Origin of the sequence: Corynebacterium liangguodongii (genome assembly GCF_003070865.1) — a bacterium.
Classification (GTDB): Bacteria; Actinomycetota; Actinomycetes; order Mycobacteriales; family Mycobacteriaceae; genus Corynebacterium; species Corynebacterium liangguodongii.
Genome location: NZ_CP026948.1, coordinates 1,072,585 through 1,129,135, shown reverse-complemented (window position 1 = coordinate 1,129,135; position 56,551 = coordinate 1,072,585). Strand labels below are relative to the sequence as shown.

The 56,551-nt window shown below is 65.9% G+C and carries 51 protein-coding genes, 1 tRNA gene and 3 rRNA genes (2 of these 55 running past the window's edge); 8 read left to right on the top strand and 47 right to left on the bottom strand.

What is annotated here, in order from left to right; genetic code table 11:
* Positions 1-610: the end of a hypothetical protein gene (locus C3E79_RS05395; RefSeq protein WP_108403991.1), read on the top strand. The gene continues 764 nt to the left of window position 1, outside the view; the window shows 610 of its 1,374 coding nt (coding positions 765-1,374); the start codon falls outside the window, past its left edge; it ends in the stop codon at positions 608-610.
* On the opposite strand, the gene C3E79_RS05390 is transcribed toward C3E79_RS05395, so the two are convergent.
* From C3E79_RS05390 to secA2, 5 genes are all read right to left on the bottom strand, one after another.
* On the bottom strand, positions 607-1,203 hold the full coding sequence (locus C3E79_RS05390) for a MerR family transcriptional regulator (protein WP_412778849.1): 597 nt from the start codon (positions 1,201-1,203) through the stop codon (positions 607-609). The two genes, C3E79_RS05395 and C3E79_RS05390, sit on opposite strands and share 4 nt — an antisense overlap.
* A gap of 78 nt (positions 1,204-1,281) precedes the next feature.
* Positions 1,282-1,854 carry a bifunctional nuclease domain-containing protein gene (locus tag C3E79_RS05385; protein ID WP_108403989.1) on the bottom strand — a complete coding sequence of 191 codons (573 nt, stop codon included), beginning with the start codon at positions 1,852-1,854 and terminating at the stop codon, positions 1,282-1,284.
* On the bottom strand, positions 1,855-2,586 hold the full coding sequence (ftsR, locus tag C3E79_RS05380) for a transcriptional regulator FtsR (RefSeq protein WP_108403988.1): 732 nt from the start codon (positions 2,584-2,586) through the stop codon (positions 1,855-1,857). It lies immediately after the preceding gene.
* 24 nt (positions 2,587-2,610) lie between these two features.
* Entirely contained in the window at positions 2,611-3,039 is a 429-nt protein-coding gene (odhI, locus tag C3E79_RS05375) for an oxoglutarate dehydrogenase inhibitor Odhl (RefSeq protein ID WP_108403987.1), read from the bottom strand.
* Between the two features lie 134 nt (positions 3,040-3,173).
* Positions 3,174-5,465 carry an accessory Sec system translocase SecA2 gene (gene secA2, locus C3E79_RS05370; protein ID WP_108403986.1) on the bottom strand — a complete coding sequence of 764 codons (2,292 nt, stop codon included), beginning with the start codon at positions 5,463-5,465 and terminating at the stop codon, positions 3,174-3,176.
* A gap of 163 nt (positions 5,466-5,628) precedes the next feature.
* On the opposite strand from secA2, the gene C3E79_RS05365 reads away from it, so the two are divergent.
* Positions 5,629-5,702: transfer RNA gene (locus tag C3E79_RS05365), tRNA-Pro, on the top strand.
* Between the two features lie 7 nt (positions 5,703-5,709).
* On the opposite strand, the gene C3E79_RS05360 is transcribed toward C3E79_RS05365, so the two are convergent.
* Positions 5,710-6,663 carry a diacylglycerol/lipid kinase family protein gene (locus C3E79_RS05360; RefSeq protein ID WP_108403985.1) on the bottom strand — a complete coding sequence of 318 codons (954 nt, stop codon included), beginning with the start codon at positions 6,661-6,663 and terminating at the stop codon, positions 5,710-5,712.
* Between the two features lie 23 nt (positions 6,664-6,686).
* Here C3E79_RS05360 and C3E79_RS05355 point away from each other — a divergent pair, with 23 nt between their 5' ends.
* The gene (locus C3E79_RS05355) at positions 6,687-7,451 is read left to right on the top strand and encodes a class I SAM-dependent methyltransferase (protein ID WP_108403984.1); all 765 of its coding nucleotides are present in this window, start codon (positions 6,687-6,689) and stop codon (positions 7,449-7,451) included.
* Here the strand turns inward: C3E79_RS05355 and C3E79_RS05350 are convergent.
* From C3E79_RS05350 to infC, 37 genes are all read right to left on the bottom strand, one after another.
* Positions 7,448-8,926, bottom strand: a complete 1,479-nt coding sequence (locus C3E79_RS05350) for an HNH endonuclease signature motif containing protein (protein WP_108405071.1) — start codon at positions 8,924-8,926, stop codon at positions 7,448-7,450. The genes C3E79_RS05355 and C3E79_RS05350 overlap by 4 nt on opposite strands.
* Positions 8,927-9,001: 75 nt before the next feature.
* Positions 9,002-10,429 carry a ribosome biogenesis GTPase Der gene (gene der, locus C3E79_RS05345; protein ID WP_108403983.1) on the bottom strand — a complete coding sequence of 476 codons (1,428 nt, stop codon included), beginning with the start codon at positions 10,427-10,429 and terminating at the stop codon, positions 9,002-9,004.
* Positions 10,426-11,124 (bottom strand): (d)CMP kinase, encoded by a 699-nt coding sequence (cmk, locus tag C3E79_RS05340; protein WP_108403982.1) that lies wholly within the window; start codon positions 11,122-11,124, stop codon positions 10,426-10,428. Before cmk ends, der begins: the two co-directional genes overlap by 4 nt.
* Complete coding sequence (locus C3E79_RS05335) at positions 11,124-11,993, bottom strand: pseudouridine synthase (protein WP_108403981.1); 870 nt, start codon at positions 11,991-11,993, stop codon at positions 11,124-11,126. Before C3E79_RS05335 ends, cmk begins: the two co-directional genes overlap by 1 nt.
* A gap of 62 nt (positions 11,994-12,055) precedes the next feature.
* On the bottom strand, positions 12,056-12,619 hold the full coding sequence (scpB, locus tag C3E79_RS05330) for an SMC-Scp complex subunit ScpB (RefSeq protein ID WP_108403980.1): 564 nt from the start codon (positions 12,617-12,619) through the stop codon (positions 12,056-12,058).
* Between the two features lie 12 nt (positions 12,620-12,631).
* Entirely contained in the window at positions 12,632-13,438 is an 807-nt protein-coding gene (locus C3E79_RS05325; protein WP_108403979.1) for a segregation and condensation protein A, read from the bottom strand.
* A 4-nt stretch (positions 13,439-13,442) separates the two neighbouring features.
* The gene (locus C3E79_RS05320) at positions 13,443-14,315 is read right to left on the bottom strand and encodes a ParA family protein (RefSeq protein WP_108405070.1); all 873 of its coding nucleotides are present in this window, start codon (positions 14,313-14,315) and stop codon (positions 13,443-13,445) included.
* Between the two features lie 71 nt (positions 14,316-14,386).
* On the bottom strand, positions 14,387-15,259 hold the full coding sequence (xerD, locus tag C3E79_RS05315) for a site-specific tyrosine recombinase XerD (protein WP_108405069.1): 873 nt from the start codon (positions 15,257-15,259) through the stop codon (positions 14,387-14,389).
* 24 nt (positions 15,260-15,283) lie between these two features.
* Positions 15,284-15,928: an NUDIX domain-containing protein gene (locus C3E79_RS05310; protein WP_108403978.1), complete on the bottom strand. Its 645-nt coding sequence runs from the start codon at positions 15,926-15,928 to the stop codon at positions 15,284-15,286.
* A 5-nt stretch (positions 15,929-15,933) separates the two neighbouring features.
* On the bottom strand, positions 15,934-16,695 hold the full coding sequence (locus C3E79_RS05305; RefSeq protein ID WP_108403977.1) for a copper transporter: 762 nt from the start codon (positions 16,693-16,695) through the stop codon (positions 15,934-15,936).
* A complete protein-coding gene (steA, locus tag C3E79_RS05300; RefSeq protein ID WP_108403976.1) occupies positions 16,696-17,871 on the bottom strand; it encodes a putative cytokinetic ring protein SteA in 1,176 nt (391 codons plus the stop codon).
* Positions 17,872-17,902: 31 nt separating this feature from the next.
* Positions 17,903-19,651 carry a DNA repair protein RecN gene (gene recN, locus C3E79_RS05295; RefSeq protein ID WP_108403975.1) on the bottom strand — a complete coding sequence of 583 codons (1,749 nt, stop codon included), beginning with the start codon at positions 19,649-19,651 and terminating at the stop codon, positions 17,903-17,905.
* A 4-nt stretch (positions 19,652-19,655) separates the two neighbouring features.
* Complete coding sequence (locus C3E79_RS05290) at positions 19,656-20,576, bottom strand: NAD kinase (RefSeq protein ID WP_108403974.1); 921 nt, start codon at positions 20,574-20,576, stop codon at positions 19,656-19,658.
* A 3-nt stretch (positions 20,577-20,579) separates the two neighbouring features.
* Complete coding sequence (locus C3E79_RS05285) at positions 20,580-21,404, bottom strand: TlyA family RNA methyltransferase (protein ID WP_108403973.1); 825 nt, start codon at positions 21,402-21,404, stop codon at positions 20,580-20,582.
* 17 nt (positions 21,405-21,421) lie between these two features.
* Positions 21,422-21,589 carry a hypothetical protein gene (locus C3E79_RS05280; RefSeq protein ID WP_158268471.1) on the bottom strand — a complete coding sequence of 56 codons (168 nt, stop codon included), beginning with the start codon at positions 21,587-21,589 and terminating at the stop codon, positions 21,422-21,424.
* Between the two features lie 5 nt (positions 21,590-21,594).
* Positions 21,595-22,587: an HAD-IIA family hydrolase gene (locus tag C3E79_RS05275; RefSeq protein ID WP_108403971.1), complete on the bottom strand. Its 993-nt coding sequence runs from the start codon at positions 22,585-22,587 to the stop codon at positions 21,595-21,597.
* 1 nt (position 22,588) lies between these two features.
* Entirely contained in the window at positions 22,589-23,344 is a 756-nt protein-coding gene (locus C3E79_RS05270) for a tetratricopeptide repeat protein (protein WP_235840560.1), read from the bottom strand.
* Between the two features lie 103 nt (positions 23,345-23,447).
* Positions 23,448-23,565 (bottom strand): 5S ribosomal RNA (gene rrf, locus C3E79_RS05265).
* Positions 23,566-23,649: 84 nt separating this feature from the next.
* Positions 23,650-26,729: ribosomal RNA gene (locus C3E79_RS05260) — 23S ribosomal RNA — on the bottom strand.
* A 334-nt stretch (positions 26,730-27,063) separates the two neighbouring features.
* A 16S ribosomal RNA gene (locus C3E79_RS05255) occupies positions 27,064-28,583 on the bottom strand.
* Together the 16S, 23S and 5S rRNA genes form the textbook arrangement of a ribosomal RNA operon.
* Positions 28,584-29,022: 439 nt before the next feature.
* Positions 29,023-30,288, bottom strand: a complete 1,266-nt coding sequence (gene tyrS / locus C3E79_RS05250; protein ID WP_108403970.1) for a tyrosine--tRNA ligase — start codon at positions 30,286-30,288, stop codon at positions 29,023-29,025.
* A 37-nt stretch (positions 30,289-30,325) separates the two neighbouring features.
* Positions 30,326-30,502, bottom strand: coding sequence for a Trm112 family protein (locus C3E79_RS05245; RefSeq protein WP_108403969.1), 177 nt, complete (start codon positions 30,500-30,502; stop codon positions 30,326-30,328).
* Positions 30,499-31,953 carry an argininosuccinate lyase gene (argH, locus tag C3E79_RS05240; RefSeq protein WP_108403968.1) on the bottom strand — a complete coding sequence of 485 codons (1,455 nt, stop codon included), beginning with the start codon at positions 31,951-31,953 and terminating at the stop codon, positions 30,499-30,501. Before argH ends, C3E79_RS05245 begins: the two co-directional genes overlap by 4 nt.
* The gene (locus C3E79_RS05235) at positions 31,954-33,156 is read right to left on the bottom strand and encodes an argininosuccinate synthase (RefSeq protein WP_108403967.1); all 1,203 of its coding nucleotides are present in this window, start codon (positions 33,154-33,156) and stop codon (positions 31,954-31,956) included.
* Between the two features lie 54 nt (positions 33,157-33,210).
* Positions 33,211-33,705, bottom strand: coding sequence for an arginine repressor (locus C3E79_RS05230; RefSeq protein WP_108403966.1), 495 nt, complete (start codon positions 33,703-33,705; stop codon positions 33,211-33,213).
* On the bottom strand, positions 33,705-34,643 hold the full coding sequence (gene argF / locus C3E79_RS05225; RefSeq protein ID WP_108403965.1) for an ornithine carbamoyltransferase: 939 nt from the start codon (positions 34,641-34,643) through the stop codon (positions 33,705-33,707). Before argF ends, C3E79_RS05230 begins: the two co-directional genes overlap by 1 nt.
* A 2-nt stretch (positions 34,644-34,645) precedes the next feature.
* Positions 34,646-35,830, bottom strand: a complete 1,185-nt coding sequence (locus C3E79_RS05220) for an acetylornithine transaminase (RefSeq protein WP_108403964.1) — start codon at positions 35,828-35,830, stop codon at positions 34,646-34,648.
* Positions 35,827-36,765: an acetylglutamate kinase gene (argB, locus tag C3E79_RS05215; RefSeq protein ID WP_235840692.1), complete on the bottom strand. Its 939-nt coding sequence runs from the start codon at positions 36,763-36,765 to the stop codon at positions 35,827-35,829. Before argB ends, C3E79_RS05220 begins: the two co-directional genes overlap by 4 nt.
* Positions 36,766-36,784: 19 nt before the next feature.
* A complete protein-coding gene (argJ, locus tag C3E79_RS05210) occupies positions 36,785-37,945 on the bottom strand; it encodes a bifunctional glutamate N-acetyltransferase/amino-acid acetyltransferase ArgJ (protein ID WP_108403962.1) in 1,161 nt (386 codons plus the stop codon).
* Between the two features lie 18 nt (positions 37,946-37,963).
* Positions 37,964-39,007 carry an N-acetyl-gamma-glutamyl-phosphate reductase gene (gene argC, locus C3E79_RS05205; protein WP_108403961.1) on the bottom strand — a complete coding sequence of 348 codons (1,044 nt, stop codon included), beginning with the start codon at positions 39,005-39,007 and terminating at the stop codon, positions 37,964-37,966.
* 36 nt (positions 39,008-39,043) lie between these two features.
* Positions 39,044-41,551, bottom strand: coding sequence for a phenylalanine--tRNA ligase subunit beta (pheT, locus tag C3E79_RS05200; protein WP_108403960.1), 2,508 nt, complete (start codon positions 41,549-41,551; stop codon positions 39,044-39,046).
* A gap of 33 nt (positions 41,552-41,584) precedes the next feature.
* Positions 41,585-42,631 (bottom strand): phenylalanine--tRNA ligase subunit alpha, encoded by a 1,047-nt coding sequence (gene pheS, locus C3E79_RS05195; protein WP_108403959.1) that lies wholly within the window; start codon positions 42,629-42,631, stop codon positions 41,585-41,587.
* Positions 42,632-42,735: 104 nt separating this feature from the next.
* Positions 42,736-44,613: a hypothetical protein gene (locus C3E79_RS05190; RefSeq protein ID WP_108403958.1), complete on the bottom strand. Its 1,878-nt coding sequence runs from the start codon at positions 44,611-44,613 to the stop codon at positions 42,736-42,738.
* Positions 44,614-44,790: 177 nt separating this feature from the next.
* Positions 44,791-45,597, bottom strand: a complete 807-nt coding sequence (locus C3E79_RS05185; RefSeq protein ID WP_108403957.1) for a TrmH family RNA methyltransferase — start codon at positions 45,595-45,597, stop codon at positions 44,791-44,793.
* Positions 45,598-45,689: 92 nt separating this feature from the next.
* Positions 45,690-46,073 (bottom strand): 50S ribosomal protein L20, encoded by a 384-nt coding sequence (gene rplT, locus C3E79_RS05180; protein WP_108403956.1) that lies wholly within the window; start codon positions 46,071-46,073, stop codon positions 45,690-45,692.
* A 62-nt stretch (positions 46,074-46,135) separates the two neighbouring features.
* A complete protein-coding gene (rpmI, locus tag C3E79_RS05175; RefSeq protein ID WP_108403955.1) occupies positions 46,136-46,330 on the bottom strand; it encodes a 50S ribosomal protein L35 in 195 nt (64 codons plus the stop codon).
* 30 nt (positions 46,331-46,360) lie between these two features.
* Complete coding sequence (infC, locus tag C3E79_RS05170) at positions 46,361-46,882, bottom strand: translation initiation factor IF-3 (RefSeq protein WP_108403954.1); 522 nt, start codon at positions 46,880-46,882, stop codon at positions 46,361-46,363.
* A 332-nt stretch (positions 46,883-47,214) separates the two neighbouring features.
* Between infC and C3E79_RS05165 the strand changes: the two genes are divergently transcribed.
* From C3E79_RS05165 to C3E79_RS05155, 3 genes are all read left to right on the top strand, one after another.
* A complete protein-coding gene (locus tag C3E79_RS05165; RefSeq protein ID WP_108403953.1) occupies positions 47,215-48,357 on the top strand; it encodes a sensor histidine kinase in 1,143 nt (380 codons plus the stop codon).
* Positions 48,358-48,443: 86 nt separating this feature from the next.
* Positions 48,444-48,671 carry a hypothetical protein gene (locus C3E79_RS05160; protein ID WP_108403952.1) on the top strand — a complete coding sequence of 76 codons (228 nt, stop codon included), beginning with the start codon at positions 48,444-48,446 and terminating at the stop codon, positions 48,669-48,671.
* The gene (locus C3E79_RS05155; protein ID WP_108403951.1) at positions 48,668-49,333 is read left to right on the top strand and encodes a response regulator; all 666 of its coding nucleotides are present in this window, start codon (positions 48,668-48,670) and stop codon (positions 49,331-49,333) included. The genes C3E79_RS05160 and C3E79_RS05155 overlap by 4 nt, the downstream gene beginning before the upstream one ends.
* Positions 49,334-49,396: 63 nt before the next feature.
* Here C3E79_RS05155 and C3E79_RS05150 read toward each other — a convergent pair whose 3' ends face one another.
* The 4 genes from C3E79_RS05150 to uvrA all read right to left on the bottom strand — a co-directional run bounded on the left by C3E79_RS05150 (position 49,397) and on the right by uvrA (position 54,943).
* A complete protein-coding gene (locus C3E79_RS05150) occupies positions 49,397-49,981 on the bottom strand; it encodes a hypothetical protein (protein WP_108403950.1) in 585 nt (194 codons plus the stop codon).
* On the bottom strand, positions 49,981-50,556 hold the full coding sequence (locus tag C3E79_RS05145) for a hypothetical protein (protein ID WP_108403949.1): 576 nt from the start codon (positions 50,554-50,556) through the stop codon (positions 49,981-49,983). Before C3E79_RS05145 ends, C3E79_RS05150 begins: the two co-directional genes overlap by 1 nt.
* A gap of 35 nt (positions 50,557-50,591) precedes the next feature.
* Positions 50,592-51,896, bottom strand: a complete 1,305-nt coding sequence (locus C3E79_RS05140) for a hypothetical protein (RefSeq protein WP_179948322.1) — start codon at positions 51,894-51,896, stop codon at positions 50,592-50,594.
* A 191-nt stretch (positions 51,897-52,087) separates the two neighbouring features.
* A complete protein-coding gene (uvrA, locus tag C3E79_RS05135) occupies positions 52,088-54,943 on the bottom strand; it encodes an excinuclease ABC subunit UvrA (RefSeq protein WP_108403947.1) in 2,856 nt (951 codons plus the stop codon).
* 142 nt (positions 54,944-55,085) lie between these two features.
* On the opposite strand from uvrA, the gene C3E79_RS05130 reads away from it, so the two are divergent.
* Together C3E79_RS05130 and C3E79_RS05125 are read left to right on the top strand one after the other, a co-directional pair.
* The gene (locus C3E79_RS05130; RefSeq protein ID WP_108403946.1) at positions 55,086-55,688 is read left to right on the top strand and encodes an MBL fold metallo-hydrolase; all 603 of its coding nucleotides are present in this window, start codon (positions 55,086-55,088) and stop codon (positions 55,686-55,688) included.
* Positions 55,689-55,749: 61 nt separating this feature from the next.
* Positions 55,750-56,551: the 5' portion of a DoxX family membrane protein gene (locus C3E79_RS05125; RefSeq protein ID WP_108403945.1), read on the top strand. The gene runs 206 nt beyond the window's last position; the window shows 802 of its 1,008 coding nt (coding positions 1-802); it begins with the start codon at positions 55,750-55,752; its stop codon lies beyond the right edge, outside the window.

The window sequence follows — 56,551 nt, the reverse complement described above, 5'->3', positions numbered from 1 at the left end:
ACAGCCCGCGATCTCGGATCTCGTGTGGGCCGCGGCGACGCCGTCCGGCGGAGAGAACATCACGCAGCACACGGACCCCGGTGCGAAGCTTGCCGATGGCGGGCCGATGGACACGCTCTTCCTGCTCGATACCTCCGAGGCGATGGCGCCGTACATGACCGAGGCAGAACGCGGCATCGCCGACGCGGCGCGCGCTGTAGCCGCCTCCGGCAAGAGCGTGGCGCTATGGAACTACTCCTCCCCCCTCAACCCCGGTGTGGTCAACGGCTATCGCCGCAACGTGGCGCTCACCCCCGACGCGGAGGCGGTCGCCGACGCGGTGGGCAGGTTCCTCAACGGCGGGGTGCCTCGCACCCGGGAGGCCGTCACCGCCGCGGTGAGCGAGAGCGCGGGGTCAACCCGCATCGTCGTGGTGACCACAGGGACCGCCGACGGCGGCGACGACAACGCGTTCATCGCAGGTATCGACAATGCGAACATCGCCGTCGTTCACGTGGGAGAGGGTCAGCAGGACCAGGCGCTGCGCGGCGCGGCAAAGTCCGCGGCGGAGGCGCAGCGGGGCGATCAGGTGGCCCCGGCCATCAAGGCCGCGGCCGGGATTGCGGGCTAGGAGGACTTGCGGCGCCGGCGCGCGGCGAGTTCGTCGATACTAACTACCTCGGCGACGTCGCCATCGTCGGCGACGCGCTCGGAGGGGAACGAGGAGATGGTGCCGGTGAGCTCCCGCATGATCTGCGGCACGGCGATGCCGAACACGCCCTGCCCGCCGCCGAGCAGGTCGATGATCTCCTCGCTGCTGCGGCATTCGTAGACCGTGCGCCCGTCGGAGACGAGGGTGATCTCCGCGATGTCGTTAACGCCGCGGTCGCGCAGCTTATCCACCGCGAGGCGGATGTTCTGCAGGGAGATTCCGGTGTCAAGCAGGCGCTTGACGATCTTGAGGACGAGGATGTCCTTAAACGAATAGAGACGCTGGGAGCCGGAGCCCTTGGCGCCGCGGATGGAGGGGCGCACCAGGTTGGTCCGCGCCCAGTAGTCCAGCTGGCGGTAGGTAATGCCTGCGACCTGGCACGCGATGGGCACGCGGTAGCCAACCTCGTCGGAGGGGCCCAGGTCGAACAGGGTTTCTTGCACCGGGCGGGTGTCGTTTTTCTCGCTCACGTAATTACTCCCATGAAGTTTTGATTCGGGCCTCACATTCATTAAAGGCCAAGCATAGACATCGGTCAAGCCTCGACGGCGCAACACGCCGAACTCTAAACCAAAACTTTACCTTTAGGGTTACTCTTCCCCATCAGTCACATCCGTACCACCCGCATCGTCGGCCCCGGAAAGGTCCTCCTCCTCCACCCCGAGGTGCCGCATGAGCTCCGCGAACGACCCGTCGTCGTCACTCGGCGCTTCGGCCTCGGCACCCGCGCCGTCAAGCTCGGGGATGTCGAGGTCAAGATAGGTCAGGGCGTCCGCGGAGCTGCACCACACGCCCGCGGCGGCAACAACGTCCTCGCTCACCTCGATGTCTAGCCGCTCCTCCACCGCCAGGGCGAAGGCGTCGCTCGGGCGCAGGTCGATCGATTCCCCGCTGCCGAGCTGCACCGACGCGATGTAGACGCCCTCGTGCACGCTGAGGATCGAAACCTTCTCCGCGCCCTCGCGCCGGACGATATCGGCGAGGGCGTCGACGGCGTGCGGCCGCCGGGGGTGCCACCCTTCGAACCGCCCCGCCAGGCGGGTGCCGTCGATGGGCGAGACCCACACGGGCAAGAACCGTCTACGCTGCTCGACGTAGAGGAGCACGCACAAAAAACGCTCCGGGCCGAAAGGATGAATGCCGGAGAACTCCGCCTCGAGCATTTAGGCGCCCAAGTTCTTCAGCTCGTTGCGCACCAAGGCGGCGTGGAGCGAGACCACCAGCGCGGTGAGCTGCTGCTCAAGGTCGTTCGCCTTCTCCTTGGCCCCGCTTTGGCGCGACTTGGCCACCGGCTCGGTCACCCGCGCGATGATATCGGCCTGGCGCGCCGCTGCCGTGCGCAGAGGTTTTAGGTGGCGCTCGTCCAACCCGAACTGCGCGAGCGAGGCCACGGCGGCGGCCACCTCGACGCTTCCCTGGTCGAAGTGCCCGGACGCGTCCGGGGTGATAAGGCCCGAGGAGATGAGCGAGGCGACGGCCGCGGCGTCCACACCGGCGCGCTGGGCCACCTCGGCATCGCTCAAGGCGAGACCGGAGCTCGCTTTCGGCACCGGGACGAGCGGGGCGTGGGTGTGCGCGGCCAACGGGGTGACGTTTCCGGCGTCCATCGCTTCGAGTTGCTCGCGGATCACCTTCAGCGGGAGGTAGTTGTCGCGCTGGGTGACCAGAATGTAGCGCAGGCGCTCGACATCGGCGTCGGTGAAGCGCCGATAGCCGGAGGCCGTGCGCTGCGGGGTGATGAGCCCTTCCGATTCGAGGAACCGAATCTTGGAGACGGTCACGTCCGGGAATTCTTCGCGCAGGCGCTCCAAGACAACGCCGATCGACATCGTCTTGGCCGGCTTACCGGCGCCGGGGGCCGCGGGTTGCGGGGAGGTGCTGCGGATTGCGCTCATATCCTAGAGATCTACTGCGGTCGCTTACTTGTTGTCGGCGATAAAGACGAGACGGAATTTGCCGATCTGGATCTCGTCGCCGGCGGCCAGCGTCTGGGAGTTGCGCGGCTCGCGGTTGACGTAGGTGCCGTTGAGCGATCCCACGTCAACGACCTCGAAGGTGCCCTCGTCGCGGCGGAACTCCGCGTGGCGACGCGACACGGTGACGTCATCGAGGAAGATGTCGGCCTCCGGGTGGCGGCCGGCGGTGGTGACGTCCTGATCGAGCAGGAAGCGCGCCCCGGCGTTGGGGCCGCGCTTGACAACGAGAAGTGCCGCACCCTCGGGAAGGTTGTGCACCCCGGCGCCCGCCTCGGAGGGTGCTGCGCCAGACTCCATCTCCTTCAGCAGGTCTGCGCGGAATACCGAAGTGGTCTCTACCTGGTTCTCCGGCGCACCAGTGTTCTCGCTCATTCTCTCTCCTGACGCTGTGTATGGATGACTGGGAATACCGGAAGCCAGCACGCGCTGGTGCGGGCTCCGAATCAACTAAGGGACATAGTACCGGCAACCGCCCTCCCGCGTGACTAACGGCGTGCGGACGCCGGCTACCTGAAGATGTTTGCCACGCCGGAAATCAGCGAGTTCCCGCCCCCGGACAGCGGGTTGTCGCTGACCATGTAGGTCCATGTCGCGCTCGGGCGCTTCCAGCCCGCGTCGTCGAGGTGGGCACCGGCGGCATCGATCTCTACCTTCGCAAAGGTCTCCGCCGCCTGATCGACGGCCCGGTTCGCCAGCTCCTTGAACTCGCGCACGGCGATGCGGTGATACTCGTCGATCGGGGTCTCCCGGGCGATCGCCCGCAGGTGGATGGACTCGCGCACCTCGTCCATGAGCGCGAGGTAGGCGCTCCACTCGGCGTCGAGGTGGTAGGCCATGATCTCCCGCGCGGCCTGTTCGCGCACCTCGGCGGGCAAGCCGTCGAGCTCGGCGGCCCGCTGCGGGCACCGGGCGGCAAGCTCCCTCCACGCCACCGGGGTGTCGAGGATCGCGGCGCGGCGCTCGTCAAGGATATCGCGGTGATCGGCGATGAGCTTGTTGTACTTCCACGTTTGCGCGTGGATCTCCAGCAGTTGCCCCTCCGTCACCCGGCGGCAGTGTTCGATGAAGGCCGCGACCTTCGGGTCTGTGATCCTCCCCTCGGCGTCCGGTTGAGCCGTGACCTTGCTATCGGCGCCGCCGGTGACCACGACGTCGTCTTCGAGCGAGACGAAAAACACCGTCAACCCCGGGTCGCCCTGGCGCCCCGCGCGCCCGCGCAGCTGGTTGTCGAGCCGTGAGGTGCGGTGCCGCGAGGTCCCGATCACGGCCAGCCCGCCGAGGGAGACGACCTCTTCGCGGGCGGACTCGTCCGCCCCGCCGAGGCGGATATCGGTGCCGCGGCCCGCCATCTGCGTCGACACTGTCACCCGGCCGACGTCTCCAGCCTCCGCGATGATGCGGGCCTCCTCCGCGTCGTTCTTGGCGTTGAGGACGCTCACCTCGATCCCGAGCTGGCGAAGCTGCGCCGCGAGCGCCTCGGATTCCGCCACGTCGTGGGTGCCCACGAGCACCGGCTGGCCGCGGCCGTTCAGCAGCGCGACCTCCTCGACGATGGCGCGGTTTTTCTCGGCGGCGGTGGCGTAGATTCGGTCGGCCTCGTCGAAGCGCTTCGTCGGCGTAGCCCGCTCGATCACGGAGACGCGCAGACCGTAGAAGGTGCGCAGCTGCTCCGTCGCCTCCACGGCTGTGCCGGTCATCCCGCACACCTGCGGGTAGCGCCGCATGAGGGCCTGTAGCGTGATCGAATCGAGGATGCGGCCGCCTTCGGAGACGTCGAGGCCCTCCTTCGCCTCGACGGCGGCTTGAAGCCCGTCCGGCCAGCGCTGGAGCTCGGCGACGCGACCGCGGGAGGCGTCGACAAGAGCGACCTTGCCGTCGTCGACGATGTAGTGGACGTCGCGGATGAGCAGCGCCTTCGCGTGGAGCGCGAGGTTGACGCGCACGAGCGTGTCGCCGACGTGCTCGGCGTCGTAGAGCGATTCGATTCCCAGCGAGCGCTCGATGGCGCGCGCTCCGTGCTCGGTCAGCGATACCGCCCGCCCCGTCGAATCGACGGCGTAGTCTGTCCCGGCGGACAGGCGCGAGACCGCCTCGGTGATCCGGCCGGTGGCCTGCTGGGTGCCCACGCTGCCGGCGAGGACGAGGGGGACCAAGGCTTCGTCGATAAGCACGCTGTCCGCCTCGTCGACGAGCGCGACGTCCGCGGGCGCCTGCACCGCGTCCTCGCGCCGCGTGATCTGGTTATCGCGCAGGTGGTCGAAGCCGATCTCGGCCACGGGCGCGTAGACAACGTCGCAGCGGTAGGCCGCCACTCGCTCTTCGCGTGTCGAGGCCTCCGTCACCGCCCCAACCGTGAGCCCGAAGAACTCCACGAGCGGGCGCATCCACTCCGCGTCGCGCTGGGCGAGGTAGTTGTTGACGGTCATGAGGTGGACCCGCTTGCCCGTGAGCGCAAAACCCGTCGCCGCCATCGCGCCGACCAAGGTCTTGCCCTCGCCGGTATCCATCTGGATGACGTCGCCCTCCAACAAGCGCAGCACCGCCTGGCTTTGGACACCGAACGGGGCCATCGCGAGCGCGCGTGTCGACGCCTCCGCCAACCCCGCGATAAAGGCGACCTTATCCTCAATCCCCCGCTCGCCCACCGCCGCGCGCACCGCCTCGACGACGCCTTCGTCGGAATAGGCCTTGAACTGGGCGGAAAGCTCGCCGGATCGCTCGATAATGCTGCGCGAGACCTTGTCGTTGCGCTGCGTTGTCGATCCCATCGCCTTCCAGAACCAGTCAAAAGCGCCCATCGCTCTCCAGTGCCCTTTCCGTACCTCGTGTTGCCCGCATGCCTTGCGTGCCTCGACCATACGTTACCCGCACGACGCCCGGTGTCGGCCCGGTGACCTGCCGATTACCGGTTGTGAGGTCGCGTGCGCTAATCTGATCGAGTTCGCCGCACGCGGCGGACAACGGGCTATGGCGCAGTTTGGTAGCGCACTACACTGGGGGTGTAGGGGTCGCAGGTTCAAATCCTGTTAGCCCGACAATTTCCTAGTCGGCACGCACGACGAGCGCGCCCGCGAGGATGTCGATCTCCGCGGCGCGGACGCGGCCGATCGTATCGCCATCCACTTCGAATATTTCCGGTGACCCGAACTCGATGGTCACCCGCTCCCCGCTCTCAAAGGTCATCGCGTTCGGCGGCCGGGGCGTAAAGAGGTGGCTGCCGCGGCCCACAAGCCTCAAGACCGTGTTCCCGGCGACGAGCGCGGCCACGCGCGCCCACCCCAGCGGACCGCGCGGGGCGATGGTGACAAGATCGAGCTTCCCGTCGTCAGGCCGGGCGTTCGGGAGCAACGGCACGTGGGAATAGACATCCCCGCAGTTCCCGATGATGAGGGTGTGCAGGCGCTTTTTGGCCACGCGCTCGCCGTCGAAGCTAAAGGTGGCCCGGACGTTGTTGCCCCCGCGCAGCGCGCGCACCACCCCGGGGACGTAGGCGGCCGGGCCGATGCGCTCCTTGAGGTCTTCGTCGGTGTGCTCGATCATCTCGGCGTCGGCCCCGACGCCGGCCATGACCACGAAGCGCATCACGTCCGTCGAGCGATCGGCCCGGTGCAGGCGCGCCTCGCAGACGTCGATACGCCTGTCCCGCCCGTGAAACGCGCGGGCCACTGATGCCTCGAGGCCCAGGTCCAGCGCGAGGTTGCGCGCCAGCAGATTTCCCGTACCCGCGGGTACGATGCCGAGTGCGACGCCGCTGCCCGCTAGAGCGGAGGCAACGAGGCGGACGGTGCCGTCTCCCCCGGCGGCGATGACGAGGACCGCCCCTGCCTGCGCCGCCGCGGCGGCCTGGGCGTAGCCGGAATCCTCCGGGGTCGTGGCCACCCATTCGACCCGCGCCGTGAGGGGAGCCTGCGCGCCAACTGCCGCGCGCAGGCTCCCCTCGTCCACCTTGGCGGGGTTATACACCACGACAACTAGGTCCCTGTGCTGGCCTTCCACGCATTCACTATAAGTTGGTTTCTATGAAGGCGAGCCGCAAAGACGCACCGGCGTTCCGGGACGCCGCGCACCAAAGAGCGGCGGCGGGCGCGTTCGTGCAGGGGGCCTCCCTCTACGACGACGCCCGGCCAACCTATCCCCCGGCGGTCGCCGCCCTGGTCAGCGGGGCCTCGGAGGTTCTCGACGTCGGCTGCGGGACCGGCAAGCTCACCGAGACACTCCTTGTGCCCGGGCGCAAGGTCTTTGCCCTTGATCCCTCGGCGGACATGGTGAGCGTCTTTGCCCGGCGGCTGCCCGGGGTTCCAGTGTGGCGGGCGTGCGCAGAGGCGAGCGGGGTGGCCTCTGCTCGCGTCGATGCCATAACCTGCGCGCAAACATGGCACTGGGTGGACGCCGTCGCGGCAAGCCGGGAGGCCGATCGCGTCGTGCGCGACGGCGGCGCCCTCCTCCTGTGCTGGAACACGCTTGACGTGCGCCACCCCTGGGTGTTGCGGCTGAGCCGGATCATGCACTCCGGGGACGTGCTGAAGGACGGCTTCTACCCCACCGTCGCCGCGCCGTGGCGGCTCGAGGCCGAGCACCGCGAGACGTGGCTGCAGCCCGTCACCACCCACGGCCTCTTCGAGCTCATGGCCACGCGATCGTATTGGTTGCGCGCCGGCGCGGCGACCCGTGAGAAGATGGCCGCCAACCTCACCTGGTATCTCTTCGAGCGGCTCGGCTGCGAGCCCGGGCAGGTGCTCCCGCTGCCGTACCGCACCGACGCGTTTTGCTACAGGCGCGGCTAACTAGCCCGGTTGTTGGGGTCGCTGTCTACAAGGCGTTGGATTCTCGCGTCGTATTCCTCCGGGGTCTCCTCCGGCCTCTCATCCGTCCACGGGGTGTAGAGCGGGCGCGGCCGCGGGCGGATCGGGAACCGCATCGCGAACTCCTTCTCAAGCTCGCCAAGCAACCGGATGCACTCGGCGTAGCTGCCTCCCGCCTCAAAGTCGTCGAGGATCTTGTGACCGCGGGCCGAAAACGCCGCCTGCCGGTCGCGCTCCCTCATGCGCTTGTGCACGTCCACGCTCCAGCGCGGCTCGCGCGCGCCGAGCTGCTGTGCTAGGAAGCCTTCCGGCTCCGCCAGCGCGTAGGTCCCATCGGGGAAAAGCCACACCACGTCGCCCGTCGCGGGGTCGGGCACGTAGAAGGCGCGGGTGTCGGTCTTGGCGTTGTGATGATGCGCACAGAGAGTGAACAGATTGCTCGGAGTCGTCTCCCCTCCCGCGTCGTAGGGGATGCGGTGATCGAGCTGGCACGCCTCCGCTGCCCGGTCGCACCCCGGCCAGAGGCACACCCCGTCGCGGGCGAGCGCGTACGCGCGCATACTTGTCGACGCCACATACCCAGCAACCCGGTGCCCAGCGACCTCGTCGAGGTTGACTACCCGCGGTGGGCGCTCACCGCCAAGCTCCTCTGCCGCTAGCGTGCCCTCCGCGTCCGTCCACCCGCTGCCCGGAAAGTAGACCGACTCCCCCGCCGCGGGGGCGCCGTCCGGGTCGAGCGGCGTGAAGCCGAAAAGCGTCACCTTCACCTCGGCCCGCTGGGCTCCGGTGAGGATCATCCGCATGGCCTCGTCCTCGCTCACCTTGTGCTCGCGCGCGACGCTGTGCCTGTAGGCGCGCATGACGGCATGCGTCGCGGCGTCGCACTCCACGACCACACCGCATCCCTTCGCCCCGCCGTACTCGCTGACCTTGACCGTCCCGGCGGGGCGGGCGCGGCGGGCGCGCTTTGCCGCATCGAAGCCGACTCGCGCGTCAAGCCGCGCGATAAACGCCCGGAGCCTGGCCGTAATCGCCCGCGGACTTGCCAGCGGCTGGTTCGCCCGCTTCGGGGTGAACATGGTGGCCAGGAACTCGTCGATGACCCCGAAAGCCTCCGCGGTAAGATCCGGGCCCAGCTCCCCAATGACGTTGTCGATGGCGACGAGGCGCTTGATGTCGAGCACCCTCGTCGCGTCTTGAATCGAGCGCAACCACGGAAGGTCCGCCATCCGGCGGTAGGCGAAGATCGCCTTCTCCACGGCCGCACGGCTCTCCCCCGTCGCCTCCTGGATCGCCGTGATCTCACGGTCAAAATCATCCACGGCAAAGGCCGCGTCGGCCCACGCTGAGTACACCTCGTGGTCGATGTCCCTCTTGCGTTGCGCGAGCTCGACGAGCCGGTCCCCCGGCCGCTGCGTACGAAAAAACGGTGTGTGTTCCTGCGGATCTTTCTCCATGGTGTCCCCCTTCACCACACACCATACTAGAACACCTATTCGCACGCAAGCGTTTTCGAAAATAGGCTACGCCGCTTAGCTTGGGCGGGCGCGTCGCTCCCTAATTCGCACGGCTATGCGAACCGGCGTGCCGTGGTAGCCGAAGCGTTCGCGGAACTTCCGTTCGAGGTAGCGCCGGTACCCCGCATCCAAAAACCCCGTGGTAAAGAGCACGACTGTCGGCGGGCGGGTGGAGGCCATTGTGGCGAAGAGCACTTTCGGGAGGCGGTTGTTCTTCATCGGCGGCGGGTTAGCGGCGATCGCCTCGCGCAACCAGGCGTTGAGCTGGCCGGTGGAGACGCGCTTGTCCCAGTTCTCGAGCGCCTCCGTCATCGCGGGTTCGAGGCGGTGCAGGCCGCGGCCGGTATCGGCCGAGATGTTGAGTTTGGTCACCCACGGCAGGTGGCCCATCATCTCGTCGAACTCGCGGTCGAAGTAGTAGCGACGGTCCTCGTCCATGAGGTCCCACTTGTTAAAGCACACCACCATGGCCTTGCCCGCTTCGAGCACCATGGACACGACGCGCTGGTCCTGTTCGGAGATGGGCTCTGAGGCGTCGATAAGCACGACGCACACCTCCGCCGCCTCGATCGTGCCGCGGGTGCGCAGCGAGGCGTAGTACTCATGGCCCTGGGCGTTTTTCACCTTCTTGCGCAGCCCGGCTGTATCGATAAACTTCCACAGCGCGCCGTCGAGCTCGATGAGCTCATCGACCGGGTCGACCGTGGTGCCCGCGACGTTGTCGACGACGGAGCGGTCAGAGCGCGAGAGCTTGTTGAGCAAGCTCGACTTGCCGACGTTCGGCCGACCCACCAACGCGACGCGGCGCGGGCCCTCCGTGACCGAGTCGGCAGCGCGCGGCACCTCCGGGAACTGCCGCAAAATCTCGTCGAGCACGTCAGCCCCTCCGCGCCCGTGGAGCGCGGAGACCGGCCACGGGTCGCCCAGACCGAGGGAGTAGAAGTCTGCGACGTCGCCCCACTGCGCCTCCGACTCGAACTTGTTGGCCACCAAGATCACCGGCACCTCGGAGCGCTGCAGGTTGCGCGCCATGACAGCATCCGTTTCGGTGATGCCCGTGTGCGAGTCAACGACGAACACGATGACGTCGGAGGTCTCCATCGCCGCCTCGGACTGCCTTGCGATCGCGGCGTGGATGCCCTTGGCATCCGGGTCCCATCCGCCGGTGTCCTGGACGAAGAAACGCCGCCCGTTCCAATCGGTGATGTAGCTCACCCGATCGCGGGTCACGCCGGGGTGGTCCTCCACCACCGCCTCACGGCGCCCGATAAAGCGATTGACCAGCGTCGACTTCCCCACGTTGGGCCGACCCACGATTGAGACAGTCGGGAGCGCCTCCTCGACAATCTCGGGGTTCTCAACGCCGTAGGCGCGCTCGAGCTCCTCCCAATCGATCTCCTCGCCCGTGCCCGGCTCGAAGAATTCGGTCTCGTCCTCGCTCACAACGCGCTCCTTTCGATCAACGCGATCAACGCGGCAAGGACCTCGTCGCGGTCCATCTCGGAGGTATCGATGATGGTCGCGTCCTCGGCCGGCTTGAGGGGGCTCACGGCGCGGGAGGAATCAAGCTCGTCGCGGCGCTGGACGTCAGCGAGAACGGTGTCGAAATCGACCTCTCTCCCCGCCGCGACGTCCTGGTCGAACCTGCGCCTCGCGCGGACCTCGGCGGAGGCGGTGAGGAAGACTTTCACTGGGGCGTCGACAAGCACGACGGTGCCGATGTCGCGGCCCTCAACGATCGCGCGGTGCGCGCGGGCGGCGAGGCTGCGCTGCAGCGCCACGAGGTTCTCCCGCACCTCGGGGATCGCGGAGACGGCGGAAACGCTGCGCGTCACCTCCGGGCCTCGGATCTCACGCGAGACGTCCTCACCGGCGAGCACGACCTCGGTGGAATCCGGGTCGTCCGCGACCTCGAGCGGGAGCTCCCGCGTCGCCTCGATCACGGCCGAGGAGTCGGCCGGGTCGATCCCTGCCCGGAGGACGGCAAGCGTGGCCACGCGGTACATCGCCCCGGTATCGACGTATTTGGCGTCGAGCTCCTTAGCCAGAGCCCGGCACGTCGTCGACTTCCCGGTCCCGCTCGGCCCATCGACCGCGACGATGAGGCCGCCGTTCGGCATATTCGACAATGCGTTCATCACATCTCCACCGCCTTGTACAACGAGGTCAGCTCCGCCGAATTGAGCGCGCGCAGGGACCCGGGCTTCATCTCCCCGAGCTGGACTGTGTGCACCTTGGTGCGCACGAGACGCTGCACCGGGTACCCCGCGGCCTTGAGCATGCGGCGCACGATGTGCTTGCGACCCTCGTGCAGTTCGACCCGGATGATCGACTGGCCGTTGTGGGTGTCCACGATCTGGACGTAGTCGGCCTTCGCAGGGCCGTCGTCAAGCTCGATGCCCTCTCGCAGCTGCTTGATGAGCGTGGGCTTGGCCTCGCCGAGCACCGTGGCGAGGTAGGTCTTTTTGATGTTGTAGCGCGGGTGCATCAGTCGGTTGGCCAGCTCGCCGTCGTTGGTGAGCAGCAACAGGCCCTCGGTGTCCGCATCGAGGCGGCCCACGTGGAAGAGCCGCTGCCCGGAAGCCGTCTTCTCTGCGACGTAGCTTCCCACCGAAGTGCGATCCATCTCGTCTTTCATGGTCGACTGCACCCCGCGCGGCTTATTGAAAGCGAAGTACTCGTGCTCCTCGTTGACATTGATGCGCACGCCGTCGACGCGGATGATATCCACGCTGGGATTCACGCGCGTTCCCTGCGTGGTCACGATCGTGTCGTTGACCTCGACGCGGCCCTGGGAGATCATGATCTCGGCGTGGCGGCGCGAGGCGACACCCGCCTTAGCCAGAACTTTTTGCAGGCGCACGCCCTCTTCGGGGGCGTCCCACCAGTTATCTTCGAGCGGGTGGGGTGTCACATTTTGCTTCTTGGCCGGCCGCGCATAGGAGATGTAGAACGTATCGTCCTTCTCTCTATCCGGTGTGCCGTCTCGGCGAGCGGGGGGAGTCATCATGGATCCTTACACTATGTAAGCGGTTTTCGAACGCGCGCCAGCCTACCAGATGGAGGGAATTACCAAGCATCCTCGATCGAGTCGATCTCCGGGAGCAGAGGCGCCAGCTCGGGCAGGCTGTCTAGCGAGTCAATGCCGAGCAGCTCGAGGAAGAACTCGGTGGTGACGTAGCGGTGCGCGCCGGTCGAGGCGTCCGGGTCCACCTCCGCGATCAGCCCGCGCAGCGCGAGCGTGCGCATCACGCCGTCGACGTTGACCCCGCGCACGCCGGCGACCTGGGAGCGGGTCACCGGCTGACGGTAAGCGATCACCGCCAGCGTCTCCAGCGCTGCCCGCGAGAGCGTCGACTGGGTGCCGTCAAGAAGAAACTTCTCCACCGCCTGGGAGTTCTCCGCCCGGGTGTAGAGCCGCCAGCCCTCCTCCCCCTCGCGCAGGCTCATCCCGCTGCCCCGCGCGTCGAACTCGGCTGCGATCTCGCGCAGCTGCTTATCGACGTCTCCTTCCTCCGCCCCGAGCGCACGGGCCAAATCGGCCGTCGAGGCCGGGCTGTCTATGACCAACAGCACCGACTCGAGCTGTGAGCGCAGCTGCGTGACCATCGGCAGACCGTCTGGTTGCTCCATGAGTTAGTGATCCTAGGTCCAGTTGCTCGCCGCGACGACCGCGGGGTCGACCTCTGCCCCCGTCCAGGCGACGTCGAGGGGGCCTAGCGCCTCGGGCTGCCGCGCCTCGAGCGCCCGCGCCTTGAACAGCTCGAGCAGCGCGAGGAATCGGCCGACGACCTCCATCGACCGGGCGCAATCAGCGGTGAGGTCGGCGAAAGCGAGCCATTGGGCCGGGCCCGCCAAGCGCAGCATGGCCAGGATCTTGCCCGCTTGCTCTGGCACCGAGACCGCCTGGGCGTGGACGTGGTCGGTGCGCACCTCCTCCGGCGGCCGCGGCCGAAACACGCTCGCCGCCAGCGCGGCAAAGCTCTCTGCGTTATGGCCCAGCACCACCGGGGGCATAAGCTCGGCGAAGCGTTCCTCCGGGCCCACCGCCCTGGGGTAGGTGCGCGCCGCGGTGGCCTGCCACTGCGCGAACTGTTCGGCCACCCGTTGGTATGCCCGGTACTGCAGCAGGCGGGCGAAGAGCAGGTCGCGCGACTCCAACAGCTCGAGAGTCTCGGCGTCGCTCGCCTCGCCGCGGGGCAGCAAACGGGCAGCCTTGAGATCGAGCAGGGTCGCGGCGATGAGGAGGAACTCCGTTACCTCGTCAAGTTCTGACGCTTGACCCAGGGCCCGCGTGTAGGCGATGAATTCGTCGGTCACCTCTGAGAGCGCGACCTCCGTCACGTCGAGCTTCTTGGAGCTAATGAGCTGCAACAGCAAGTCGAACGGGCCCTCAAAGTTGCCCAGCACCAGCCTAAAGCCGGTGATTTCGGGCTGGTTCGGAGCCGGCATCGACTCACCCGTCCGTGCGCTCGAGCACCTCGAGGGCCAGGTTGCGGTACTGCTCAGCGCCCTGGGATCGCGGCGCCCAGGTGATAATCGGCTCGCCCGCCACCGACGTCTCCGGGAAGCGCACGGTGCGGGTGATCACGGTGTCGAACACCGTCTCCCCGAAGACCTCGAGCACGCGGTCCATCACCTCGCGGGCGTGCGAGGTACGGCGGTCGAACATGGTCACGAGGATGCCGATGATCTCTAGGTCGAAGTTGATCCGGTCGCGCACCTTCTCCACCGTATCGGTCAATAGCGCCAAGCCCCGCAGGGAGAAGTACTCGCACTCCATCGGGATGATCACCCCGTGGGAGGCGGCCAGCGCGTTGACGGTGAGCAGGCCCAACGAGGGCCCGCAGTCCAGCACAATGTAGTCGTATTCGGCGCGGGCGGGGCGCAGGCAGCGCGCGAGCGTCTGCTCGCGCCCGACCTCGTTGACGAGCTGAATCTCCGCGGCAGAAAGATCGATGTTGGCCGGTACAAGGTCGAGCCCGGCGACGTTCGTGTGCCGGATCGCCGCGTGGACATTCGCCGTAGAGTCGAAGAGCAGGTCGTAGACGGTAACCTGCTCTTCATCGTGCGCCACCCCGAGCCCGGCAGAGAGCGCGCCCTGCGGGTCGAGGTCAACGAGGAGGACGCTACGCCCCTGCTCTGCCAGGCAGGCCCCCAGGTTGATGGTGGAGGTGGTCTTGCCCACCCCGCCCTTCTGGTTGACCATGGAAATCACCTTCGCGGGCCCGTGCCGCAAAAGCTCCTTGGGCTTGGCAAACTCTCGCACGGGCCGGCCGGTCAGTCCGACTGGCGCTCCTTCGGCCTCGAACAGCGACTCGCTCTCCATCGCCATGGCGTCTCCTGATGTGAGGTGTGTGTTCCGGGCAGTTACCACGGTCAAGCTTACACTGTTGTCATTCAGGCCCGCGGGTGCGCCGTCTTCCACACCTCGCGGAGGTTCTCCGCAGTGACGTGGGTGTAGATCTGTGTCGTGGTCACGGACGAGTGCCCTAAAAGCTCCTGGACCGTGCGCACGTCGGCGCCTCCTTCCAACAGGTGCGTGGCAAAGGAATGGCGCAAGGTGTGCGGAGAGATATCTTTGTCTATCCCGGCCCGCTGCGCCGCGCCCTTGACCACGGTCCACGCACTCTGCCGGGAAAGCGCCGTCCCGCGTTTGTTCAAAAACAACGCGTGGGACGCCCCGCTCGCCAGCGCGGGCCGGCCGCGCACGAGGTAGGCGTCGATCGCCGCCCGCGCGTGGGAGCCCAAGGGCACTATGCGCTGTTTGTCCCCCTTGCCGGTGACGGTGATGACGTCCTCGCCCCCGCTCACGTCGTCGACAGTTATGTCAAGCGCCTCGGTCACACGCGCCCCGGTGGCGTAGAGTGTCTCCACCAGCGCGCGGTCGCGCAGCTGCGTCGGGGTCTGCGTGGGGCAGGCCTCGATGAGGCGCTCGACCTCTGCGACGCTGAGCGTCTCCGGCAACTTCTCCCCCGCGCCCGGCGGGGCGACGGCGGCGGAGACGTCGGAGCCGACGACCCCCTCCGCCGCGGCGAACTTGTGCAGCCCGCGGGCGACGACGAGGGCGCGGGCCGCGGACGACGACGCAAGCGGGCGCTCCCCGCGCCGCAGGTCCGCGACGTACGCCTCCAGGTGGGATGCGTCTACCTCACCGAGATCGGAAATCCCCGCTTCAGCGAGCCACCCGAGGTAGCGCGCGGCGTCGCGCCTGTAGTTCGATAGCGTGTGGGCGGATGCGCCGCGCTCCACCGCGAGGTGGTCGAGCCACATCGCGGCCACCCGTGCAGGCTCCACCTACGAAAACTTCTTCAGGTCCGAGCCGTGCCCGATGCGGCGGCGCGCCATCGAGGTCGGCCGCAGCTCGAACGGCGTATCGACGCCCAACGGGCGCGCCACCCCGTCTCGCACCGCGCAGGCAGCGAGGATCCCGGCGATGGCGATCGAGTTGGTCACCGCGCCCGCGAACACGCGCGCCCGCGCCTCGTCGAGGTCCACCCACTCGAGGGTCATCTCCGCCTCCTCGTCCTCCGCCTCCGGGCGCTGCACCTCGGAGAGGTCACGGGCGAGGAATACCCGGACGGCCTCTTCCGCGAACCCCGGGGAGGTCACGAGGTCGAGCAGCACCCCCCAGTCGCCGGCCGCTAACCCAGCTTCTTCGCGCAGCTCCCGCTTCGCGCACTCCAGCTCGGTCTCCCCCGCCACGTCCAGGATCCCGGCCGGCAGCTCCTGGAGCCTGCGGCCGACGCTGTGGCGGTACTGCTCGACCATGGCGATGCGCCCCTCGCCGTCGAGGGCGACGATCGCGACGGCGCCGAGGTGTTCGACGATCTCGCGATCGGCGCTAACGCCGGTCGGCATTGTCACGGTATCGCGCCGGAGCGCGAGGATGGGGGCGTCGACAAGAAGCTGCGACTTCGTCACCGTGTATTCGTGGGCCATGACGCCTACCGTAGCGCGAAGATCGTGGCCACGCGCCCCGCCTCGGTCTCCGCCGGCGTGGTGCCCGCGCCCACGCCGGACACCGCGATATGCGCCCCGCCCTCCTTGTAGCCAGCCGCGACATCCTCGAGGAGCTTCGCGCCGAAGGTGGAGCCGGCATCCGGCGCCGTCATCAGCACCGCCGCGTCGGCTGCGCCAACCTCGGCGGGGTCGTACTCGATAAAGCCGGCCACGGCCAACGAGTCCAAGAGGAAGGCGCGGTCCTGCTCGTCCGCGGAAGCCGGGTCGAGCGCGGCCGCGAGCGCCTGGCCGGCGTGCGTGCCCGGAGAGCGGTTATCCACCGAGAGCTGCGCCCCGGCGGGGAGCGTCTGGGCGATCATCGCGCTGAGCTCGTTCGCCGCGTCCTGGGAGGTGAACTTCTCCGTGAGGGTGATCGTCCCCGCGCTTGTGGCTCCGGCGATGTTGAGCAGCCAGCGCTGCTTGTCCACCACGTCATCGGGCACGCCCTTGTCGCGCACGATGACCACCGTGCGGCCCTCGAGCACGCCTTCGACCATGGCCTCCGAGCCCTGGGCGAGCAGCGAGTTCGCGGCCTCCGCGCGCTCGGAGGCGGCCTCCGCAGCCTCCGTATCCACCGCATCAGCGGCGGCGCCCCCTTCGGTGGGCATCGCAGGGGCGATCAACGCCACCCCGAGGGCTAGTCCCGCGGCCAGGCCCCAACCGAGGCCGGCTGCAACAAGACCCGGGCTTGATGTGCGACGGCTCATTTAGTCGAACCACCCCTGGACGCGCGTGAGAATCTGGGCCCACGTATCGGCCAGGTTCTCCCCAAACTCGCCTGGCCCGCCCAGGCCGACGATGAGGATCATGCTGGCCACGGCGACGAGCAGGCCGAGGATCGCCCACGCCCAGGCCACGCCAGAGGGCGAATCAATCCGGTAGAGCTCCTCGATGACGGAGGCGTCCACGAGGCGCCGGCCCGCCTTGAGCCGCGCCAGGAGGGCGGCCGGGGATGCCTGGCCGGGCGCCGCGAAGAGCTGATCGAGGTCGACGGCGCCGCCGAGGGTGACAATGAGCTCGGCGTCGTGGAACGCCGCGAGCAGGATCGCCAGGTCGGTCGGAGACTGGGTCGCCGCCGGGAAGGTCATCGCTCCCACGCCCAAATCCTGGATCCGCTCAAGCCCCGCGGCGTGTCCGTCGGGGTCCGCCGGCAAAATCACCCGGGCTCCGCTGCGCAGCGCCTCGGCGGAGATGTCCGCCGGGTCTCCGACGATGAACTCGAGGTCGTGGCCGAGGTCGACGAGGGTGTCGGCCGCCACACCCACGCCGATGATCACCGGGGAATACTCGCGGATGAAGTTGCGCATCCTGCTCAGGCGCTCGCGCAGCTCGCCCTCCGGCGCGACGACGAGAACCTTCCTGCCCGCCATCGTGTCGCCGAGCTCGGGCACACCGACGCCGTCGACAAGCAGCGGCGATTCCGCACGGATGAATTCGATCGTGTTGCCGAAGTACGCCTCCATGTGGTCGATGAGGCCCTCCTGAGCGGCGGCAAAGCTCGCGTCCACGTCGGCGCGGTCGACGAACTCGCCGACCCCGGCTGCCTTCTTGCCCACCGAAATAGTGCCGTCGGCGGCGATCGTCGCCTTCTTTCCGTTGCGGAGCAGCGTGCGCGATTGCCCCCCGACTGCCTCGACGAGCGGGATGGAGGCGTCGAGAAGCAGGTGGGTGCCGTAATTGGGGACGGTGCCCGAGGAGAAGCGTTGCAGGTTGACCACCGCGGCGGGCTTGGCGGCGACGAGCAGCTCCGCCTGGCGGCGCGGCATGTCTTGCGTATCGACGACCGCGATCTCGCCTGCACCGAGCTTGCGCGCCGTCGGCTGCGCGGTGAGGTCGCGGAGACGCCCCTGGACGGTGCGTACTTCGGGAGAATTGACAGTCATGGGCCCTATTATGCAGCGCCCACCAGCTAATTTAGGTAAGGCGCGCTGGCTGTCTCATCTGCCGGATCTCGCCGCGGGCGCGCTCGCGAAGTTCCTGGGCGTGCGCGCGGCCGGTGGCGGAATCATCCATCCCGGCGAGCATGCGCGCGAGCTCCTCGACGCGCTGCTCGTCATCCAACGTAAACACGCCGGAGGTCACGGCGTCGTCGCCGACATGCTTGGACACGTGCAGGTGCGTATCCGCGTAGGCCGCGACCTGCGGCAGGTGCGTGACCACGATGACCTGGTTGTGGGTGGCCAGCCGCGCAAGCCTGCGGCCGATCTCCACGGCGGCGCGCCCGCCGACGCCGGCGTCGACCTCATCGAACACGAGCGTCGCGCCGCTGCTCGAGCCGCTGAGCACGACCTCGAGCGCGAGCATGACGCGGGAGAGCTCACCGCCGGAGGCGCTCGTGGCCAGCGGCTGCGGCTCAATCTTGGCCGCTGGGGCGAGCTTGAGCTCGACCGCATCCGCCCCGTCGCGGGTGTAGTCCTGGTGCGAGATCTCGACAGTGAATACGGCCTTCGGCATCGCCAGGCCATGGAGTTCCGCGGTCACGCGCTCCTCGAGCTTACGGGCCGCCGCGGTGCGCGCCTGCGTGAGCGCCCCCGCCCGCGCCTCCATCTCCTGGGCAAGCCGGCCCACCTGCTCGCGCAGCTCCTCGATGGCTTCGGCGGAGGTATCGATCTTCACCAGCCTCCGCGCGGCCTTCGCCCGCCACGCGTTGACGCCGGTGGCGTCGGGGGCGTACTTGCGGGTCAGGGCCTTAATGTCCTGCTGGCGGCTGAGCAGGCGGTCGAGCTCCTCGGCGTCATCAGGCAGCCCGGCGACGAAGCTGCCGAGCTCGGCGGAGACCTCGGAGAGCGTGGCGGCGACGTCCGTGAGGCGCGCACCGAGCTCTTTGAGCTCGGCATCGCTCGACGTTTCCAGCGCGTTCGCCGCCGCCCCGACCAGGGTTGAGGCGGCCGCCTCGTCGCCTGCGGGGGCGTAGCCGCCCGCGGCCTCCGCCCCGTCGATGGCTCGCAGCGCCTCCCGCGCGGCATCGCGCAGCGTATCGACATCCTGGAGGCGGTTAATAGTGGCGACGAGGTCCTCGTCCTCCCCGTCTGCCGGGGAGACCGCGTCGATCTCGTTGATCGCAAACTTCAATCGGTCGACCTCTTGCGCCAACTCGCGGTGCTTCTCGGTGCGTTCCCGGAGGTCCTTGGCGGCCGCGCGCCACGCGCGCCACGCGGAGCGGTAGTCCACGAGCCGGGATGCGATCGCGCCGTCGAAGCGGTCGAGCGCGGCGAGCTGCTCCTCGGGAGCGAGCAGGCGCAGCTGGTCGTTTTGCCCGTGGATGGTCAAAAGGTGGCCGGAGAATTCCCCGAGCGTGGACGCCGGGACGGTGCGCCCGCCGATGTGCGCCTTGGAGCGCCCCGTGGCGCGCACGGAGCGAGAGACGAGGAATTCGCCGTTCTCATCCGCCTCGGCCCCGGCGGCCTCCGCGATCTCGCGCGCCGCCTCGGCGGAGTGGGCGTCGAGCCCGGCGAGGTCGAAGGCGCCCTCAACGATCGCCTGCTCGGCGCCGGCGCGCACGCGCGAGGCATCCGCGCGGGCCCCGCCGATGAGGCGGAGGCTGGATACCACCATGGTCTTGCCTGCGCCGGTCTCACCCGTGAGCACCGTGAGCCCGGGCGAGAGCTCGGCTGAGGCGCGCGAGATGACGCCGAGGTTTTCTATCGAGAGTTCTTTGAGCATGCAGCTACTTCTTCAGCGGGCCGCGCCACCCGGCGACCGGAAGTTGGAACTTGTGCACGAGGCGGTCCGTGAAGGGGTGCTCGTCGAGGCGCACCCAGCGCACGGGCCGGCGACCGCGAACCGCCTCGACGCGCGAACCGGGCGGCATCTCGATGGTACGGCAGCCGTCGAGGACCACGTTGGCCTGCCCCGTGCCGGAGACGGATTCGACGGCCACGAGCGAGCGCGGCGAGACGACGAGCGGCTTGGTAAAGAGGGCGTGGGCGTTATTCGGCACCACGAGCAGCGCCTCCACCTCGGGCCACATCACGGGCCCTCCCGCGGCGAACGCGTAGGCGGTGGAGCCGGTGGGGGTGGAGATGAGCACGCCGTCGCACCCGAACGACGACACCGGGCGGTAGTCCACCTCGAGGGTGGCGTCCATCACGCGGGTGCGGTTGACGTTTTCGATGCTGGCCTCGTTGAGCGCCCAGCCCTTGCCAATCTCGTTGTTGCCCGAATCCATCACCACGACATCGAGCGTCATGCGGTCTTCGATGCGGTAAGTGCGGTCAATGACCCGCCCGATAGCCTCGTCCAGGCTCTCTTGCTCCCATTCGGCGAGGAAGCCGACGTGCCCCAGGTTAATTCCCAGCACGGGTACGTCCTGTGCGTGCGCGTAGTCCGCCGCTCGCAAAAATGTCCCGTCCCCGCCGAGCACGAGGACGAGCTCGCAGCCGGCCGCGGCCTCGGGCCCTCCCTCGACGCGGTCGAGTCGCTGCAGCGCGGGCTCGTCGTCGACGGGGCCCATGCGCTTTTGGTCGAGGAGCCTGACCTCGATGCCGGCCTGACAGAGCAGCTCCGCCGCCCGCGCCGCCGCAGAGATGTTGCCCGTGCGGTAGGTGTGCGGGACGAGGAGGATCGTGCGCTCGTTGATACCGGTCATCAGCTATTGGGGTCCTTCCTCGACGGCGCGCGTCACCAGTGCGGTCAGTTCGGCGTCGTCAAGCGTGGATGCTCCTTGGTCTTTGACGAGCCATAGGAAGTATTCTACGTTGCCGCTCGGGCCCGGCAGCGGGGAGGCGACCGCACCCCGCGCGCTCAGCCCCAGCGACTGGGCGAAGCGCGCGACCTCAAGCGTCGCATCGAGGCGAAGCTGCGGGTCGCGCACCACCCCGCCGGCGCCGAGGCGGTCCTTGCCCACCTCGAACTGCGGCTTGACCATGGGCAGGAGGTCAGCGCCCTCCCTCACGCAGGACGCGATCGTGGGGAGCACCAGCTTAAGCGAGATAAACGAGAGGTCTCCGACCATGAGATCGGCCGGGCCGCCCATCAACTCCGGGGTAAGGGTGCGGATGTTCGTGCGGTCGAGCACGCGCACCCGCTCGTCGTTTTGCAGGCGCCACACGAGCTGCCCGTAGCCGACGTCGACGGCGATGACCTCCGAGGCGCCGCGCGCGAGCAGGACGTCGGTAAACCCGCCCGTCGAGGCCCCAGCATCGAGGGCACGCCGCTTATCGACGCTCAATCCCGCCTCCCCGAACACCTCGAGCGCCCCGATGAGCTTGTGCGCGCCGCGGGAGGCCCACGCGTCGACCCCGTCCGTGTTCACCTTGATCGAGGCCTCTGGCTCCACCACGGTCGCGGGCTTGCTCGCCGTAAACCCGCCGACCTCAACCCGGCCGGCCTTGATCCACTCCTGCGCCTGCTCCCGCGAACGGGCGAGCTTGCGCCTCACCAGCTCGGCGTCGAGCCTCCTGCGCCCTGGGGCCATCTCGGTTCCTCCTTCTCTTAGTCGGACTTCAGCGCCTCGCTGAGCACCTCGTGCGCGCGCTCAAGTAACGCCGCTTCCTTCGCCGGGGTCGAGGCGTCGGCCGCGAGGATCGCACGGACGCGGGCGGTGAGCTGGGCGGGATCGATGCCTGGGCTTCGCGGGTCGCGGGGAACGGGGCTGTGCACGGCCGCTACCACCACGCCTGCAAAGCTCGCTCGGCGGCGCCGGAGGCCGCGACGACCTCGCCGGTGAATCCATCGCCCCGCCAGGCCACCTCGAGCACGGTGCGCAGCGCGTCGATGGGGGTTGCGTCCTCCGCGCCGCCGCCGAGCGAGATGTCATGACCCCGCGCGGTGGCCGTAAACCCGCCCTGGGCGCCCGGTGCCAAACGCTCCGCGGGCTGCCCGATCTCGAGGAGCGACTCGGCAACATAGGTGGGCCGCAGCGCCGGGGGTGCGGCAACGAGGTCCCACGGCCCCGATACCCCTGTGAGCACGTGCAGCGACGGCACATCGGATGCCACCGCACCCGCGATGTCCGTATCCAACCTATCTCCCACCGCAAGCGGTCTCGTTGCGCCGGCCCGCTCGGCGGCCTGGACAAACATCGCAGGTCCGGGCTTGCCGGCCACATCGGGAACCACCCCTGTCGCAGACGTCACCGCCGCCACCATCGAGCCGTTGCCGACGAGGAGGCCGCGCGGGGATGGCAGGGTCGTATCCACGTTCGAGGCGATGTATCGCGCGCCCGCGCGGATTGCCAGCGCTGCCTCCGAAAGTTCGCGCCAGCCGGTGGACGGGTTGTGCCCGTGCAAAACCACCGTGGGGCGCTCATCCGCGGAGGACACGACCCGGAAACCGGATTCGCTGGCGAGCTGCGCGAACGACTCCGCGCCGACGACGAGGACTGGGTCGCCGGCCGCGGCGTGCTGGGAGGCCAGCGCCACGGCCGCCTGTGCGGACGTGACGACCTGTTCAGGGCGCACGTCGAGCCCGATGCCGCGCAGCAACGAAGCAACCTCGCCCGAGCCGCGGGAGGCGTTGTTCGTGATAAACATCGCCGTAAGCCCGCTGCCCGAAATGGCGTCCACCGCACCCGGGATGGCGCGCTGGCCGGACCAGACAGTTCCGTCGAGGTCGAGCAGGAGGGCGTCGACAATCGAGCTCAGCGGGGCGGTGCTCACCCTACTTCAGCTCCTCAACCCGAACGGACGCGTCCGTCTCGCCGTTGTCGATCTCAGCGACGTGGGAAAACCACCTCGCCGCCTCCGACCGACGGCCCACGGCGAGCAAGGCATCGGCATAAGCGTAGCCAAGGCGGGCGCCCTCCGGATCCTTCGCGTCGAGGGAGGGATCGAAGCGCTGGAGCGTCGCCAGCGCGGACTCGTGCTGGCCGAGGTCGTGGCGGGCACCCGCCAGAACGATTCCGAGCTCGATCTGGCCCTGTCGGTCCAGCTCGAGCGCCTCGGGCGTGCGGCCGATCTCCAGTGCCTTCTCCGGGCGCCCGAGGCCGCGCTCGCAATCGGCCATGACCGCGAGCAGACCGGGCCCGCCTAGCATCCGGCGCGCGGCGCGCAACTCGGAGATGGCCTCTTTCCACTCGCCGGCGTGATAGGCAACGATGCCGTTGGTTTCCCTCACCACACCCACCCGGCCGGCGCGCTCCTTCGCGGCACGGGCGTGGCGCAATGCGGCCTGCGGCGAGTCTTCTAACAAGTTCAAAGCCATAATCATGTGCTTGGCCACCCGGTCAGCGTTATCCTTCGACAACACCCGCAGGTCTTGGAGCACGGAAGGGTCAAGCTCGCGCACATCGATATCATCCGGCAGATCCGGCTCGGAGAGCTTCTTGTGAATTCTCTCTTCGCGGTAACCCTGCCGCTGCGGCCCCACGCGGGAACCGCCGCGCGGCCGGCCGCGCGATCCGTTATCTCCACTCATGTCTAATGCCCTTCCTCGAGATCCACTCCATTATAGGGTGTGTCGCCGCATGCAAAAACGGCCCGCCGTGGTGGTGGGCCGTTTTTGTGGTGTGAAGTTGTTGGGTCGGCGGTAACTTACTCTCCCACCCCCTCCCGGGGGCAGTACCATCAGCGCGGGCGGGCTTAGCTTCCGGGTTCGGAATGGGTCCGGGCGTTTCCCCGCCGCCATCAACCACCGACACACTTTGTGGGGTCACAATATGGTGTTGTTGTGGTGTGTCAGATACTGCATAGTGGACGCGTGCACCCCTTTGTTGTGGGGGTTTTTGTGTGTATTGGTGTATTAGTACCAGTCACCTCCGACAGTTGCCTGTCTTCCAGATCTGGCCTATCAACCCCATCGTCTGTGGGGAACCTCGAGCGAAACCTCATCTTAAAACAGGCTTCCCGCTTAGATGCTTTCAGCGGTTATCCCTCCCGTACGTAGCCAACCAGCCATGCTCCTGGCGGAACAACTGGCACACCAGAGGTACGTCCGTCCCGGTCCTCTCGTACTAGGGACAGCCTTCTTCAAGTTTCTGCGCGCGCGGCGGATAGAGACCGAACTGTCTCACGACGTTCTGAACCCAGCTCGCGTGCCGCTTTAATGGGCGAACAGCCCAACCCTTGGGACCTACTCCAGCCCCAGGATGCGACGAGCCGACATCGAGGTGCCAAACCATCCCGTCGATATGGACTCTTGGGGAAGATCAGCCTGTTATCCCCGGGGTACCTTTTATCCGTTGAGCGACACCACTTCCACACGTTGGTGCCGGATCACTAGTCCCGACTTTCGTCCCTGCTCGACATGTTCGTCTCACAGTCAAGCTCCCTTGTGCACTTACACTCTAAAGACCTGATTGCCAACCAGGCTGAGGGAACCTTTGGGCGCCTCCGTTACTCTTTGGGAGGCAACCGCCCCAGTTAAACTACCCACCAGGCACTGTCCCCAACCCAGATCATGGGCCAAGGTTAAGGCCTCCACAACGGTCAGAGTGGTATTTCAACAACGACTCCACCACCACTAGCGTGACGGTTTCACAGTCTCCCACCTATCCTACACAAACCGCAGCGAAGACCAATACCAAGCTATAGTGAAGGTCCCGGGGTCTTTTCGTCCTGCCGCGCGAAACGAGCATCTTTACTCGTACTGCAATTTCACCGGGCCTGTGGTTGAGACAGCAGGGGAGTCGTTACGCCATTCGTGCAGGTCGGAACTTACCCGACAAGGAATTTCGCTACCTTAGGATGGTTATAGTTACCACCGCCGTTTACTGGGGCTTAAATTCTCCGCTTCGGGGCATACACCCCTAACAGGTCCTCTTAACCTTCCAGCACCGGGCAGGCGTCAGTCCGTATACATCAACATCACGTCTTCGCACGGACCTGTGTTTTTGATAAACAGTCGCTCCCCTCTATTCTCTGCGACCACCACCAGCAACCACCCGCACAGGGCAGCAACCAGCAGTGGTCCCCCTTCTCCCGAAGTTACGGGGATAATTTGCCGAGTTCCTTAACCACAGTTCACCCGACCGCCTTAGTATTCTCTACCTGACTACCTGTGTCGGTTTCGGGTACGGGCCGTATATAGACTCGCTAGAGGCTTTTCTCGACAGTCCAGGATCACTTACTTCACCCCCAACGGGGCTACGCATCACGCCTCACACATAGTGATCGCATGCATTTCACACACAATCGTGCCACACGCTTACACCACAATCCACTAAGCGGCTAAGCTACCTCACTGCGTCACCCCATCACTGTGCTACAACGATTCAGGCCCCACACCACACCACCGACAACCCCCACCAAAGATGGGGGCATAAGACAGTGATGCGGCACGGTTAGTATCACCGCGTCACACTTGGGCGCCTACACACGGGTACGGGAATATCAACCCGTTGACCATCGACTACGCCTGTCGGCCTCGCCTTAGGACCCGACTCACCCTGGGAAGACGAACTTGACCCAGGAACCCTTAGTCATCCGGCGGATAAGATTCTCACTTACCACTCGTTACTCATGCCTGCATTCTCACTCGCACACAGTCCACAACCCCTCACGGTACTGCTTCACCCCATGCACGACGCTCCCCTACCCATAGAACACTATGCCGCGGCTTCGGCGGTGTACTTGAGCCCCACTACATTGTCGGCGCGGAACCACTCGACCAGTGAGCTATTACGCACTCTTTCAAGGATGGCTGCTTCTAAGCCAACCTCCTGGCTGTCTTCGCGATCCCACATCCTTTTCCACTTAGTACACCCTTAGGGGCCTTAACCGGCGATCTGGGCTGTTTCCCTCTCGACTATGAAGCTTATCCCCCACAGTCTCACTGCTATAGACCACTTCACCGGCATTCGGAGTTTGGCTGACATTGCTAAGATGATAGTCCCGCTCAACCAACCAGTAGCTCTACCTCCGGCAAGCTGCTATAACGCTGCACCTAAATGCATTTCGGGGAGAACCAGCTATCACGGAGTTTGATTGGCCTTTCACCCCTACCCACAACTCATCCCCTCAGTTTTCAACCTAAGTGGGTTCGCGCCTCCACAACCTCTTACAGCTGCTTCACACTGGCCATGGGTAGATCACCCCGCTTCGGGTCCAGGACATGCCACTACACCACCCTCTTCGGATTCGCTTTCGCTACGACTACCCCACACAACGGGTTAACCTCGCGACATGCCGCTGACTCGCAGGCTCATTCTTCAAAAGGCACGCCATCACACACACGAGGTGCTCTGACGGATTGACAGCGCACGGTTTCAGGAACTATTTCACTCCCCTCCCGGGGTACTTTTCACCATTCCCTCACGGTACTATCCACTATCGGTCACACTGAGTATTTAGGCTTACCGGGTGGTCCCGGCAGATTCACAACAGATTCCACGAGCCCGCTGCTACTCGGGACACAACACACGAAGCAGCATCACGCGTTCACGTACAGGGGCTCTCACCCACTACGGCGCACCATCCCAAGTGACTTCCGCTCACGCAACACCACCACGCCCAAGGTCAGCAGCCCCCAGACAGTCATATCCCACAACCCCACACACGCAACCCCTGCCAGGTATCACACGCACATGGTTTAGCCTCATCCACGTTCGCTCGCCGCTACTAGCAGAATCATTATTATTTTCTTCTCCTACGGGTACTGAGATGTTTCACTTCCCCGCGTCACCCCCACACAAGCTATGAATTCACCTGCGGGTCACACCACACAACTGGTGCCAGGTTTCCCCATTCGGACATCCTCGGATCAACGCTCAATCGGCAACTCCCCGAGGCTTAACGCAGCCCTCCACGTCCTTCATCGGCTCAGCATGCCAAGGCATCCACCGTACGCCTTAAAAAACACACAAAAAACACAAGAATAAAGATGCTCGCGTCCACTATACAGTTCTCACACACCACACCCACCCCCACACACGAGGGAAGGCTCACACAGAAACAACACCACGTGCTGCCCCAGACACCCAACAGCATGCCAACGCCTTCACAACCAAGTCCTGCATGCACGCAACCAACCATCAGCCACACACCACAACCACAACCCCCACACTAAAACAGGGGGGTGATGCGCATCCACCTGGAATTTTTTTCAAAAAAGGTGGCAGCAACACACACGGCCACTCAACCACCACACACCCACCAACCCACAGGGCCAGCAGATGACACAAAAAACAAACTCCTTAGAAAGGAGGTGATCCAGCCGCACCTTCCGGTACGGCTACCTTGTTACGACTTCGTCCCAATCGCCGATCCCACCTTCGACAGCTCCCTAACACGTTTAGGCCACTGGCTTCGGGTGTTACCAACTTTCATGACGTGACGGGCGGTGTGTACAAGGCCCGGGAACGTATTCACCGCAGCATTGCTGATCTGCGATTACTAGCGACTCCGACTTCATGGGGTCGAGTTGCAGACCCCAATCCGAACTACGACCGGCTTTCAGCGATTAGCCCCACCTCACAGTGTCGCACACGCGCTGTACCGGCCATTGTAGCATGTGTGAAGCCCTGGACATAAGGGGCATGATGATTTGACGTCATCCCCACCTTCCTCCGAGTTAACCCCGGCAGTCTCTCATGAGTCCCCACCATCACGTGCTGGCAACATAAGACAAGGGTTGCGCTCGTTGCGGGACTTAACCCAACATCTCACGACACGAGCTGACGACAACCATGCACCACCTGTACACCAGCCACAAGGGAAACCACATCTCTGCGGCGATCCAGTGTATGTCAAGCCCAGGTAAGGTTCTTCGCGTTGCATCGAATTAATCCACATGCTCCGCCGCTTGTGCGGGCCCCCGTCAATTCCTTTGAGTTTTAGCCTTGCGGCCGTACTCCCCAGGCGGGGCGCTTAATGCGTTAGCTACGGCACAAACCCCGTGGAAGGGACTCACACCTAGCGCCCACCGTTTACGGCATGGACTACCAGGGTATCTAATCCTGTTCGCTACCCATGCTTTCGCTCCTCAGCGTCAGTTACTGCCCAGAGACCTGCCTTCGCCATCGGTGTTCCTCCTGATATCTGCGCATTTCACCGCTACACCAGGAATTCCAGTCTCCCCTACAGCACTCAAGTTATGCCCGTATCGCCTGCAGTCCCACAGTTAAGCCATGGACTTACACAAACGACGCGACAAACCACCTACGAGCTCTTTACGCCCAGTAATTCCGGACAACGCTCGCACCCTACGTATTACCGCGGCTGCTGGCACGTAGTTAGCCGGTGCTTCTTCTCCAGGTACCGTCACATACGCTTCGTCCCTAGCGAAAGGAGTTTACAACCCGAAGGCCGTCATCCCCCACGCGGCGTCGCTGCATCAGGCTTGCGCCCATTGTGCAATATTCCCCACTGCTGCCTCCCGTAGGAGTCTGGGCCGTATCTCAGTCCCAATGTGGCCGTACACCCTCTCAGGCCGGCTACCCGTCGACGCCTTGGTAGGCCATTACCCCACCAACAAGCTGATAGGCCGCGAGCTCATCCCATACCGCAAAAGCTTTCCACCACCCCATCCAAAAAGTGGTCATATCCGGTATTAGACCCAGTTTCCCAAGCTTATCCCGAAGTACAGGGCAGATCACCCACGTGTTACTCACCCGTTCGCCACTCGAGTACCACAGCAAGCTGTGGCCTTTCCGTTCGACTTGCATGTGTTAAGCACGCCGCCAGCGTTCATCCTGAGCCAGGATCAAACTCTCCACAAAAACATTTCAGCAGAAACATCAGGCCGTGAAAAGCCCAACCCCAACCAAAAACCAACCCCACAACAACAACAACAACATCACAGGGAAGGCCAAACAATCTTTCCATTCACGCAGCCAACAATCAACCACGCACCACAACCACACACAAGTGCAGCCACAAGCAGCATCGCCATCAAAAGTTCACGACACCACCACCAGCACACACCACAACCCACACACAAAGCATGAGCACGCAGCCACAGCACGCAACCAACAATCAACCACGCACACACAAAACAAAAAAGTACATTGGCACACTATCGAGTTCTCACACAACACACGCACACCAGCCAGACGTTAACCTCTCGGCAACCTCAACCGGCAGCGAAGACATACATTAACCACAACCACACACCAACACAAATCCCCAGCACAAACGGGGTAAATGCACGGCCATTGGCTAGGCTATGCGCGCACCAGCGAAGCTCTTCTTGCCGCGCCTGAGCACGAGCCACCGACCGTGCAGCAAGTCGCTTTCGTCGGGCTCCCATTCCTCGGTCTCGATACGCTCGTTGTTGACGTAGGCGCCGCCCTCCTTGACGGTGCGCCGCGCCGCCGCTTTAGAATCCGCCAGCTTGGTGGAAACGAGCAGGTCAACAATCGTGCGCGGGTCACCGGAAGCGATATCGGCAACCGTCGTCTCGGCCAGCGCGCCCGCCAGGGTCTGCTCGTCGAGCTCCGCGAGCTCCGCCCGGCCGAAGAGCGCCTGAGCGGCGAGCTCCACAGCTGTAGTTGCCTCTTGACCGTGGACCAACGTGGTCATCTCCTGGGCGAGCCGGCGCTGCGCCTGCCGCTTGTGCGGCTCGACGCGCACAGACTCTTCTAGCTCAGCGATGTCTTCTTGGCCCAAGAAGGTAAACCAACGCAGGTAGTCCACCACGACCTCGTCGCCCGCGTTGAGGAAGTACTGGTACCAGGAGTACGGCGAGGTCTTCTCCGGGTCGAGCCAGAGCTTGCCGCCCCCGGTGGACTTGCCAAACTTCTGCCCGGCAGCGTCCGTAACCAGCGGCACCGTCAGGGCGTGTACTTTCGCGCCCTCCACCCTGCGGACGAGGTCGACGCCGGAGACGATGTTGCCCCACTGGTCACCCCCGCCAATCTGCAGCACGCAGTCGTATTCCCGGTGAAGGTGGACGAAGTCGTTGGACTGCAGCAGCATGTAGGAGAACTCGGTATACGAGATCCCGTCGGACTCTAGGCGCCGCTTGACCACGTCACGGTCCAGCATGGTGTTGAGGGAGAAGTTCTTTCCCACGTCGCGGAGGAACTCGACGACGGACATCGTCATTGTCCAGTCTGCGTTGTTGACCAGCTCGGCGGGGTTGGAGCCGTCGAAACGCACGAAGCGGCGCAGCTGGCCGGCGATCGCTTCGACGTTGCGCGCGATGGTCTCCTCGTCGAGCATCGAGCGCTCGCCCACATCGCGCGGATCTCCGATCATGCCCGTAGCGCCGCCCGCGAGAAGGAGCGGGCGGTGGCCGAATTCCTGGAAGCGGCGCAGCATGATCATCGGCACGAGGTGGCCGGCGTGGAGCGAATCGCCGGTGGGATCGAAGCCGCAGTAGAGGGTGATGGGCCCGGCGCAGGCCTCGCGCAGCGCGTCGAGGTCCGTGGACTGGTTAATCAGCCCGCGCCACTGCAGCTCGTCGATGATGTTGTCTGACACTCTGGGATTTCCTTTGCTTCGTCGCAACGAGAGGGGTCTAGGAGCGCGGCCACGTCATCGCGTGGTCGACGAGCAAGACCGGGATACCGTCTTCAATCGGGTACGCCAGGCCGAGGCGAGGATTGACCAACACGTCGTCGTCCTCGAGGTAGTCCAGCGGGCCCTTATCCTGCGGGCACGCGAGCACCTCGAGGAGTTGCGGATCAAGACTCATGCGCCCGATCCTACCTCTACCGGGCGCACCGGCGTGTGCGCCCAGTCCCGCAGTGCGCTCGCAGTGGCGTCGATACGCTCGCGCTGCTCGGCAACCCGGACCTGGGCCGTGCCGCCCTTCGTCGAGCGAGAGGCGACCGCCCCTTCGACGGTGAGCACTTCGCGAACCTCCGGTGTGAGCCGCTCATCCACGCCCGCGAGCTCCTCGTCGGTGAGGTGGACGAGGTCGACTCCGCGCGACTCGGCGATGCGCACGCACGCGCCCGAGGCCTCGTGCGCCTCGCGGAAGGGAACGCCGCGGCGCACCATCCACTCCGCCAGGTCCGTCGCCAGGGTGTACCCGCGCGGGGCGAGCTCGCGCATGCGGTCGACGTGCACCGTCATGGTGGCAATCAGACCGGTCATCGCCGGCAGGAGCAGGTTGAGCTGGGCCACGGAATCCACGATGGGTTCCTTGTCCTCCTGCAGGTCGCGGTTATAGGCCAGCGGCTGCGCCTTGAGCGTGGCCAGCAGGCCGGTGAGGTTACCGATCAGCCTGCCGGTCTTGCCGCGCGTGAGCTCGGCGACATCGGGGTTTTTCTTCTGCGGCATGATCGACGACCCGGTCGACCAGGAGTCATCAAGCGAGATGTAGCCGTACTCGGGAGTGCACCAGTAGACAATCTCTTCGGCGAGCCGCGACATATCCACCGCGATCTGCGCGAGCACGAAGGCAGTCTCGGACGCAAAGTCGCGTGACGACGTCCCGTCGAGCGAATTCTCGCACGCGGAATCGAAGCCGAGCTCCAGCGCGATCGACTCGGGATCGAGCGCGAGCGACGAACCCGCCAGCGCGCCCGACCCGTAGGGAGAGACGGCCAGCCGCTTATCAAGGTCCTTCAGCCGCTCCACGTCGCGCAGCAGCGGGTGGGCGTGCGCGAGGATCTGGTGGGCGAAAAGCACGGGCTGCGCGGCCTGCGAGTGGGTCTTGCCCGGCATGATCGCCTCCGGGTGGGCCGCGGCTTGGGCCGAGAGCGCAGCGACGAGGTCTACGACCTGCGCTGCGATGTCCCGGATCGCGTCACGGCACCACATGCGAAACATCGTGGCCACCTGGTCGTTGCGCGAGCGCCCGGCTCGCAGCCGCCCGCCCAGCTCGGGGCCCACCCGGTCGATCAGTCCGCGCTCCATCGCGCCGTGGACGTCCTCGTCCGTCGGAAGCGGGCCAAAGGTGCCGTCGGCGACATCGCGGCCCAGCGCATCAAGCCCCTCGAGCATCGCCTCGAGCTGGTCGTGCGTGAGCAGTCCGGCACGGTGGAGCACCTTCGCGTGCGCCTTGGAGGCCAGCACGTCGTAGGGCGCGAGCACCCAGTCGAAATGGGTAGAGACCGACAGGGCGAACATCGCCTCGGCCGGCCCGCCGGAGAATCGCCCGCCCCACAGTGCACCCTCGTTGGTCTTGTGCTGCTCCATCTACTTGCCGGCCTCGCGGTCGCGCTTGTTGGCAATCTGGGAAGACAGGCCGTGCAGCCGCACGAAGCCCTTCGCCAGGGTCTGGTCGAAGGTATCGCCCGTGTCGTAGGTGGCGAGGTTGAAGTCGTAGAGCGAGTGGCTCGAGCGGCGCCCGTTGACCGTCGCGGTGCCGGCGTGGAGCACCATCCGGATATCCCCGGTGACGTGCTCCTGGGTGGACTCGATGAACGCATCGAGGGAGCGCTTCAGCGGGCCGAACCAGAGGCCGTCGTAGACCTCCTCGGACCAGCGGGCGTCGATAAGCCGCTTGTAGCGCGCCAGCTCGCGCTCCACCGTGACGTCCTCGAGAGCCTTGTGCGCGGTAATGAGCGTGACCGCGCCCGGCGCCTCGTAGACCTCGCGGGACTTGATCCCCACCAGGCGGTCCTCGACCATGTCGAGGCGGCCGATGCCCTGCGCGCCGGCCCGGCGGTTGAGCTCCTCGATTGCCTCAAGGACGGTCACGGGACGGCCGTCGATAGCCACGGGCTTGCCGCCCTCGAAGGAGATGATGACCTCGTCGGGGGCGTTGCCGATCGCCGGGTCCTCGGTGTAGGCGTAGAGGTCCTTGGTCGGCGGGTTCCACAGGTCCTCGAGGAATCCGGTTTCCACCGCGCGGCCCCAGACGTTCTGGTCGATGGAGAACGGCGAGGCGGCGGACTGCTCGATCGGCAGGTCCTTTCCCTCGGCGTACTCGATGGCCTTATCGCGGGTCCACGCGTAGTCGCGGGCGGGTGCGACGATTTCCAGGTCCGGGTCCTGGTTGAGGAATCCGACCTCGAAGCGGACCTGGTCGTTGCCCTTACCCGTGCAGCCGTGCGCGACGTGGGTGCCGCCGTGTTCCTGCGCCGCCTGCACGAGGTGCTTGACAATGAGCGGGCGCGAAATCGCGGAGACCAGCGGGTACTGGTTCATGTAGAGGCCGTTGGCCTTGATGGTGGGCAGGCAGTACCCCTCGGCGAACTCGTCCTTGGCGTCGATCACGATCGACTCCACGGCGCCGCAGTCGAGGGCGCGCTGGCGCACCGACTCCATATCCTCCCCGCCCTGGCCCAGGTCGAGAGAGACGGCGACGACCTCGCCGTCGATCATCTCGCCGAGGTAAGGGATGGCAACAGAGGTGTCGAGCCCCCCGGAATACGCGAGCACAACGCGGTTGGTCATCTGTAAATTCTCCTTCACGAATAGGGTGAGTCTGATATTTCTCTTCTGTGTAGGTTACCCGCCGGGAGCGAAAACCTTCTGCGCGAGGTCTTTGCCCGTGGCGGGCTCGCGGGCGAGGACAAAGATGGTGTCGTCCCCCGCGATGCACCCGACGACGGGCTCGAGCCCGACCCGGTCGATGTAGCTGGCGAGGTATTGCGCCGCGCCCGGCGGGGTGCGCAGCACCGCCATCGCCCCGGAGTGATCGACGGAGACGACGAGCTCGTCGAGCATCCGGCGCAGCTTCTCCCCCGGCGCCGTGATCACATCGTCGATCTTTGCCATCGCCTCCGGGTCGGTCGGCGCGACGTAGAAGGCGCGTCCCCCGCCCGCGGGGCGCACCTTCCGCGCCCCGATCTCGTCGAGGTCCCGAGACAAGGTAGCCTGCGTGATCTCTATTCCTTCCGCGCCGAGTAGCTCGGAGAGCTGCCCCTGGGAATACACCCTGGTCTCGGAAAGGATCTCCATGACCCTGGCCTGGCGGGCGGTGCGAGATGTGGGAAGCGACATTACTGGTTCTCCAACAGCCACACCATGAGCGCCTTCTGCGCGTGCAGGCGGTTCTCCGCCTCATCGAACACTCGGGACGCGGGCCCGTCGATCACCTCGGCGGCGACCTCGTTTCCGCGGTAGGCGGGCAGGCAGTGGAGGAAGATCGCGCCGTCTGCGGCCGCGTCCATGACGTCCTGGGTGACCTGGTACGGCAGGAAGGGAGTGCGGCGATCCTTGCCGTCGTTTTCCATCCCCATGGACACCCATGTGTCGGTGATGACCACATCGGCTCCCTCGGCGGCGGAGACCTCGCTGGTCACCGCCACCGTCGCGCCCGTCTCGGCGGCCCGCGAGCGGGCGCGGGTGACAAACTCCTCGCGCGGCTGGAATCCCTCCGGCGAGACGATGGTGATATCCATCCCGGCGGTGGCGAACCCGATCATGTAGGAGTTGGCCATGTTGTTATCCCCGTCGCCGAGGTAGACGGCCCGCTTTCCGCGCAGCCCCGCCGGCCCCTCATCCGGGCACAGGTTCTCCACGCAGGTCTGCAGGTCCGCGAGGATCTGGCAGGGGTGGAGGTCATCGGACAACGAGTTGATGATCGGCACCGTCGCGGTCTCGGCCATATCCAGGAGGTTTCGGTGCGCGTAGGTGCGCCACACAATCGCCTCGACGTAGCGCGAGAGCACCGCCGCCGTGTCCTGGTAGGTCTCCCCCTTGCCCATCTGGGAGTTGCCCGTCTCGGCGACGATCGCGTGCCCCCCGAGCTGCGCGATTCCGGCATCGAAGGAAAAGCGCGTGCGTGTCGACGTCTTGTCGAAGAGCACCGCGACAGACTTCGGCCCCTCGAGCGGGCGCCGCGAAAACGGTGCGGCCTTGAGCTCTATGGCCAGGGCGAGGACCTCTGCCTGCTCGGCGGGCGTGAGGTCGTCGTCAGCAAGAAAGTGGCGGGCCATCTCTACTGTTCTCCTTCGTTCGAGTGTGCATCGGATAGCGCGGCTGCGAAGCGGTGGGCGGCTGCTGCGATGTCGTCGTCGCTAATGACGAGCGGCGGGGTAAGGCGCACGACGCGCTCGGAAGGCGCGTTGAGGATGACGCCGTGGCGAAGCCCTGCATCGACGACCTCCTTGGCCACCGGCCGGGCGAGGCCGACGCCTCGCATTAGCCCTGCTCCGCGGACCTCTTCGACGCCATCGACCGCGCCGAAGAGCTCCGCGAGGAGCTCGCCCTTGCGGGTCACTTCGGCCAAGAAGGGCTTGTCAATGGTGTCAAGCACCGCCAGCGCCGCGCTCGCGACCACGGGGTTTCCCCCGAAAGTCGTGCCGTGGGAGCCGGGGGTAAACAGCTGCGCCGCCCGCCCCCTGGCGAGCACCGCGCCGATGGGCAGCCCCCCGCCGAGCCCCTTAGCCATGGTCACCACGTCGGGTGTGATGCCCGCGTGCTCGTAGGCAAAAAACGTCCCCGTCCGCCCGACGCCCGTCTGCACCTCGTCGACCACCATGAGGATCCCGTGGGTGTCGCAAAGCTTACGGACATCCCGCAAAAAGCCCTCCGGCGCGGGGATCACCCCGGTCTCCCCCTGGATCGGCTCGAGGAAGATCGCGGCGACGGAAGATGGGTCCATCTCCACGAGCTTGGTGAGGTAGGAGGTATCGCCGTAGGGGTAGTACTCCACCCCTGCGGGCAGGGGCTCGAACGGGGCTCGCTTGCCCGGCTGCCCGGTCAGCGCGAGCGATCCCATCGTGCGGCCGTGGAACCCGTGGTGTGCGGCGAGGACGCGGCGGCGGCCCGTCAGGCGCGCGAGCTTGAAGGCGGCCTCGTTGGCCTCGCCGCCGGAGTTGCAGAAAAACGCTCGCGCAGAATCGTGCCCAAGCGCACGCGTGAGCCGGGCCGCGAGCTCGACGACGGGGCCGCTGGCGAAGAGGTTGGAGACGTGCCCGAGGGTGCTTATCTGCCGAGTCACGGCCTCAACAACGGCCGGGTGGCCGTGCCCGAGCGCGTTAACAGCGATGCCCGCGAGCATGTCGATGTGCTCTCGGCCATCGGCGTCGACGACCCGCGCCCCCGCACCGGAGACGAGCTCGAGCGGCGGGGTGCCGTAGTTATCCATCATCACGTCGGACCAGGTACCGAGTGCGCTCATTGATCGTCCTTCCTCAACACCGTACCCGCCGGGTAGGTCGCTTCGTCGTAGTCGTCTGGCAACACCATGGTGCCGATCCCGCCCATCGTGAGCAGCTCGAGCAGCACCGAGTGGGCGATGCGGCCGTCGATGATGTGGGCGGCCTTGACGCCGCCGCGCACCGCCGTCATGCACGCCTCCATCTTCGGGATCATGCCGGAGTCGAGCCCAGACATCATCGGTTCGAGGTCGCCGAGCTCGATTTTCGACAGTAGCGAATCCCGGTTCGGCCAATCGGCGAACAGCCCCTCGACGTTGGTGAGCACGACGAGCCGCTCCGCGCCGATCGCCGCGGCCAGTGCGCCGGCCGCCTCGTCGGCGTTGATGTTGTAGACGGCACCGTCGCGCCCGGGCGCGATGCCGGAGACGACCGGGATGCGCCCGGCCTCGATGATGTCCATCACGGCGGAGGGGTTGACGTCAACAATCGTGCCCACCAAGCCAATGTCGAGCTTTTCGCCACCCCGCTCCACGTAGCGCTTGCGCGCGGTAAACAACCCGCCGTCCTCGCCCGAGGTCCCCACGGCGTAGGGGCCGTGGGAGTTGATCTTGCCCAGCAGGTCGCGACCGACCTGGCCGAAGAGCACCATGCGCACGACGTCGAGGATTTCGGGGGTGGTCACGCGGAACCCGCCGACGAACTCGCCGCCGTCGAGGCCGAGACGCCCGAGCATCGCCGTGATCTGCGGGCCACCGCCGTGGACGACGACCGGCTTCGCTCCCACGGTGCGCAAAAAGACCATGTCGGCCGCGAAGGCGGCCTTAAGCTCCTCGTCGATCATGGCGTTTCCGCCGTACTTCACCACGACAATTTTGTCGCGGTAGTGCTGGAGCCACGGCAGGGCCTCCGCGAGGACGTGCGCGCGGTCGCCGTTGCTAAGCGAGTGGGTGGTCACTAGTTCTCCTCTTGGTGCTTTACGTGCTGTAGGCGGAGTTGATCTCCACGTAGGCGTGGGAAAGATCGGTCGTGCGCACGGTCGCGCGCCCCCGCCCGCCGGTGCCAAGGTCGACGCGCACATCGACGTCGGGCCCGCTCAGGTCCACCTCCCTGGCGCCCGGGGCGCCGGTGGAATTGATGCACACCGGCTGGCCGTTGAAGTAGACGCTAATGCGCTCGGGATCCATCTCCGCCTCTGCCATGCCCACGGCGGCGAGTGTGCGGCCCCAGTTCGGGTCGGAGCCGAACATCGCGCACTTAAACAGGTTGTCGCGCCCCAGCGTGCGCGCGGCGTTGAGTGCCTGCTCGTCGGTGGCGGTGCCCTCAACCGTAATGGTAACGCGCTTGGTCACGCCCTCCGCGTCGGCCTGCATCTGATCGGCGAGGTCCTCGCACACCCGCAGGATTGCCTCCGCGAGCTCGCGTGACGACGCCCGCACGCCGCTCGCCCCGTTCGCCAGCGCGATCACGGTGTCGTTGGTGGAGGTTGAGCCGTCGATGTCGAGGGTGTCGAAGGTTACCCGGGTGGCGGCGCGCAGGGCAGCGTCGAGATCCTCGCTCGTCACCGAGGCGTCGGTGGTGATACACACGAGCATCGTCGCCAGCGACGGCGCCATCATGCCCACGCCCTTGCCCATCGCACCGACGGTAAAGCCGTCGCCGTTGGCCACGGCCTGCTTGGCCACGGTGTCGGTGGTCATAATCGCCCGCGCCGCCGCGGGGCCGTGATCCGCCAGTCCCCCGGCCAGCAGGGGGATGCCGGCGCGGAGCTTATCCATGGGCAAGACATCACCAATCAAGCCCGTCGAGCACACGGCGACATCGGCGGGATCAATGCCGAGCTGCTGCGCGGTAATCTCGGCTTCCTCGCGCGCGTCGAGGTCCCCTTGGGCTCCGTTGCACGCATTGGCGTTGCCCGAGTTGAACACCACCGCCTTGAGCACGCCGTTCGCGGCGTTGGCACGGGTGATTTTCACGGGAGAAGCCACGATCCTGTTGCGGGTGAACAGCGCCGCGGCGCTGTATTCGGGCCCTTGGTTGACCACAAGGGCCATATCGGGGTTTCCGGAGGGCTTGATCCCCGCGGTCACCGCCGCCGCTACGAACCCTTTCGGTGCTGTCACACCGGTTTCACTCATCTTGTCCCCTTGTGTCGTTTATGGAGCGACCGCAGCGGTGGGAAGCCCGGCGGCCTCCGTCCAGCCGAGCGCGATGTTCATGCACTGCACGGCGGCCCCGGCGGTGCCCTTGGTGAGGTTGTCGATGGCGGAGGTCACGAGCAGCTTTCCGGCGTCCTCGTCCACCTCGACCTGGATGTGGCACATGTTTGTGCCCACGACGTTTTGGGTCTGCGGCTGGCCGCCCGCGGGCATCACCCAGACGAACTGCTCGCCGGCGTAGTAGTCACAAAACGCTTCGTGGGCTGACTGGGTGCTCACGCCCTCTCGCAGCGGCGCGGTGATGGTGGTGAGAATGCCGCGCGGCAGCGGCGCGAGGACCGGGGTGAAGCTCACCCGTACGTCGAGACCAGTGCCCTGCTTGAGGTTTTGGACAATCTCGGGGGTGTGGCGGTGCTTGCCCGCGGTGTTGTACGCCCTCAGCGAGCCCATCGTCTCCGACCCCAGCAGATTCACTGCGGCCTTCTTTCCCGCTCCGGAGACGCCCGTGACCGAGACGATGCTCAGGTCGGGCTCGGCCAAGCCGCACGCGAGGGCCGGTAGCGCTGCGAGGGTCGCGCCCGTGGGAAAACACCCTGGGACGGCAACGCGGCGCGACCGGGCGATGAGCTCGCGGCGGCCCGGCATCTCGGGGATGCCGTAGGGCCAGTGGCCCGCGTGGTCGTTGCCGTAGTACTTCACCCAATCCCCCGAATCGACGAGCCGGAAATCCGCCCCGCAGTCGAGCACGAGGGTCTCCTCCGGCAGCTGCCGCGCAATCTCCGCGGAGTACCCGTGGGGCAGCGCGAGGAAGACGACGTCGTGGCCGTCGAGGTTTTCGGGGGTTGTCTTGAGGATCGCGCGCTCCGCTAGGGCGGGAAGGTTCGGCATGAGGCTCGCCACCTTCTGCCCGGCGTTGCTGTTCGCGGTGAGCGCGCCGATGGCGAGCTCACCGCTCAGGTAGGCGGGGTGGCCGAGCAGGAGCCGGAGGATCTCTCCGCCGGCGTATCCTGTGGCGCCAGCCACTGCTACTGTAAGTGCCATAAAGCCAGTGTAGCCGTTTATGCAATTTAGCGCAATTTATGCACGCATCTGGGCGCCGAAACGCTCCTCCGCGACAGCCGCCGCAGCAAGCCGGGCGCTCGAGGCCTCGTCCTCCGTGAGCGTGCGATCACCGGCGCGGAAGACCAGGCCGAAGGCCAGGGACTTCTTACCCTCGCCGAGCTGGTCGGAGCGGTAGACGTCGAAAAGCTGCACGCTCTCGACGAGCTCGCCCGCGCCCTCTGCCACCGCACGGCGCACGGCCTCGGCGGGAACGGACTCGTCGACAACAAGCGCGATGTCCTGGTTGAGGGCAGGGAAGACGGAGAGCGCAGGGGCAGGGAGGTTCGCCTCGAACGGCAGCGCGCTTAAGTCAAGCTCCATCGCGCAGGTACGCTCCGGAAGCTCGAGGGCCTCTAGCACCTCGGGATGCAGCTCGCCTGCGTAGCCAACAACCTCGCCGCCCACGAGAAGCGCAGCGCAGCGCCCAGGGTGCCAGGGGCGGCAATCCGCCGCGGCAACCTCGAGGACCACCCCCGCCGCCTGGGCGACGACGCGGGCCGACTCGATGGCATCCGCCCACGTGTAGGGCCGTCCCGGCCCCCAAGGCCCGGCGAGCTCCCAGTGACCTGTCGCCACCGTAGCCGCGTGGAGGTCCTGCTTCGGCAGGGATGCGATCAACTCATCGATGGTCTCCTGGCTCGGGCGCGCGGCCACACTCGGCAGCGGGGAGGCCGCCGCCCGTGCGAAGGCAACCTGAGCCACCGAGAACAGCGCGAGGTCGCGCCGCCCCCGGGCCACGTTTCGGCCTACGGCTTCGAGCATTGACGGCAGCACCGTGGTGGCAATCAGGCCGTAGTCACGATCAAGCGGGTTTTGCACGCTGACCGCTTGGCGCCGCGCATCCTCGGCGTCCAAGCCCCAGGTATCGAAGGTGTTATTGGCAATGAACGGGGTGGGGATCACCTCGACGTAGCCCGAGTAGGCCAACGCGTGCGTTGCAGCGCGGCGGCGCTTCTGCGCTGGCGAGAGCCCGCGCCCGCCGCGCGGGGAGGGCAGCTCGAGCGGAATCGCATCGAGCCCCTCGAGGCGCACGACCTCCTCGACCAGCTCTACCGCCACGGTCAGGTCCGTGCGCCAGGTCGGAGGGACGACGCGGGCGAGCTCGCCGTCGACGCTCACGTCGCAGCCCACCTCCTCGAGCCGCCTGACAACAGCCTCCGGCGCGTAATCGACGCCCGTGATCTCGCCCGGCTTCGCCAGCGGCATCACGATCTCCTCAAGCGCCTCCCTCTCCCCGACGAGGGTCCGCCCGGCGGCGATCGTACCGCCCGCGATCGCGGCGAGCAGCGCGCACGCCATGTCGAGCGCGACCTCAACGAGCGCTGGATCGACGCCGCGCTCAAAGCGCCGGGACGCCTCCGAGCTCACCTTGTGGCGGCGGGCGCTGCGCGCCACGGTCAGCGGGTCCCAGGTCGCCGCCTCGAAGTAGACGTTGACGCTCTCCTCCGAAATTTCGGTGCTCGCCCCACCCATGATCCCGGCGAGGGAGACGATCGCGCGTGCGTCTTCGATCACGACATCGTCGGCGGTGAGTGCGCGCTGGGTGTGGTCGAGGGTCTCAAGGCTCTCCCCCGCCACAGCGTTGCGCACCCGCAGCCCGCCGGAGATCTTGTCCGCGTCGAAGGCGTGCATCGGCTGGCCGGTGAGCAGCATGACGTAGTTCGTCACATCGGTCGCGGCGTTGACCGGGCGGATCCCGGAGAGCATGAGCTCGCGCTGCATCCACAGGGGGCTCGGCCGAGTGGGGTCTATGCCCTCGACCTTGCGCAGGCCGAAGCGCTGCGTTTTCGTCTCGGCGTCCACGTCGACCGCAACGAGCTCGCCCGCCGGGGACGGAACCCCGCCGGTATCGATACCGGCGACCGACGGGTTGGCGGCAACGTCGTGGTACGACAGGCCGAAGGCCGAGGCAATCTCGCGGGTAAGCCCTCGCGCGGAGAGCGCATACCCGCGATCCGGAGTGACGTTGACCTCGAAGACCGTATCCTCCAGCCCAAGCACGTCCCGTGCATCGCTTCCCGGCTCTGCCAAGCCCGGCTCGAGGGTGATGATGCCCTCGCTCTTGGCCGTAAGCCCGAGCTCGGCGGCAGAGGCTATCATGCCGTCTGAGATTTTGCCGTAGGTCTTGCGCGCCGCGATCTCGAACCCGCCCGGCAGCACCGCGCCCGGCAGCGAGACAACGACGAGGTCGCCCTCTGCGAAGTTGCGCGCGCCGCACACGATGCCCTGGGGCTCGCCGGTGCCGTTGGCCTCCCCCACGTCCACCTGGCAGTAGCGAATCGGCTTTTTAAACCCCTCGAGCTCTTCGATCTCGAGCACCCGGCCGATGACAAGGGGGCCCGTCGTCTCTTCGATCGGCGCGTATCCCTCGGTTTCAAACCCGACGCGGACGAAGCCGGCGTCGAGCTCCTCGCTGGTCACGGACCAGCCCTCGTTGCCCGAGCTGCGCAGCAGGCGGGTGATCCAGTTCTGTGAAATCAGCATTGTGAGTGTGTCTCCTTCTCGTCTGGATTCCTGCTACGCCTGCACACCGAACGGCAGGGTGAAACGGACGTCGCCCTCGACCATGTCGCGCATGTCGCTCAGCCCGTTGCGGAATTGCAGCGTGCGCTCAAGACCCATCCCGAAGGCGAAGCCTGTGTAGACCTCCGGGTCCACGCCGACCGCACGCAACACGTTCGGGTTGACCATCCCGCAGCCGCCCCACTCGATCCAGCCTGCGCCGCCCTTCTTGTTGGGGAACCACACGTCGACCTCCGCCGAGGGCTCTGTAAACGGGAAGTAGTTCGTGCGCATGCGCGTCTTGGTCTCCGGACCGAAAAGCACCTTCGCCAGGTGATCGAGCGTGCCGCGCAGGTGCGCCATGGTCAACCCCTTATCCACCGCCAGCCCCTCAACCTGGTGGAACACCGGGGTGTGAGTAGCGTCGAGCTCGTCGGTGCGAAAAACGCGGCCCGGGCAGGCGATATAGATGGGCACCTCGCGCTCGAGCATGGTGCGCACCTGCACGGGCGAGGTGTGGGTGCGCATGACCTGCTTTGAACCCTCTGCCCCCACGTAGAAGGTGTCTTGAAGAGTGCGCGCCGGGTGGTCAGGGATAAAGTTCAGCGCATCGAAGTTGAAGTATTCCGCCTCGATCTCCGGGCCCTCGGCAACTTCCCACCCCATTCCGAGGAAGATATCGGCGATGTGCTCAGAAAGCGCCGTGATCGGGTGCATGGCCCCGCCCTGGTGCCGAGTCGTGGGAACGGTGACATCGACTGTCTCCTCCCGGAGCCGCCGCTCGCGGTACTCCGCCTCCCGCTCAGCCTTGAACTGGGCGAACGCCTTCTCCACGCGCCCGCGGGCCATGTTCACCATCCGGCCTGCGTCCTTGCGCTGGTCCTTCGGCAGCGCGCCGAGCGCCTTGCGCGAGCGCGCGATGACGGACTGCTCCCCCAGGTGGGCGCGGTGCGCCTCCTGCAGCTCGGGGAGATCCGCGGCTGCGGCAAACGCAGCGAGGGCCGCCTCGGCGGCCTCGTTGAGTGAGGACTCGGTGAGTTGGATGTCGGGGGTGTCGGACACGCTCGTCCCTTCCACAAGATCAGAAAATAGGCGTCGAAAAGTGTCTCCCAGCATACCCGGGCCTCCGACACGCGCCTGCGGAAGGTCGCGTCGCACCGCAGGAGCTACTCCACAGTCCTTGTCCACTCGACCGCCTCGAAGTCTGTGCGGTCGTCGCGCAGGAACAACTCCATGAGCTCAAACGCCTCCGCGAGGGACTCCCGGTTGGTTTGGAAGCATTCGTCCTCGCCCAAATTATGGCCCCATTCCACGAGAAAACGCCCATTTCCTACGTTATCGATCTGGAAATAGCCACCCTTGATCTTCCGGTCACGCAGTCCCAGCCAGTCGCCCGCGTCAGACAGGCTCATCCCTCGAAGCGCCGCAAAGTTTTCCTCAGAACCGACAAACGAACCGGAGGGCAGGGTAATCACAAAACGCGGCTGGTCTTCCGACTCAGGCTCGCTGACGTGGGACCATTGAAAGCTCTCTTTGAGGTGGTCTCCATCCTCCGTGAAAGCCAAAAACAGTTGCGCGGCTTCCAGCGGCGTGGGCTTGTCGTAGGTGTAGCGCCGGTCATCGGAATCGACCACGGCAAACGTGAAGCCGTCCGGTGTGTCCGCGAAGCAGGCTGTGTCCCGCTCCCCGGCAGCAACAGCGGAGGATTCCTCGCAGCGAAGCGAGAGCGCGGGGCTAAACCCCGTGAATGCCTCGAGCAGCGTCGTCGGCGTTGTCACTGCCCAGTCTTGGACATAGCTGCTTTCAGCCCCAAGGGTGAGCGGGAGGTTGTGCGCGCCCTCCAACGCGGTGCGGCTGGGGTTGTGCAGGACAACCGACCCGCCGACAACTAGGGATACCGCGAACTCTCGGGCGAGGTTGATGAGGCGCTCAATACTCACGCCCGCTGTTTCGATCGGGACCATCATGGTGACAAGTTCCGCTTCCGCGACCTCGAGCTCGGCCAGGATGAGGCTGTGCCCTAGGGCGTTGTTTACCGATTGGATAAACAGCTGCATTTGGGCGTCGATAGGCCGCTGCTCCCCCATTGCCACCCGCTCGATGGCCTCGCGGTGGAAGGCAAGGATTGACGAACCAAGCCAATACTCCTCGCGGTGCGGCGGGACCATGGCGGTGATGGTGACAAAATCCTCGCCCAAGAGGTTTTTCTCGTCGTCAAGGATGGAATAGACCTTCTCCACATTGCCGTCGAGGTACTCGTGCACCACGCCGAGGACATCGAGAGGATCTCCGAAAGTCTTGGAGCGCACCTGGAACGGTCCCAGTCGCGCCGAGGCGACGTAATCCCCCTCCGGTGTCGTGCCGTAGGTCAGGGGTACATCCGCGATGTCCCACAGAGTCACCGTAGTCCCCGCGGGACGCTCGAACACGGCGTCGAGGCGCCGCAGCGGAATCTGCACCCGCGACTGGAGGGAAATCCCCTCTCCGTGATCCACCGCCCCCGGCTGCCAGGGCAACGAACCTAGCGTCGGCGCACGGTCCACGACCTGCATGAGCAGGTCGCGGGCCTCCGCGAACGTGCCTACCCGCACCGAATCCACGCTGTGGCCCGAACCTGTCAGCCGCACCCATTCGACGTCGAAACCGCCATCGGCGCGAAGGTACGCAGTCATGCCCACCCCGTGCACAGCTGAGCTTTCGGAAGGCGCAGCGAGGTCCGTCACACGGACCGCGCACGCAGCATCTGCGGGCGCGCGCAGCGCATCGAGAAACGCCTGGTCAATCGTCCACGGAGCGACCTGGCTCCACGAGGAATTCAACGTATTACTCAGGCGGTGCAAAGTCACCTCCCCGAAGACGAAGCCGGTGCCATCAAGGAGCGCTCCGGAATCGCCGGCGAGAACAAACAATCCATGGAGATATGCAGACCGCAAGATTAGTTCGATGCGATCACCGTCGTCCGGGTCCACGTCCAGTGTGACGAGACGGTGGGCCGGTATCTCGTGCCCAAGGGCCTGCCCCAGCTCGGCAGCGAACGGCTCCATGCGTGCGTCGGGAAAGCGCAGCTCCTCAATGTCCGTGGAATAGAAACTCTTGGCAAACCCGTAGGAATCAGCGAAAAGGACGTTGGCACAGCCAGGACGTGCAGTGGGATGGTCATAGAAGAAAAGCTAGTGGAACTCTTCCCTCCCGACCGGCACTTCGCATGAGCTCGCGGTGATTTATGGGTGTGAATTCAGTGCTCTCGCAGACTCGTAGAGACAAATCGATGCCGCTGTCGCCAGGTTCAGCGATTCGGCCCGCCCCAGAATCGGGATACGCACCCGCACGTCCGCTTCCTCCAGCAGGGCGCCCAATCCGTGGGCCTCGTTGCCGAAGAGCCACGCGGTGGGCTGGGAGAGGTCGGCGTCAGCCACGTCGACTTCCCCATCTGCCGCAGAGGCGAGAATCTGCATGCCTGCCTTCCGCAGCTGGCCAATGACGTCAGCGATGTTTCTCTCCCGAGCGACGGGCACGTGAAACAACGAGCCCGCAGAGGCACGGGCCACCTTGCAGCCCAGGGGATCCACGGTCTCGCCGGCGAAGATGACGCCATCGGCCCCCATGGCGTCCGACGTCCGAATGAGCGTGCCGGCATTCCCCGGCTCTGAGGTCAACACCGGCACCGATACCAGGCGCGGCGAGCCCGCGAGGATCTTGCCGGCGGACCACAGTACCGGCCTGCACAGTGCGAACAGACCGGTCGTGGTTATCGTGTCAGAGAGATACTTCGCCGCGCCCTCAGTAATGGGATGGACGAACACGCCCATGTATCCCGCGGCGGTGAGGATGTAGTCGAAGCGCTGGGCGGCCGCCTCCGTGACAAAGACATCGGTCGCCGCGCCGGTGGAGACCGCTGCGTCGACAGCGTTTTCACCCTCGATGATAAATTTCCCGGCCTTGTGGCGCTCTTTCGCCTTGTGCAGCTTGGCAGCGTGGACGATGCGGGCAGTGCGTTCCGTGAAGGGTTCGGTGAAGTCGAGGGCCATGGCTCAACAGCGTACCGAACACCCCCCTGAACACGCGAAACCCGCCCGGCCCTCGTTCTCCGGGGGCGGGGCGGGCGTCGATAAGCGGGCGCTTACGCAGCCTTGGGGGCGTTCACGTCGGCCGGCAGAGCGTTCTTGGCCACTTCGCAGATGGCGGAGAACGCAGCGAAGTCGCTCACGGCGAGCTCGGCGAGGATCTTGCGGTCGACCTCGACCTCGGCCAGCTTCAGGCCGTGGATGAGGCGGTTGTAGGTGATGTCGTTCATGCGGGCGGCGGCGTTGATGCGCTGGATCCACAGCTTGCGGAACTCGCTCTTGCGCTTGCGGCGGTCGCGGTATGCGTAGGTCTGCGAGTGCAGCCACTGCTCCTTGGCCTTGCGGTACAGGCGAGAGCGCTGGCCGCGGTAGCCCTTGGCGGACTTCAGGATCGCGCGGCGCTTCTTCTTAGCGTTGACTGAACGCTTGACACGTGCCATGAGTCAATACTTCCTTACTCTTCTTAGGTCTTGAAAACGGCTGAATGGACTGGGCAGGTGTTCTACGCCTTGCCGAGGAGGCGCTTGATGCGCTTGTTGTCCGCGCGGGCGACGTCGGTGGTGCCCGAGAGCTTGCGGCGACGCTTCGAGGACAGGCTCTCGTTGAGGTGGCGCTTGCCGGCCTGCTCGCGGCGCAGCTTGCCGGAACCGGAAACCTTGATGCGCTTGGCGGTGCCCTTGTGGGTCTTCTGCTTCATGGTGAAAGCCCTTCGTGTCGAGTACGAATACTACTTCTTAGCCTTGCGAGACGGCCCCAAGACCATCGTCATGTTGCGGCCGTCCTGCTTCGGACGGGACTCGACGACGCCGAGGTCGCCGATGTCGTCTGCAAGACGCTCGAGGAGCCGGTAGCCCAGCTCAGGTCGCGATTGCTCGCGGCCGCGGAACATGATGGTGACCTTTACTTTGTTGCCCTTCTCCAGGAAGCGCTCAACGTTGCCCTTCTTCGTCAGGTAGTCGTGCTCATCAATCTTCGGGCGGAACTTCTGTTCCTTCACCACGGTCTGCTGCTGGTTCTTGCGGGCCTCGCGGGCCTTTTGATCCTGCTCGTACTTGAACTTGCCGTAGTCCATGATTTTGCACACGGGCGGCTTCGCGTTGGGGGCCACCTCGACGAGATCGAGGTCTGCGTCGTACGCGAGCTTACGGGCGTCGTCCGTACGGACGATCCCAACCTGCTCGCCGGAGGGTCCGACGAGGCGAACTTCGGGAACGCGAATGCGTTCGTTGATACGAGTGTCAGCGCTGATGAGAACTCCTAGGACTCTTCTAAGACAATGTTGGTCGCTACCGAAACCACCGTTGAAGAGCCCCTCCCACGCGAAAAACCCGCGCCCGTCGAAACGGGAGCGGGAGTTCTTCCACGAGTGCGCACGCGTGATGACGCCCGCACTACGCTATACCCGTTACCAGCCGAGAACCGGCGGACTGGGGTGGGAGTAACTCCTCTTGCGGCTCAGGAAACATCCAGCAGGACGAACCCCGAGCGGTAGTAAGCGAAACAGTAGCATAAGTGGCGCCCGGGCAAAAATCGCGGGAACGGCACGCTTGACTCAACCTTCGGCCACGCTACCCTAAGCCCGTGGCACATACACTCCCCGGCCCGCTGTCCTATCCGCGTCGTATCGGCTTCAACTGGATTGTCGCGGCGGTCGGCATCCTCGCGATCGCGCTGTCGGCCGTCGTCTCCCAGACCACTATTCCACAGCTGGCGCTCAACGTCACCGCCGTGGCAATAGTCGCCCTGGCCCAGCGCCGCCCCATCGCCATGGGGATCGCCATGGTGGTCCTGTTTACGTTTATGTCCGCCTTCGCGGAGTTTAGAAACCCCGTCATCGTCTTGTCCGCACCATTCCTCGCCACATTCATGGCGCTTGGCGGGCGGTCCCGGTTCGCCCTAGCGGTTGAGATCTACCTGTGTTTCATCACGGTTACCAGCCCATTTACAAACCAATGGATTCCGTACGACTGGAACGGCACGGTGATCTACTCTGTCATGCTCGCCGCTGGCCTGTGGGCGGGCATATATTTCCGTAGCCAGCGCAACCAGCACGCTGAGTACCAGCGCCGCCTACGCGAGGACATGGAGACGAGGAAGGAAACTCTCACCCGCGCGCTCCATGATTCCGTGGCTACCACCCTCACCTCCGTTGTCATGCGCGCCGAGACCCTCGCGCTCACCTCGTCCGGAGAGCCCAAGACCCAAGAGACCGCGGAATTCATCGCGGACGAGGCGCGCCAGGCCATGCAGGAGGTGCGTCTCTTGCTCGAGCTCGTACGAGACGATGGCCTGCTCACCGAAACCTCGGTATCCCGCAGCGTGTCCGACCAGATCAGCGTGACCGCCCGGCTCCTGCGCAGCCACGGCTTCGACGTCCGGGGAGACGAGAGCTCGGCGTGCGTCGGCAAGCGGTTCCCTCCCGGGTTTGAAAAGGCATTCGCGGAGCTGGCCACCAACGCAATCAAGTACGCCGTGCGAGGCTCCATCATCACCCTGTGCGTGGGCTGTTCGGACGAGTCGCTGCGCTTTCGCATGACCAACGAGATCGAGCCGCGACCCACCGCGCGCCACATGACCTCCGGCATCGGCCTGACAGAGACGAAGCGGTTGGTCGTACGCCACCGCGGCGAGTTTTGGGCAGGCAAGCGCGACGGCCAGTGGGTCGTCGAGTTCGAGATACCTTCCCCCGCAGAGGAGACTACCCCCAAAAGGGTGGAGACCTAAGTAGACACTTTCAACACTAGTACTGCATTCCGAGGCAACATGGAGTTAGATACCATTATTGGTACGTCCCGTCGAAAGGAACCAACATGAAGACCACCATCACTCGCGCGTTCGTCGGCGCCGTCGCCGCGGCCGCGCTCTCGTTCGCGGCCGCCCCGGCCGCCCATGCCCAGACAACTGATACCGCAGAGACCACCGACCAGGTCGCCGATACCTCTCCGATCATCGGGGTCTACTCCGCGATGTCCGATTTCCTTTCCTGCACCTACTACCCGATGCGGCCGTGGTGCCCCAACGCCCCTGATTACGCATGATCGAAACCATCAACGTCCTCCTCGTTGATGACAACCCCTTGGTGCTGAGCTCGTTTCGGCACTACTTCAACACCACCGATGACATCGTCGTGGTCGCGGCAGCGTCCAACGGCGAAGAGGCTCTAGGCGCGCTCGAGACCAATGACGTCGACGTCATCCTCGCGGACATTCATATGCCCACGATGGATGGCCCGACGCTGCTCGAGCGCATCCACGAGCGAGAGACACGTCCAGTGTTCATCGCCGTCACGGCGTTCGACTCCGACCGCACGATGATGCGCATCCTCCGCAATGGGGGTGCAGGCTACGTGCTCAAGAGCGAGCGCCCGCAGGTGCTTATCGACGCCGTGCGTGCCTCCATCGATGGCGGAATGGTCGTCTCCCCTCACGCCATGACCCGGCTCGTCGGGCATATGCGCGATGAAAGCGAGGTCTCCGGGCGAGTCGACCCAATCGGCGAGGCACTCAAGCTGCAAACGCTCACCAAATCGGAGCGGAAGATCCTCGTGCTGCTGTGCCAGGGCATGTCTAACTCGGACATTGCACGCGAGCTCGGCTTCTCCGAATCCACGGTGAAGAAGTACGTCTCGAGCATCATCGAGCAGTTCGGTGCGACTTCCCGCCTCAACTTAGTGGTGAAGGTGCTCAACGCCGAGTACTAGGCTGCGCATCAGCCACCGGCAAAGCGGGGCGCGGGGATTATCTTCCCCCCGCCCCGCTTCCGCTTACCCAAAGACCGGGGCGTCGTCCTCGCGCAGCTCGGAGTAGCGCGATTCCGGGACGGTGGCCGCGTAGCGCGCGCCCTCCGCCTCCCACACCTGATCCTCGGAGCACCGCACGTTCTGGTTGTCGGTATCGAGCATCATGAAGCCCCACACGAGCTTGCCCTGCCGGTTGGCACCAAGCTCGTAGGGTCCTACAGTCTCGCCGACCGACCACTGCTGGACCCGCACGTAGTTGAGCCCGTAGGCGGTGGCGATGTAGCGCTCGATCTCACCCTTCGGCTGCACCGTGGCGGAGATCTGCAGTGTGCTCGAGCGCGCCTGGGTCACCTTGTGGGTCACCGGCACGGGGGTGGCGTTGCGGTTGGCCACGCTCGCCGCGTCGGTCTGGTCAAACCAGCGCCGCGAGGCGTTGACGTAGATCCCGCCTTCCCCCGGAGTGGCGCAGTGGCTCCCGGGCTTGTAGTCGTCGTTCCAGCGCTGCGGCAGGATGTATTCGGCCGGCCCGGTGGCGGCGTGTGCCGCCTCCGGGGGCTGGCTCGCCAGGGCCGCGAGCGCTACCAATGCTGCTGTCAGGGCGCGCCGCATTAGTCGAACCTGGTGTTCTCGCGGGTGCTGACCTCAACGTGGCGCTCTGCAGGCAGCGTCGCGGTGAAGGTCTGGCCGGTGCCGTGCCAGGTGCGGTCGGAGCCGCACTGCGTCTTCTCACCGGAGAAGTCGGAGACGACCCAGCCGGCGCGCATGACGGCGGTCGTGCCGGGGGCGACGTCGTAGGGGCCGACGACCTCGCCGACCTCGTAGGAGGACGACTTGGAGTAGCTGGTGGAGAACGAGATCTTAATGAGGTCGAAGATCGGGAAGTCGACGCCCGCGGAGACTTTCCATTCGTTGGACTTCTTCTCCGTGATCGTGCGGGTGAGCGGGAACGGGGTCGAGTTGTAGTTCGAGACCGTCCAGGTACCCGCCGAGGCGTCGAAGTAGGTGCGGTCGATCTTGATGGTCTGGCCGGTATCGCCCGGGTTGGAGCACACCGCGCCGATGGTCGTCGGGTTGGCGGTGCCCATGTCCTTGGTGGGCAGGGCGGCGTGGGCCGGGGCGGCGAAGGCGCCTGCCGCTGCGGTGAGCGCGACGGCCGCGGTAGCGGCGCGGGTAACGAGGTTCATATCGTGGTTCTCCTTGTTGGCGTGAGGTGAGGGGGTTAGTAGATGGTCTGCGTCGGCACCGGGAGTTCGGCCCAGTCGTCGGGGGTGACGTCTTGCTTCCGGGTCGACCCGTCGGGGGAGGTGATCGTCGCCTCGGCCCAGAAACCGGCGGGCGCGGTGGCCACGTGCTTGTCCAAAACCTTCGTGTAGCTACCACCGGGGCGGTCGCAGGAGTACTCGGAGTACTGCACGCGCATCATCGTCGTGCCGTACTCGACGCGCACGCGCTCGCCCGGCTGCAGGTCCACTGGCTTGAGCGCCGTGCCCACCGGCATGTAGGCCCGGTGCACGGCGCCGACCGACTCGAGCCACCCGGCGGGCAGCCGCCCGCCGTTGCCCCGGTAGTTCATCTCCACGTTCATCTGGGCGCCGACGATGTGGTCGACCACCGGCGTGTAGGTCTGCTCGCCGTCGGCCCAGTTGAGGAAGTCCTGGGAGTAGCCGGGCTTGCGGAACGTCGGCGCGATGCCGTGGATGTCGTGCGGGTACCACTGCGGGTACGCGGTATCGCACTTCGCGCCGTACGCCGGCCAATTGGGGTCGCGCTGCGGCGTGGTCACGGGCTCGACGATGCGGTCGCGGCGCGAGTCTGCGATCTTTTCCAGGCTCGGCCCGGTAATCGCGTTGTAGGGACGGTCAATCGGCTTGCTGTTGGCGCCCTGTGCGCGCGGGGGGATCTGGAGGGCCTGCTGGTCGACGGTGCCGTCGGCACGAATGATGTTGGCGAACGCGTAGCGCTCAGCGGGACCCGTACCGCGCACGACGTCCGTGCCAGCCATGTTCTGGTAGAAACCGCCCTCGCAGGTGACGAACATCGAGATGAAGTCCTTCTCCAACACGCCGAACTCCACCCGGAAGGTCTCGCCCGGGGCGAGGGTGATGGGGCCGAAGGTCTCGCCCTGGACCCACCCGTTGTCTGTGGTCAAGCCGATATCGGAGCGGGCAGTCGTGTTCCAGCCGGAGGGCAGCTCGGCGCGGGAGTTTGCGGAGATGACGTGGTTGGTGCCGCTTTCCACCTTCGCCGTGTAGTCGACGGAGTGGTTCGTCGTGTTCTTAAACTCGACGACGCCGTCGCTGAGGTAGCGCCTGGCGGTCTCGCCGTAGTGCCACGCGGGGTAGCCGGCGCTGTGCGCCTCGTCCTGCGTGCACGTCTGGTAGAGGTTCTCAATGGGGTAGCCCTGAGGCATCGGCGGCACGGTCGCCGCGCCCGCCGGGGCTTGCGACCCGAGCGAGCCGATCACCACGGCCGCCGCTGCGGCTGCCGCCCACACGCCCGCCCGGGGCGCCGAAGTCCTTGTCATGCCAATCCCTCTTCTCGTCTCTGCAGTGCTGATCAGAGGGTATTACCATGCGCGTGTGCTGGGGAAGCGCGCCGCGGCCGGGGGAACGAAAGTGCATAGTGGGCCTCCTGCGCGCAGCGACAGTACCCACGGGGTTTCCGCCGCGGCGACAACCGGAGGGTACTTTCGTCTCCACCCTTTAGGGGGTGGCCCTAGTGCCCCAGTATGGGGGCGAGGAACTGGCCGGTAAATGAGGCATCGACACGAGCGACGTCCTCCGGCGTGCCCTCGGCGACGACGGTTCCGCCGCCCGACCCGCCCTCCGGGCCCATATCGATGATCCAGTCCGCAGACTTGATCACGTCGAGGTTGTGCTCGATGACGAGGACCGTGTTTCCCTTGTCCACCAAGCCATTGAGCACGACCATGAGCTTGCGGATGTCCTCGAAGTGTAGGCCGGTCGTCGGCTCGTCGAGGATGTAGATCGTGCGGCCGTTCGAACGCTTCTGCAGCTCCGCTGCGAGCTTGACGCGTTGCGCCTCGCCGCCGGAGAGCGTCGTGGCGGCCTGCCCGAGGCGCACGTATCCCAGCCCGACATCAACGAGCGTGTTGAGGTAACGGTGGATCGAGGCGATCGGCTCGAAGAACTCCGCAGCCTCCGAGATCGGCATGTTGAGCACCTCGGCGATGTTCTTGCCCTTGTAGCGCACCTCCAGCGTCTCCCGGTTGTAGCGCGCTCCCTCGCAGACCTCGCAGGGGACGTAGACATCGGGCAGGAAGTTCATCTCGATCTTGATCGTGCCGTCGCCGTGGCAGGCTTCGCAGCGCCCTCCCTTGACGTTAAAGGAGAACCGGCCGGCCTTATACCCGCGCACCTTCGCCTCCTGGGTCTCGGCGAAGAGGTTGCGGATTTTGTCGAACACGCCGGTATACGTCGCGGGGTTGGAACGCGGCGTGCGCCCAATCGGGCTCTGGTCTACCTGCACGAGCTTGTCCAAGTGCTCCAGGCCCTCGACCCTTTTCACCCGGCCCGGCACCTGCCGCGAGCCGTTGAGCTGGTTTTGCAACGTCTTAGCCAGGATCTGGTTGACCAGCGTGGACTTGCCCGAGCCGGAGACGCCCGTGACCGCGACGAGCACGCCGAGGGGGATGGACACCTCGACGTTGTCGAGGTTGTTCTCCCGCGCGCCGACGACGGTGAGGGCCCGGTCGAAGTCGACGGGGCGGCGCGCGCTCGGCACCTCAATGGCCTTGCGGCCCGAGAGGTAGTCCCCCGTGATCGATCCCTCGGCCGACACGATGCCCTTCGGCTCGCCCTGGTAGACGATCTCGCCGCCGTACTCCCCGGCCTGCGGGCCGACGTCGACAAGCCAGTCGGCTTCCTTAATGGTGTCTTCGTCGTGTTCGACCACGATGAGGGTGTTGCCGAGATCCCGCAGCTTCTTCAGCGTCCGGATGAGGCGGAGGTTATCGCGCTGGTGCAGCCCGATCGACGGCTCGTCGAGGACGTAGAGGACCCCGGCGAGCCCGGATCCGATCTGCGTGGCAAGGCGGATGCGCTGGGCCTCGCCGCCGGAGAGCGTTCCGGCGGAGCGCGAGAGCGTGAGGTAGCTCAGCCCGACGTCGAGAAGAAAGCGCAGCCGGGCCTGGATCTCGCGCAACACCGCGCCGGCGATCATCTCTTCGCGCCTGCCAAGCACGAGGTTGTCGAGGTATTCCGAGGCCTCCTCGATAGAGAGCTCGGCCAACCCCGCGATCGAGAGCTCGCCGTGGGTCTTCGAGGCGAGGCGGACAGCGAGGATCTCCGGCTTGAGGCGGGCTCCCTTGCATGTCGGGCACGGGATCTCGCGGGTGTAGGCGAGCAGCCGTTCCTTCTGGTGCTCGGACTCCGCCTGCTCGAGCTTGCGTTCGAGGTAGCCGATGACGCCCTCGAACTCGGCGGTAAAGCCCCGCGAGCGCCCATAGCGGTTCTTGTAGCGCACTCCCACCTTGGTTTTCGACCCGTGGGTGAGGTGCTTTTGCTGCGTTTTTGTCAGCGAGGAAAACGGCGCGTGGGCATCGAAGCCCTCCTCTGCCGCCAGGGCCTCGATGAGTTTGGTGAAATAGCCCTTGTTCGGCGAGGAGTTCCAAGGCTGGAACGCGTCGACGGCCGGGGCATCCGGGTCCGGCACGATGAGGTCGATATCGACCTCTTTGCGCGTGCCCAGCCCGTCGCAGGCCGGGCACGCGCCGAAGGGCGAGTTGAACGAAAACGCGCGCGGCTCGTACTCCTCGACGTTGAGGGCGTGCCCGTTGGGGCAGGCCATCTTTTCGGAGAAGATGCGGTAGCGCTCCGGGTCGTCGTCCTCGCGCCCGACGAACTCGAAGGCGACAAGGCCGTCTGCGAGACCGAGGGCCGTCTCCACGGAATCGGTGAGGCGCTGCTTCTGGCTCTCCTTGACCTGGAGGCGATCTACCACGACGTCAATCGTGTGCTTGATCTGCTTTTCCAGCTTCGGCGGGTCGGTGAGCTGATAGGTCTGCCCATCGACGGTGACGCGGGCGAACCCCTGCGCGGCAAGGTCCGCGAACAGGTCCACGAACTCGCCCTTGCGCTTGCGTACCACGGGGGCGAGGACCTGGAACCGCTCCCCCTCCCTGTGGTCGAAGACCTGGTCGACGATCTGTTGCGGGGTTTGCCGGTTGATCTCGGCGTCGCACACCGGGCAGTGGGGCGTACCGGCCCGGGCGTAGAGCAGGCGGAGGTAGTCGTAGATCTCCGTGATGGTTCCCACGGTGGAGCGCGGGTTGCGGTTGGTCGACTTCTGGTCGATCGACACCGCTGGGGAGAGACCGTCGATGTAGTCGACGTCGGGCTTATCCATCTGCCCGAGGAACATGCGCGCATACGACGAGAGCGACTCGACGTAGCGCCTCTGCCCCTCGGCGAAGATCGTGTCAAAGGCCAGCGAGGACTTACCCGAACCGGAAAGCCCGGTAAACACGATCATGGTGTCGCGCGGCAGGTCGAGGTCTACCCCTTTGAGGTTGTGTTCGCGCGCCCCGCGCACGGTCAAGCGGTCAGCCACGGATGCCCACCCTTCATGAAGGCCGAACTTTAAGGATTCGCCGAAACGGTCAGTAAGAGAACTGTTGAGAAAACAACAGACCCCGAACATACCAGCGAGGCGGCCCACCACGCCAAGCGCCGGCGCTACTAGCCTGGGTGCCATGACGCAACCATTGACGCTCCATCACATGTCCGTCTCCTCTATGGACAACAACGTCTACCTTCTCGCGGCCGACGGCGAGGGCCTGCTTATCGACGCCGCCGCGGACGCCGCCGCGATCATGGACATGGCGCGCGAGGCCGGGGTGCGCATCACCACCGTGCTCACCACGCACCGGCACGCCGATCACACCGGCGCGCTCGCCGAGGTCCTCGAGCGCACCGGCGCGACCCACGTCGCCTCCCACCTCGATGCCCCGGCGCTGCCCGCGGGCGTCGACGTCGAGGTCTCCGAAGGTGGGCACATCGACTTCGCCGGCCGCGCCCTCGACACGCTGATCCTGCGCGGCCACACGCCGGGCGGGTTGGCGCTCGTTGCGGTAATCGACGGCGTCCCCCACGCTTTCGTCGGCGACAGCCTCTTTCCCGGCGGGCTGGGCAAGACCGACGGCGAGGCGGAGTTCGTGCGCCTGTTCACCGACGTCAAGGAGAGGCTTTTCGACGCCTACCCGGACTCCACCGTCGTCCACCCCGGTCACGGGGCCCCAACGACGCTCGGGGACGAGCGCGAAAGCCTCGACGAGTGGTGGCAGCGACGCTGGTGAGCAATTTTGTCTAAACTGGCGTGATAGATAACCGAACAATCATGTAAAGGAACGTGATCCTATGATTCGCAAGCTTGCCCGACCGCTGCTCGCCTCCGTCTACGTGGTCGACGGAGTCGAGACCGTCATTAACCCCTCCTCCCACCGCGAGAGCGCGGAGTCTGTGCTCAAGAAGGTGCGCTCCGTCGTGCCCGCCCCCTACGGCTCCTACCTCCCGTCTTCCCCGGAGACCGCAGCGCAGATCGTCGGCGGCGTGAAGGCCGGGGCGGGTTCCCTCTTTGCGCTGGGTAAGGCTCCGCGCACCGCGGCCGCCCTGCTCGCCGTGACCGCCGTGCCCTCCATCGTCGGCCGCCACGCGTTCTGGGAAGCGAGCGACGACGAAGAGAAGGCCCGCCGCCGCAGCGGCGCGATCACCGATGCTGCCCTGCTCGGCGGCGTCCTCCTCGCCACCGTCGACACCGACGGCAACCCCGGGCTGTCGTGGCGCGCCAAGAACGCCGCCCGCACCGCGAAGAAGAACGTCCAGCAGGCTCTGCCCACCCAGTCGGAGTCCGAGAAGGCCCTGAACAAGGCCGGTTCCTGGATCTCCGATGCCACCGACCAGGTGACGTCCTACGTCGATGACAACAAGGACGACTGGGCGAAGACCGCCTCGTCGCTGGCGCAGGACGCGAAGAAGCAGACCTCTTCCCTGCTCAACAACGCCTCCGACTGGATCTCGGACGCAACCGAGCAGGCCCAGGAGGCCTACAAGGACGCCAAGCCCAGCAAGCGCGAGCAGGCCAAGGCGAAGCGCAAGGTCAAGGGCGTTGCCTCCGACGTCGTCTCCACCCTGCAGTCTTCCCTCGACGCCCTTGAGCCCT

What these genes read in the sequence shown, in the direction of transcription:
- ftsR (WP_108403988.1), bottom strand. Translation starts at nt 2,586, where the DNA reads ATGAGCGCAATCCGCAGCACCTCCCCGCAACCCGCGGCCCCCGGCGCC.
- C3E79_RS05235 (WP_108403967.1), bottom strand. Translation starts at nt 33,156, where the DNA reads ATGACCAACCGCGTTGTGCTCGCGTATTCCGGGGGGCTCGACACCTCT.
- pheT (WP_108403960.1), bottom strand. Translation starts at nt 41,551, where the DNA reads ATGCTGATTTCACAGAACTGGATCACCCGCCTGCTGCGCAGCTCGGGC.
- C3E79_RS05385 (WP_108403989.1), bottom strand. Translation starts at nt 1,854, where the DNA reads ATGCTCGAGGCGGAGTTCTCCGGCATTCATCCTTTCGGCCCGGAGCGT.
- argF (WP_108403965.1), bottom strand. Translation starts at nt 34,643, where the DNA reads ATGGCCCGCCACTTTCTTGCTGACGACGACCTCACGCCCGCCGAGCAG.
- C3E79_RS05190 (WP_108403958.1), bottom strand. Translation starts at nt 44,613, where the DNA reads ATGGAGCCGTTCGCTGCCGAGCTGGGGCAGGCCCTTGGGCACGAGATA.
- scpB (WP_108403980.1), bottom strand. Translation starts at nt 12,619, where the DNA reads ATGGAGCAACCAGACGGTCTGCCGATGGTCACGCAGCTGCGCTCACAG.
- C3E79_RS05230 (WP_108403966.1), bottom strand. Translation starts at nt 33,705, where the DNA reads ATGTCGCTTCCCACATCTCGCACCGCCCGCCAGGCCAGGGTCATGGAG.
- C3E79_RS05155 (WP_108403951.1), top strand. Translation starts at nt 48,668, where the DNA reads ATGATCGAAACCATCAACGTCCTCCTCGTTGATGACAACCCCTTGGTG.
- C3E79_RS05145 (WP_108403949.1), bottom strand. Translation starts at nt 50,556, where the DNA reads ATGAACCTCGTTACCCGCGCCGCTACCGCGGCCGTCGCGCTCACCGCA.
- C3E79_RS05220 (WP_108403964.1), bottom strand. Translation starts at nt 35,830, where the DNA reads ATGAGCGCACTCGGTACCTGGTCCGACGTGATGATGGATAACTACGGC.
- C3E79_RS05325 (WP_108403979.1), bottom strand. Translation starts at nt 13,438, where the DNA reads ATGCCGGCTCCGAACCAGCCCGAAATCACCGGCTTTAGGCTGGTGCTG.
- C3E79_RS05140 (WP_179948322.1), bottom strand. Translation starts at nt 51,896, where the DNA reads ATGACAAGGACTTCGGCGCCCCGGGCGGGCGTGTGGGCGGCAGCCGCA.
- C3E79_RS05150 (WP_108403950.1), bottom strand. Translation starts at nt 49,981, where the DNA reads ATGCGGCGCGCCCTGACAGCAGCATTGGTAGCGCTCGCGGCCCTGGCG.
- C3E79_RS05160 (WP_108403952.1), top strand. Translation starts at nt 48,444, where the DNA reads ATGAAGACCACCATCACTCGCGCGTTCGTCGGCGCCGTCGCCGCGGCC.
- C3E79_RS05185 (WP_108403957.1), bottom strand. Translation starts at nt 45,597, where the DNA reads ATGGCCCTCGACTTCACCGAACCCTTCACGGAACGCACTGCCCGCATC.
- argJ (WP_108403962.1), bottom strand. Translation starts at nt 37,945, where the DNA reads ATGAGTGAAACCGGTGTGACAGCACCGAAAGGGTTCGTAGCGGCGGCG.
- rplT (WP_108403956.1), bottom strand. Translation starts at nt 46,073, where the DNA reads ATGGCACGTGTCAAGCGTTCAGTCAACGCTAAGAAGAAGCGCCGCGCG.
- cmk (WP_108403982.1), bottom strand. Translation starts at nt 11,124, where the DNA reads ATGAACGCATTGTCGAATATGCCGAACGGCGGCCTCATCGTCGCGGTC.
- C3E79_RS05270 (WP_235840560.1), bottom strand. Translation starts at nt 23,344, where the DNA reads ATGAGTGGAGATAACGGATCGCGCGGCCGGCCGCGCGGCGGTTCCCGC.
- secA2 (WP_108403986.1), bottom strand. Translation starts at nt 5,465, where the DNA reads ATGGGCGCTTTTGACTGGTTCTGGAAGGCGATGGGATCGACAACGCAG.
- C3E79_RS05245 (WP_108403969.1), bottom strand. Translation starts at nt 30,502, where the DNA reads ATGAGTCTTGATCCGCAACTCCTCGAGGTGCTCGCGTGCCCGCAGGAT.
- C3E79_RS05285 (WP_108403973.1), bottom strand. Translation starts at nt 21,404, where the DNA reads ATGGCCCCAGGGCGCAGGAGGCTCGACGCCGAGCTGGTGAGGCGCAAG.
- C3E79_RS05335 (WP_108403981.1), bottom strand. Translation starts at nt 11,993, where the DNA reads ATGACTCCCCCCGCTCGCCGAGACGGCACACCGGATAGAGAGAAGGAC.
- C3E79_RS05305 (WP_108403977.1), bottom strand. Translation starts at nt 16,695, where the DNA reads ATGAGCCGTCGCACATCAAGCCCGGGTCTTGTTGCAGCCGGCCTCGGT.
- C3E79_RS05310 (WP_108403978.1), bottom strand. Translation starts at nt 15,928, where the DNA reads ATGGCCCACGAATACACGGTGACGAAGTCGCAGCTTCTTGTCGACGCC.
- C3E79_RS05290 (WP_108403974.1), bottom strand. Translation starts at nt 20,576, where the DNA reads ATGACCGGTATCAACGAGCGCACGATCCTCCTCGTCCCGCACACCTAC.
- odhI (WP_108403987.1), bottom strand. Translation starts at nt 3,039, where the DNA reads ATGAGCGAGAACACTGGTGCGCCGGAGAACCAGGTAGAGACCACTTCG.
- C3E79_RS05390 (WP_412778849.1), bottom strand. Translation starts at nt 1,203, where the DNA reads ATGAATGTGAGGCCCGAATCAAAACTTCATGGGAGTAATTACGTGAGC.
- argC (WP_108403961.1), bottom strand. Translation starts at nt 39,007, where the DNA reads ATGGCACTTACAGTAGCAGTGGCTGGCGCCACAGGATACGCCGGCGGA.
- rpmI (WP_108403955.1), bottom strand. Translation starts at nt 46,330, where the DNA reads ATGAAGCAGAAGACCCACAAGGGCACCGCCAAGCGCATCAAGGTTTCC.
- C3E79_RS05320 (WP_108405070.1), bottom strand. Translation starts at nt 14,315, where the DNA reads ATGGAGAGCGAGTCGCTGTTCGAGGCCGAAGGAGCGCCAGTCGGACTG.
- C3E79_RS05350 (WP_108405071.1), bottom strand. Translation starts at nt 8,926, where the DNA reads ATGGAGAAAGATCCGCAGGAACACACACCGTTTTTTCGTACGCAGCGG.
- steA (WP_108403976.1), bottom strand. Translation starts at nt 17,871, where the DNA reads ATGACTGTCAATTCTCCCGAAGTACGCACCGTCCAGGGGCGTCTCCGC.
- argH (WP_108403968.1), bottom strand. Translation starts at nt 31,953, where the DNA reads ATGGAGCAGCACAAGACCAACGAGGGTGCACTGTGGGGCGGGCGATTC.
- xerD (WP_108405069.1), bottom strand. Translation starts at nt 15,259, where the DNA reads ATGTGGCTCGACCACCTCGCGGTGGAGCGCGGCGCATCCGCCCACACG.
- C3E79_RS05355 (WP_108403984.1), top strand. Translation starts at nt 6,687, where the DNA reads ATGAAGGCGAGCCGCAAAGACGCACCGGCGTTCCGGGACGCCGCGCAC.
- recN (WP_108403975.1), bottom strand. Translation starts at nt 19,651, where the DNA reads ATGCTCAAAGAACTCTCGATAGAAAACCTCGGCGTCATCTCGCGCGCC.
- C3E79_RS05130 (WP_108403946.1), top strand. Translation starts at nt 55,086, where the DNA reads ATGACGCAACCATTGACGCTCCATCACATGTCCGTCTCCTCTATGGAC.